The 57,671-nt window shown below is 48.6% G+C and carries 53 protein-coding genes and 2 pseudogenes (2 of these 55 only partly in view); 44 read left to right on the forward strand and 11 right to left on the reverse strand.

Going from position 1 to position 57,671, the window contains the following annotated elements:
• Window positions 1-506, forward strand: the 3' portion of a protein-coding gene (locus tag CFI03_RS21350; protein WP_248759395.1) for a hypothetical protein. 115 nt of this gene lie to the left of the window's left edge; 506 of the gene's 621 nt are visible here — the last part of the coding sequence; its start codon lies off the left edge, out of view; it ends in the stop codon at window positions 504-506.
• Between the two features lie 41 nt (window positions 507-547).
• Here the strand turns inward: CFI03_RS21350 and CFI03_RS21355 are convergent, their stop codons facing one another.
• The 3 genes from CFI03_RS21355 to CFI03_RS21365 are packed head-to-tail and all read right to left on the reverse strand — an operon-like array spanning window position 548 to window position 4,015.
• On the reverse strand, window positions 548-1,603 hold the full coding sequence (locus CFI03_RS21355; protein ID WP_248759397.1) for a Ger(x)C family spore germination protein: 1,056 nt from the start codon (window positions 1,601-1,603) through the stop codon (window positions 548-550).
• Window positions 1,600-2,694, reverse strand: coding sequence for a GerAB/ArcD/ProY family transporter (locus CFI03_RS21360; RefSeq protein WP_248759399.1), 1,095 nt, complete (start codon window positions 2,692-2,694; stop codon window positions 1,600-1,602). The genes CFI03_RS21355 and CFI03_RS21360 overlap by 4 nt, the downstream gene beginning before the upstream one ends.
• A complete protein-coding gene (locus CFI03_RS21365; protein ID WP_248759403.1) occupies window positions 2,687-4,015 on the reverse strand; it encodes a spore germination protein in 1,329 nt (442 codons plus the stop codon). The genes CFI03_RS21360 and CFI03_RS21365 overlap by 8 nt, the downstream gene beginning before the upstream one ends.
• Before the next feature lie 133 nt (window positions 4,016-4,148).
• On the opposite strand from CFI03_RS21365, the gene CFI03_RS21370 reads away from it, so the two are divergent.
• The 6 genes from CFI03_RS21370 (at window position 4,149) to CFI03_RS21395 (ending at window position 9,703) form a co-directional block, all read left to right on the forward strand.
• Window positions 4,149-4,712, forward strand: coding sequence for a TetR/AcrR family transcriptional regulator (locus CFI03_RS21370; RefSeq protein WP_248759404.1), 564 nt, complete (start codon window positions 4,149-4,151; stop codon window positions 4,710-4,712).
• Between the two features lie 310 nt (window positions 4,713-5,022).
• A complete protein-coding gene (locus CFI03_RS21375; RefSeq protein WP_248759405.1) occupies window positions 5,023-5,904 on the forward strand; it encodes an oxidoreductase in 882 nt (293 codons plus the stop codon).
• Between the two features lie 50 nt (window positions 5,905-5,954).
• Window positions 5,955-6,284 carry an antibiotic biosynthesis monooxygenase family protein gene (locus CFI03_RS21380; protein WP_248759407.1) on the forward strand — a complete coding sequence of 110 codons (330 nt, stop codon included), beginning with the start codon at window positions 5,955-5,957 and terminating at the stop codon, window positions 6,282-6,284.
• A gap of 400 nt (window positions 6,285-6,684) precedes the next feature.
• Entirely contained in the window at window positions 6,685-8,223 is a 1,539-nt protein-coding gene (locus tag CFI03_RS21385; protein ID WP_283094640.1) for an MDR family MFS transporter, read from the forward strand.
• 189 nt (window positions 8,224-8,412) lie between these two features.
• Window positions 8,413-8,658 carry a hypothetical protein gene (locus tag CFI03_RS21390; protein WP_248759409.1) on the forward strand — a complete coding sequence of 82 codons (246 nt, stop codon included), beginning with the start codon at window positions 8,413-8,415 and terminating at the stop codon, window positions 8,656-8,658.
• Between the two features lie 127 nt (window positions 8,659-8,785).
• On the forward strand, window positions 8,786-9,703 hold the full coding sequence (locus CFI03_RS21395) for a tyrosine-type recombinase/integrase (protein WP_248759411.1): 918 nt from the start codon (window positions 8,786-8,788) through the stop codon (window positions 9,701-9,703).
• Here the strand turns inward: CFI03_RS21395 and CFI03_RS21400 are convergent.
• Window positions 9,700-10,341 carry a cysteine hydrolase family protein gene (locus CFI03_RS21400; RefSeq protein ID WP_248759413.1) on the reverse strand — a complete coding sequence of 214 codons (642 nt, stop codon included), beginning with the start codon at window positions 10,339-10,341 and terminating at the stop codon, window positions 9,700-9,702. The two genes, CFI03_RS21395 and CFI03_RS21400, sit on opposite strands and share 4 nt — an antisense overlap.
• Window positions 10,342-10,519: 178 nt before the next feature.
• Between CFI03_RS21400 and CFI03_RS21405 the strand changes: the two genes are divergently transcribed.
• The 9 genes and pseudogenes from CFI03_RS21405 to CFI03_RS21445 all read left to right on the forward strand — a co-directional run bounded on the left by CFI03_RS21405 (window position 10,520) and on the right by CFI03_RS21445 (window position 18,439).
• Window positions 10,520-11,740 (forward strand): NAD(P)/FAD-dependent oxidoreductase, encoded by a 1,221-nt coding sequence (locus CFI03_RS21405; protein WP_248759415.1) that lies wholly within the window; start codon window positions 10,520-10,522, stop codon window positions 11,738-11,740.
• Between the two features lie 249 nt (window positions 11,741-11,989).
• Window positions 11,990-12,517: a metal ABC transporter ATP-binding protein gene (locus CFI03_RS21410; protein ID WP_248760102.1), complete on the forward strand. Its 528-nt coding sequence runs from the start codon at window positions 11,990-11,992 to the stop codon at window positions 12,515-12,517.
• Window positions 12,502-13,044, forward strand: a pseudogene (locus tag CFI03_RS21415) (metal ABC transporter permease); the annotation flags it as partial. The gene CFI03_RS21410 and the pseudogene CFI03_RS21415, both read left to right, overlap by 16 nt.
• A gap of 52 nt (window positions 13,045-13,096) precedes the next feature.
• Window positions 13,097-14,071, forward strand: coding sequence for a metal ABC transporter substrate-binding protein (locus CFI03_RS21420; RefSeq protein ID WP_248759417.1), 975 nt, complete (start codon window positions 13,097-13,099; stop codon window positions 14,069-14,071).
• Window positions 14,072-14,158: 87 nt separating this feature from the next.
• The gene (locus CFI03_RS21425) at window positions 14,159-15,340 is read left to right on the forward strand and encodes a GTP-binding protein (protein WP_248759418.1); all 1,182 of its coding nucleotides are present in this window, start codon (window positions 14,159-14,161) and stop codon (window positions 15,338-15,340) included.
• 129 nt (window positions 15,341-15,469) lie between these two features.
• Window positions 15,470-15,979, forward strand: coding sequence for a GNAT family N-acetyltransferase (locus CFI03_RS21430; RefSeq protein ID WP_248759419.1), 510 nt, complete (start codon window positions 15,470-15,472; stop codon window positions 15,977-15,979).
• 16 nt (window positions 15,980-15,995) lie between these two features.
• Complete coding sequence (locus CFI03_RS21435) at window positions 15,996-16,457, forward strand: SRPBCC family protein (RefSeq protein ID WP_248759420.1); 462 nt, start codon at window positions 15,996-15,998, stop codon at window positions 16,455-16,457.
• Window positions 16,458-16,532: 75 nt separating this feature from the next.
• Window positions 16,533-17,555 (forward strand): AraC family transcriptional regulator, encoded by a 1,023-nt coding sequence (locus tag CFI03_RS21440; RefSeq protein WP_248759421.1) that lies wholly within the window; start codon window positions 16,533-16,535, stop codon window positions 17,553-17,555.
• An 89-nt stretch (window positions 17,556-17,644) separates the two neighbouring features.
• Complete coding sequence (locus CFI03_RS21445) at window positions 17,645-18,439, forward strand: SDR family NAD(P)-dependent oxidoreductase (RefSeq protein WP_248759422.1); 795 nt, start codon at window positions 17,645-17,647, stop codon at window positions 18,437-18,439.
• A 52-nt stretch (window positions 18,440-18,491) separates the two neighbouring features.
• Here CFI03_RS21445 and CFI03_RS21450 read toward each other — a convergent pair whose 3' ends face one another.
• Window positions 18,492-18,749 (reverse strand): hypothetical protein, encoded by a 258-nt coding sequence (locus CFI03_RS21450; protein WP_127498925.1) that lies wholly within the window; start codon window positions 18,747-18,749, stop codon window positions 18,492-18,494.
• 319 nt (window positions 18,750-19,068) lie between these two features.
• Between CFI03_RS21450 and CFI03_RS21455 the strand changes: the two genes are divergently transcribed.
• From CFI03_RS21455 to CFI03_RS21505, 11 genes and pseudogenes are all read left to right on the forward strand, one after another.
• Entirely contained in the window at window positions 19,069-20,253 is a 1,185-nt protein-coding gene (locus tag CFI03_RS21455; protein WP_248759423.1) for a DUF4062 domain-containing protein, read from the forward strand.
• The gene (locus CFI03_RS21460; RefSeq protein ID WP_248759424.1) at window positions 20,250-20,525 is read left to right on the forward strand and encodes a hypothetical protein; all 276 of its coding nucleotides are present in this window, start codon (window positions 20,250-20,252) and stop codon (window positions 20,523-20,525) included. The genes CFI03_RS21455 and CFI03_RS21460 overlap by 4 nt, the downstream gene beginning before the upstream one ends.
• An 88-nt stretch (window positions 20,526-20,613) precedes the next feature.
• A complete protein-coding gene (locus CFI03_RS21465) occupies window positions 20,614-22,542 on the forward strand; it encodes a PAS domain S-box protein (RefSeq protein ID WP_248759426.1) in 1,929 nt (642 codons plus the stop codon).
• A gap of 198 nt (window positions 22,543-22,740) precedes the next feature.
• Window positions 22,741-25,545, forward strand: a complete 2,805-nt coding sequence (locus CFI03_RS21470) for a glycoside hydrolase family 2 TIM barrel-domain containing protein (protein ID WP_248759428.1) — start codon at window positions 22,741-22,743, stop codon at window positions 25,543-25,545.
• A 406-nt stretch (window positions 25,546-25,951) separates the two neighbouring features.
• Window positions 25,952-28,096, forward strand: coding sequence for a PrsW family glutamic-type intramembrane protease (locus tag CFI03_RS21475; RefSeq protein ID WP_248760104.1), 2,145 nt, complete (start codon window positions 25,952-25,954; stop codon window positions 28,094-28,096).
• 2 nt (window positions 28,097-28,098) lie between these two features.
• On the forward strand, window positions 28,099-28,428 hold the full coding sequence (locus tag CFI03_RS21480; RefSeq protein ID WP_248759430.1) for a hypothetical protein: 330 nt from the start codon (window positions 28,099-28,101) through the stop codon (window positions 28,426-28,428).
• Between the two features lie 18 nt (window positions 28,429-28,446).
• A complete protein-coding gene (locus tag CFI03_RS21485; RefSeq protein ID WP_248759437.1) occupies window positions 28,447-29,442 on the forward strand; it encodes a phosphotransferase enzyme family protein in 996 nt (331 codons plus the stop codon).
• Window positions 29,443-29,530: 88 nt separating this feature from the next.
• Window positions 29,531-29,992 (forward strand): DIP1984 family protein, encoded by a 462-nt coding sequence (locus CFI03_RS21490; RefSeq protein WP_248759439.1) that lies wholly within the window; start codon window positions 29,531-29,533, stop codon window positions 29,990-29,992.
• 395 nt (window positions 29,993-30,387) lie between these two features.
• Window positions 30,388-30,863 (forward strand): annotated as a pseudogene (locus CFI03_RS21495) (GNAT family N-acetyltransferase).
• 17 nt (window positions 30,864-30,880) lie between these two features.
• Window positions 30,881-31,852, forward strand: a complete 972-nt coding sequence (locus CFI03_RS21500; protein ID WP_248759441.1) for a phosphotransferase enzyme family protein — start codon at window positions 30,881-30,883, stop codon at window positions 31,850-31,852.
• Window positions 31,853-31,944: 92 nt separating this feature from the next.
• A complete protein-coding gene (locus tag CFI03_RS21505) occupies window positions 31,945-33,429 on the forward strand; it encodes an amidase family protein (protein WP_248759443.1) in 1,485 nt (494 codons plus the stop codon).
• Window positions 33,430-33,432: 3 nt separating this feature from the next.
• On the opposite strand, the gene CFI03_RS21510 is transcribed toward CFI03_RS21505, so the two are convergent.
• Window positions 33,433-34,824, reverse strand: coding sequence for an MFS transporter (locus CFI03_RS21510; protein ID WP_248759445.1), 1,392 nt, complete (start codon window positions 34,822-34,824; stop codon window positions 33,433-33,435).
• Between the two features lie 116 nt (window positions 34,825-34,940).
• On the opposite strand from CFI03_RS21510, the gene CFI03_RS21515 reads away from it, so the two are divergent.
• The 3 genes from CFI03_RS21515 to CFI03_RS21525 all read left to right on the forward strand — a co-directional run bounded on the left by CFI03_RS21515 (window position 34,941) and on the right by CFI03_RS21525 (window position 36,905).
• Window positions 34,941-35,819, forward strand: a complete 879-nt coding sequence (locus tag CFI03_RS21515; RefSeq protein WP_248759447.1) for a LysR family transcriptional regulator — start codon at window positions 34,941-34,943, stop codon at window positions 35,817-35,819.
• 45 nt (window positions 35,820-35,864) lie between these two features.
• Window positions 35,865-36,338 carry a DinB family protein gene (locus CFI03_RS21520; RefSeq protein ID WP_248759449.1) on the forward strand — a complete coding sequence of 158 codons (474 nt, stop codon included), beginning with the start codon at window positions 35,865-35,867 and terminating at the stop codon, window positions 36,336-36,338.
• A gap of 180 nt (window positions 36,339-36,518) precedes the next feature.
• Window positions 36,519-36,905, forward strand: a complete 387-nt coding sequence (locus CFI03_RS21525) for a reverse transcriptase-like protein (RefSeq protein WP_248759451.1) — start codon at window positions 36,519-36,521, stop codon at window positions 36,903-36,905.
• On the opposite strand, the gene CFI03_RS21530 is transcribed toward CFI03_RS21525, so the two are convergent.
• Window positions 36,902-37,756 carry an AraC family transcriptional regulator gene (locus CFI03_RS21530; RefSeq protein WP_248759453.1) on the reverse strand — a complete coding sequence of 285 codons (855 nt, stop codon included), beginning with the start codon at window positions 37,754-37,756 and terminating at the stop codon, window positions 36,902-36,904. The two genes, CFI03_RS21525 and CFI03_RS21530, sit on opposite strands and share 4 nt — an antisense overlap.
• Window positions 37,757-37,891: 135 nt before the next feature.
• Here CFI03_RS21530 and CFI03_RS21535 point away from each other — a divergent pair, with 135 nt between their 5' ends.
• The 8 genes from CFI03_RS21535 (at window position 37,892) to CFI03_RS21570 (ending at window position 47,665) form a co-directional block, all read left to right on the forward strand.
• On the forward strand, window positions 37,892-39,901 hold the full coding sequence (locus CFI03_RS21535; RefSeq protein WP_248759455.1) for an alpha-L-arabinofuranosidase C-terminal domain-containing protein: 2,010 nt from the start codon (window positions 37,892-37,894) through the stop codon (window positions 39,899-39,901).
• 134 nt (window positions 39,902-40,035) lie between these two features.
• The gene (locus CFI03_RS21540) at window positions 40,036-41,043 is read left to right on the forward strand and encodes an aminoglycoside phosphotransferase family protein (RefSeq protein WP_248759457.1); all 1,008 of its coding nucleotides are present in this window, start codon (window positions 40,036-40,038) and stop codon (window positions 41,041-41,043) included.
• A gap of 226 nt (window positions 41,044-41,269) precedes the next feature.
• Window positions 41,270-41,950, forward strand: coding sequence for a response regulator transcription factor (locus tag CFI03_RS21545; protein WP_248759459.1), 681 nt, complete (start codon window positions 41,270-41,272; stop codon window positions 41,948-41,950).
• Entirely contained in the window at window positions 41,947-43,710 is a 1,764-nt protein-coding gene (locus CFI03_RS21550) for a sensor histidine kinase (protein WP_248759461.1), read from the forward strand. The genes CFI03_RS21545 and CFI03_RS21550 overlap by 4 nt, the downstream gene beginning before the upstream one ends.
• Window positions 43,703-44,272, forward strand: a complete 570-nt coding sequence (locus tag CFI03_RS21555) for a hypothetical protein (protein WP_201005489.1) — start codon at window positions 43,703-43,705, stop codon at window positions 44,270-44,272. The genes CFI03_RS21550 and CFI03_RS21555 overlap by 8 nt, the downstream gene beginning before the upstream one ends.
• A 286-nt stretch (window positions 44,273-44,558) precedes the next feature.
• The gene (locus CFI03_RS21560) at window positions 44,559-44,888 is read left to right on the forward strand and encodes an ArsR/SmtB family transcription factor (RefSeq protein WP_127498986.1); all 330 of its coding nucleotides are present in this window, start codon (window positions 44,559-44,561) and stop codon (window positions 44,886-44,888) included.
• Complete coding sequence (locus CFI03_RS21565; protein WP_248759463.1) at window positions 44,885-45,286, forward strand: SRPBCC family protein; 402 nt, start codon at window positions 44,885-44,887, stop codon at window positions 45,284-45,286. The genes CFI03_RS21560 and CFI03_RS21565 overlap by 4 nt, the downstream gene beginning before the upstream one ends.
• A gap of 123 nt (window positions 45,287-45,409) precedes the next feature.
• Complete coding sequence (locus tag CFI03_RS21570) at window positions 45,410-47,665, forward strand: ATP-binding cassette domain-containing protein (RefSeq protein ID WP_248759472.1); 2,256 nt, start codon at window positions 45,410-45,412, stop codon at window positions 47,663-47,665.
• A 49-nt stretch (window positions 47,666-47,714) separates the two neighbouring features.
• Here CFI03_RS21570 and CFI03_RS21575 read toward each other — a convergent pair whose 3' ends face one another.
• Window positions 47,715-48,605: a LysR family transcriptional regulator gene (locus CFI03_RS21575; protein WP_248759474.1), complete on the reverse strand. Its 891-nt coding sequence runs from the start codon at window positions 48,603-48,605 to the stop codon at window positions 47,715-47,717.
• 256 nt (window positions 48,606-48,861) lie between these two features.
• Here CFI03_RS21575 and CFI03_RS21580 point away from each other — a divergent pair, with 256 nt between their 5' ends.
• Complete coding sequence (locus tag CFI03_RS21580) at window positions 48,862-49,842, forward strand: SLAC1 family transporter (protein WP_248759476.1); 981 nt, start codon at window positions 48,862-48,864, stop codon at window positions 49,840-49,842.
• An 11-nt stretch (window positions 49,843-49,853) separates the two neighbouring features.
• Here the strand turns inward: CFI03_RS21580 and CFI03_RS21585 are convergent, their stop codons facing one another.
• The 3 genes from CFI03_RS21585 to CFI03_RS21595 are packed head-to-tail and all read right to left on the reverse strand — an operon-like array spanning window position 49,854 to window position 53,569.
• On the reverse strand, window positions 49,854-50,942 hold the full coding sequence (locus CFI03_RS21585) for a GerAB/ArcD/ProY family transporter (RefSeq protein WP_248759478.1): 1,089 nt from the start codon (window positions 50,940-50,942) through the stop codon (window positions 49,854-49,856).
• A gap of 21 nt (window positions 50,943-50,963) precedes the next feature.
• Window positions 50,964-52,124, reverse strand: coding sequence for a Ger(x)C family spore germination protein (locus tag CFI03_RS21590; RefSeq protein ID WP_248759480.1), 1,161 nt, complete (start codon window positions 52,122-52,124; stop codon window positions 50,964-50,966).
• A complete protein-coding gene (locus tag CFI03_RS21595) occupies window positions 52,121-53,569 on the reverse strand; it encodes a spore germination protein (RefSeq protein WP_248759482.1) in 1,449 nt (482 codons plus the stop codon). The genes CFI03_RS21590 and CFI03_RS21595 overlap by 4 nt, the downstream gene beginning before the upstream one ends.
• A gap of 177 nt (window positions 53,570-53,746) precedes the next feature.
• Here CFI03_RS21595 and CFI03_RS21600 point away from each other — a divergent pair, with 177 nt between their 5' ends.
• The 5 genes from CFI03_RS21600 to CFI03_RS21620 form a co-directional block, all read left to right on the forward strand.
• On the forward strand, window positions 53,747-54,118 hold the full coding sequence (locus CFI03_RS21600; RefSeq protein ID WP_248759484.1) for an iron chaperone: 372 nt from the start codon (window positions 53,747-53,749) through the stop codon (window positions 54,116-54,118).
• Window positions 54,119-54,193: 75 nt separating this feature from the next.
• The gene (locus CFI03_RS21605; RefSeq protein WP_248759486.1) at window positions 54,194-54,670 is read left to right on the forward strand and encodes a DinB family protein; all 477 of its coding nucleotides are present in this window, start codon (window positions 54,194-54,196) and stop codon (window positions 54,668-54,670) included.
• A gap of 38 nt (window positions 54,671-54,708) precedes the next feature.
• Complete coding sequence (locus CFI03_RS21610) at window positions 54,709-55,491, forward strand: SDR family NAD(P)-dependent oxidoreductase (protein ID WP_127498972.1); 783 nt, start codon at window positions 54,709-54,711, stop codon at window positions 55,489-55,491.
• A gap of 169 nt (window positions 55,492-55,660) precedes the next feature.
• Window positions 55,661-56,245, forward strand: coding sequence for a TetR/AcrR family transcriptional regulator (locus tag CFI03_RS21615; RefSeq protein ID WP_248759488.1), 585 nt, complete (start codon window positions 55,661-55,663; stop codon window positions 56,243-56,245).
• A 248-nt stretch (window positions 56,246-56,493) separates the two neighbouring features.
• Window positions 56,494-57,671, forward strand: the 5' portion of a protein-coding gene (locus tag CFI03_RS21620) for an MFS transporter (RefSeq protein WP_248759490.1). The gene runs 43 nt beyond the window's last position; 1,178 of the gene's 1,221 nt are visible here — the first part of the coding sequence; it begins with the start codon at window positions 56,494-56,496; the stop codon falls past the right edge of the window.

A 57,671-nucleotide genomic window follows, 5' to 3' on the forward strand; every position in this document is an offset into this window, starting at 1 on the left:
TTCATGCGCCTAAATCAGTCACTCATTTTGTGCGTAACAACAGTGAAGGCAAGAAGAAGACGGATTACGAGTTTTTTGCTCAGAAATTCAACGAATACTTTGCTGATTCTTTTTATGTCGGATATTTAAGCCATCTAGTGGCCGATCACATTTGGTACGAGAAAATGTACTTGAAGTTAATCAAGGCTCTTCCGGAGGAAGAGAGACAAGCCGCAATAGACAAGGGCTACCGTGATTTTAGAAGACTTAACAAGCTACTGCTTCGCGATTATCCATTATCACCTCCCACGGAAGTCCCGCTCATTGATAATGTTAAGATCGACGGCTTGTATCCGGAGTATTTGCCGGTTATAACGCAGCAGCTCATTAACGACTTCCATATCGTAGAGCCCTACACCCCGGACGATCTTGAAATCTATAGTCTCGACGCAATACTGGAATACATCCGGTTATCCATCGAGGAAACACTCGCGGTTCTCCATGCTAAAGCATTAATTCAACGATAAAAGCAGCTGCATTAAGCCGTAGGGAAATCGAACGGTACGGCTTAATGCAGCTTGAGATTGCCCGTATTTCGGATTGTCGTTTTTACTTCAAGGTTAATTTTTGCCTCGGGCAAATATTTAGTGCGCCATTGCGCCAGCTCCGTTCGGGGCAGATCATCCCGGTAGTGCTGGCCGATACCGAAGATATCGGCGTTGGCAAGCTGGACTTTTCGGAATATTTGATCCATTACGCGTTGTAAAAGGATTTGGAGCTCCGTCTTGATGACGTCTACGGTTGGATTTCCTATTACGTCCAGAATAATCACTTTCAGTTTGAGTTCGCTATTCAGAACGGGCTTGCCGCTGACGAATTTGCTCTCGTTGTGAATTCGGCTGCTTACAATCTGAACGGTAGCTTTGCCGATGACCTCGATTTTTCCGTCAAGGCTATTCCCGTCGTATACGTTGTAGAGAAGGGTCTGTTCATTATTGAGACGGCCTACCATTTTCCCATTCTTGAGGATGCCGGAGCCCATGCTTTGGATAGCCGTGGATTCGCCAGATTTGATAATCGGGAGAACGACATCATTGGTATAGGAATGGATGCTTCTAAAAACCTTCCATACCGGCGTATGGGCGATTTCGGGATTCCAGCCTGAATTTTTCTGGAAGAAATCATAAATTTCTTTGCCGTCGCCATTATTAATATTGTTAATCCCTTTGAAAAACCGATCCAAAGGCTCATCGCAAATGACAAACATCGTCTTTGGGGAAATGTGACGCGAACGAATCGTGCTGGCGGTAATCTCGTTTAAACCTTGCGTGGCGAAGGCCTTATCCACGATAAGAACCTTTAAGTGCAGCAAGTCTACCTGATCCTCCAGATTCATGCTTATTTTATTGACTGCCGCGCTAATGGAATTCCCTTTGGCGCTTATGATTTGAATGCCTTCGTTTTTCTCGGTGACCTTGGGAATGTCCAGGAATACTTCATAGTTGCCTTGCTGATAAGATATCCCCATCGCGATCGGTAACGCCCGGTGGTTAATATCCTTGTTATCCCAGCATCCACCAAGCATGATTACGAGAAATAGGCCGATTACAATTCGAAGTTTCATGTTTTTCTCAACTCGACTTTTGATTTCTTTGCATGAATCCACCCGGTAATGAACAGTAAAATAGGCGTTGCAATCGCTACGTACAATCGTAGTGCCGTATTCCATTGAAACAGCTTGTCCGTCGTCTTCCAATCCGGAATGCAAAGACAAACGATAAATACGACTACGATTAATCCCGGAACCAAATAGTTGGGGCTGATATCCTTCATGCCAAGCTTGATCACGCATAGAATCTGCCAGAACGTAAGGCTGATGAAGAACATCCCGAACGCAACGAGACTCAGCAGCAGAAATACATTGATACGGTCAAACATGAGCCAGTTAATCTCGATGGTATCGACTATGAAGAGATAGGGGAATTGAAGCTGGCGAGTCGTTTCTTCGCCTAGCGTCAGCACCGGCACATAAACGGCAATCAGATAAGAAGGCAGCAGGATCAAGCTTCCCGCATATATCGCTCTTGATTTGAATTCCGCGTAAGATGGGAGGAAGCCGAGCAATAAAAAGCCGCCTGTATAAGCAAATAAGCTTTTATAGAAAGCAGAATGCGCGAGAAACGAGAATGCCCCTTGAGAAGGCCAAAGCGGGAAGAAATAATGCCAATCTATATTTTGAAAGGAGGTAGCCATTACAAAAACAACGGGAACAACGAACAAGAAACTTAACAGGACGGATAATCGGAGCAAGCCGCCAATTTGTCCATGAAGAACCATAAACCCGGGAACCGAAAGAAAAAGAAGCATCAGGATCCATAAAGGGGTGTTGGACAAAATGGCAATCGACAGCACTTCGGAAAATGCCCGAACCGCCAATACGATAATCCATGACATATAGAACAGGGCAGGCAGCAATACAAACCAAGCGAGAAATTTGCTTTTCTTCAGGAGTATATTCACGATGTTCTGGCCCTTGAAATAACTTAATGCCTTCAGATAAACGGCAATGATCGCAAGGTGAAACAAGAAGCCGCAGAGAACCGGCATCCAGTGGGCTTCATTTGTGCTCTCGATCACATCGATCGGGTACAGAAAAAAGATCAGTCCCAGGTGGGACACTACGTAAGTTGCGGTTACTTGCAGGTTTTTAGACATTTTTCTCCCCTCTTGCCCGAAACAGTTGAAGATAAGGAACTCCAAGCGTGCGTATGCCGGCTATATAAGCACACAAGATCAATAGTCCCGATAATAGACCGAGCACTCCCAAAAACGCGGACATGAATAATAGCAAATATTTGAACAGCCGCAGGGAGTAGGTGTTCTGGAAGCCTACCACGACAGCATTGGCAATCGTGGTGGCGGCAAGAATGATAATAAGCAGATTGCTAACCAGCTTGGCTTCCACGACGGCTTGCCCGAGCACGATACCGCCTACCATCGTAATTGTTGGACCGATGCTGCCAGGCAGGCGAATAATGGCTTCCATAATCAATTCCAGAATGCATAAGAGCAGAAGGGCCTCAATAATAGCCGGATACGGCACGTCAAGCCGGCTTCTGGCGATGGAATGAGCCAATTCAAACCGCAATACGTCAGGGTTTACCGATACAAGGGCAACATACAGCCCGGGCAAAATTAAGGTGAGCAAGGCTCCAATAAAGCGCAAACTTCTAAGCAACCAGAGGTATATCGGCGGATGGTTCATATCATCCTCGGATATAAAGAAATCCGAAAAAATGCTTGGCAATGCGATGGAAAAAGGCACTCTTTCTATGAACAGAACAGCTTTTCCGTTTTTCAAAGCCCTGACGGCATTTTGCGGCAGCTCATAGGCCATATAATGATTGACCAAAGAAAATTTGGAAAGTTTCAGTATATGAGCAAACTCCTCCAGATTAGAAATTTCGGTTTTGTGGTGAGCTTCAAGCTTCTGAGTTAAATTGTCCAGAAGGATCGGATCAATCTCGTTATCGATGTAACATAGAATCACTTTGCTTTTTACGTGTCCCCCAAAATGAAAAGCTTGGATTTTCAGATCGGGGCAGTTCAAATGACTCCTTAGAAGAACAATATTCGCTTCAAGATCTTCATTAAAAGCGCTTGTAGCCCCCCCGATGCTATTCTCCATCGTAGGCAGCGAGATGGGGCGGCTGTTAGGTTGAGGAATCGGATAGATACCGACTATTATTCCGGAGGCGTCGTGAACCGCTACAAGCATTCCGTCCATAATTTGCGAGATGATGGAATCGGGTTGACCGGGTATCTTGTGACCAAGACTGACAAAGACGTCAAGAAGCTCAAGCTTGCCAATGGAAGCCGTTAGCAAAGGATCCCTGACCATATAGATGGTTTGCGGAAAATTAATAAGCGATTTCAAGCCGGCGAAGGTAAAGGTGTCCGAAGCGATTTGCAGCTTCTGGTTTACGTAATCCGGATAGGAAGAAAAGTGGCTGTTTACTTCATCCATGGCTGCCATACATACAATCTCCTCGAGTAGTATAAGGTCAAAATTTATTATGCCCTAATTTTCCATTGTTACTCTTAGATGAAGCCGTATCCTTGACATCCTGCTCACAAACATACTAATGTTATTGCAAGAGGTGGACGACATGAGCAAGAAGCAGGATATTATGGCGGCAACGCTCGACTTGATTCATGAAGAGGGACTGCAATCCGTTACTTTTTCAAAATTGTTCAAGCGTGCCAATGTCGGAGCGGGAACGATCTATAATTATTTCGCGAATAAAGAAGATCTTGTTAATGCGGTATACAAGGAAGCTCGTATTCTTATGGGCGAGTATTTGCTTCAAGGCTATAACCCGGAAGCGAGCCTGTATGAACGGTTCAAGTGCTTGCAATTGAACCGGCTGAACTTCGGGATTCGGTATCCGAAGGAATTTTTGTTTATCGACAGTTTTTCGTTCTCCCCGTATATTTCGCCCGAGCTGCGCAACATGGAGGATGCTCGTCATTCCAGCGAGGTCGTGCTTTCGTTAATTGTGGAGGGGCAGAAGCAGGGAATTATCAAGGAAATGGATTCGCATCTGTGCCATCAGCTTATTCACGGTATTATATCGTCTATTCTGAAGGGCTATTATATTGACAAATACCCTTTGAATGAAGTTCAGGTTCAACAAATTTTGGAAGCGTCATGGAAGGCCATATTAGTGTAGAAACAGCCATTTGGATTGCGTTTGGATCCGGGGCTGTTTTTTATTATGCTTAATATGGAATATATATTCCGATATCGATTCAAGAAAACATCCATTCTGATGTTGTTTCTTGATTTAAATAAGTCAGTTTCGCTGCGTTACTGAAACATTTCGAAAGGAAAAAGAGCTATAAAATAAAGGCGAATTGGACTTTTTGATATTGGTTTGGAATAAACATTCCGAAAAACTATTGATTTTGTATGCGAGAAGGACTATACTTGCGATGGAATGAATATTCCAAATCACATTACTCATTCAGGAGGTATTTTATATGTCTAAAGTATGGTTCATTACGGGAAGTTCCCGTGGATTCGGTCGTAGTCTTGCTGAGGCTGTCTTGGCGAATGGAGATCAGCTGGTGGCAACGGCACGCAGACCGGAACAGCTTGCCGATCTCGAAGCGCGTTACGGAAACCGGGTCCGTCTTGTGCCATTGGACGTTACGAGCTATGAGCAGGCTGAAGCTGCCATCCGGACCGCCGTTGAAGCGTTCGGGCGATTGGATGTCGTGGTCAATAATGCGGGCTACGGCAACGTTTCCTCCATAGAAGAAACGCCGATGGAGGATTTTCGTGCCCAAGTGGAAACAAACCTATGGGGTGTCGTTCATGTAACCAAAGCCGCGCTGCCGGTGCTGAGAGAACAGGGACATGGCCATATCGTACAATTCTCGTCCATTGGAGGCCGTACGGGCGCGCCCGGTCTTGGACCTTATCAAATGGCCAAATGGGGAGTAGAAGGTTTTTCCGAAGTATTAGCCAAAGAAGTTAATCCTCTTGGCATTAAGGTTACTCTGATTGAACCAGGCGGTTTCCGTACCGACTGGGCTGGATCTTCCATGCAGCATATCGAACCCCGAGACGAGTACAAAGATACGGTTGGCGGTCTGCTGAAGCATTTGCGCGAAGTGACCGGCAAGGAGAACGGTGATCCGGAAAAAGCGGCTCAAGCTATTCTTGCCATCGCCGGCGAGGAGAATCCGCCTCTCCGGCTGCTGCTTGGCAGCGATGCTGTAGCCATCGCCAATGCAGTGGATACGGGCAAGCTGGCTGAGACAAAACGTTGGGAAAAGCTGAGCGTATCAACCGACTATGAAGTTAAAGAGCTGGATCCTCAAGTTACCCGTATGTATGACGAGTTTGAGGAACAGTAATATTCGTAATGAACATTGCAGATAGTATTAAAATAAAAGGAGTGTTATGCATGACTCATATTTCGGCAGATCATCCTGTCCTAACCTTTATTAACGTGTTTACGGTCAAACCCGAGAATCAGGACCGTCTCGTTGAGCTTCTAACGAGTGCAACGGATGTTTCCGTCCGTTACGCTTCCGGCTTTATCTCATCCAGTCTGCATCGGAGCACGGATGGCACGAAAGTAACGATGTATGCGCAATGGAGAAGCCTGGAGGATTATCAGGCGATGAGGGATGATCCCAAGCCTCTACCGTATTTGCAGGAAGCATTAAAGATTGCAACATTCGAACCAGGGATGTACGAAGTTGTCAAAACATTTGAACCCGTTCAAGCATAATGGATTAACCCCAGGGAGAATCTCCCTGGGGTTTAATTTGTTTACATAAAATTATTTACGTAAACAATCGGGGATAGAATTTTAAAGGGGTAAAGTGGCAGGGAAGAGCTTTAGAAAAAAGGATTGACACGGGAACACCTGTTCTTTAAGATATTAGTGTATGTTTTCCAATTCCTTGAAGGATGAACGGAAGGATTGGCTGATGGAAATTATTTTTAAAGAGGATTCAAAATTCTGGACTATGCAATGAAACAATGTTATGTTACGATATCATACGTAGAAGCCATAATTTTGTCTCGTTTTTCTACCGTTCTTAGCGGTTTGGAGACATTTTAACGAAACATTGTTTTGATGGAAATGAAAAAAGAACTCATGTTAGGGAAGAAAGGTTGCGTGTAAATTGGCAGCAAACAAAAAGAGCAACGTAGGGCTTGTAATCGCTGGTCTGTTGCTTAGCATTCTGATGGCGTCGATGGATAATACGATCGTCGCTACGGCGATGGGGAATATCGTCGCCGAACTAGGCGGACTCGACAAGTTCGTATGGGTTACGTCCGCTTATATGGTGGCGGAAATGGCAGGGATGCCGATTTTCGGCAAGCTGTCCGACATGTATGGCCGGAAACGATTCTTCCTATTCGGCATTATTATGTTTATGGCAGGTTCCGTATTATGCGGAACAGCCAGCTCGATCACCGAGCTCGCACTATTCCGCGCGGTTCAGGGAATCGGGGCGGGGGCTATGATGCCCGTTGCCTTTACGATTATGTTTGACGCCGTGCCTTTGGAAAGCCGGGGCAAAATGGGCGGTATGTTCGGAGCGGTATTCGGTATGTCTTCCATCTTCGGGCCGCTGATCGGCGCGTATATTACGGACAACTTCGCATGGGAATGGGTATTCTACATCAATCTTCCGCTAGGCATTATCGCGCTTTGCATGATTGGTTTCTTCTATAAGGAATCGATGGAGCATTCGAAGCAGCCAATCGACTGGTATGGAGCGGCTACATTGATCGGTGCCATAGTCTGCCTGATGTTCGCGCTTGAGCTTGGCGGCAAGACATACGCCTGGGATTCCGTTCAAATCCTTGGCATGTTTGCGGGCTTTGCGGTCCTGCTTGTTACCTTCCTGATCGTAGAGACGAAGGTTAAAGAACCCATTATCTCTTATGCCCTATTTAAGAACCGGTTGTATTCGACCAGTATCTTAAGCGCATTATTCAGCGGCGCAGCGTTTATTGTCGCTTCCGTATTTATCCCGATCTTTATTCAAGGGGTACTCGGCGGCTCGGCAACAAACTCGGGGCTAGTCTTGCTGCCGATGATGCTTGGCACGGTAGTAACCGCTACTTCCGGCGGTTTCCTGATGACCAAGATACCATACCGCAACATTATGGTGGCGACGTTTATTATTCTGGTTATCGGTTCCATCCTGACAACTACGCTTACAGCAGATTCATCCCGATTTATCGTGACCATCTATATGATTCTGATTGGTCTTGGCATTGGCGCGTCCTTCTCGGTACTCGGTAATACTGCCATTCACGGATTACCTGCCAGACAGCGGGGGACGGCAAGCTCGACGCTTAACTTCATTCGTTCACTTGGGATGACAATCGGTATTACGATTTACGGGATTATACAAAGCAATCTGTTTACCAGCAAAATGTCCGATGCCTTTGCAGCCGGCGGTCAAGCCGCACCGGAAGGCGGCATGCAATTCAAAGATCCGCGCGAGATTCTGACACCGGAAGCCCGGGATCAGATTCCAGCTGAGGTACTGGACAAAATCGTCCATTCTTTGGCCGATTCGATCGTAGGAACCTTCGCATGGGCGATTATTCCGGCTGTGCTCGCTTTGATCGTATCGTTCTTTATGGGTCGCAGCAAGCTTGATCCTAATGCGGATATGGAACAGCAAAGCTATGGCGGACATTAATTTATAGTTTGAGTAGAGGGCAGTCGCAGATGCGGCTGCCTTTTTAGTGCGCATTCCTAATTTAACCAGTTAAGTTAACATAAAATATATTACGTAATCTTTAAAGGTGTAAAGTTAAAACAACAGTGGTACATGGCATGACTTTTGGCATAGAAGCATGAAAATCTTCATGGTTAAGATGCAATGGGTATGCTTTTTATCATTCGCGTTCATTACTTCTCGCAGATTCGGTTGAATATGCTTGTTGTTATACTGATCACAAGAAAAGATGCTTCAACGAAAAGGGAGGAACGGATGATGAGCTTGAGAGTGTTATTTGAATATATGGTGGAGAAATTAATGGCAAAGCTGAATCAACCTCTGAAAGGGAACTCCGAGCAAACGATTGGCGATCTGATTTATGATTCCTCCATTTATATGGATGGAGATTGTTAATGGCTAGAAGCTAGAAGTAGAGCATCTTTTTCCCCCATTTCATGCTATAATAAAGTGCGCAAAATCAGGGTTTTGCGCACTTTCGCTTGAGAGCCATTTTTTTATACATAAGGTAGGGGAATGCGGGTTGAAAAAGCAGCATGAATTGGAAGATTTGTACGGTAAGCTCACGCAAGCCTTTCGTATTTGGATGAAGCAAGCCGGCTATACGGATACGACGCAAAAAGAATATATGAGAGAGGCCTATGCCTATTTGGAATCTCTCGAAGGGGCAGCCGCCGAACAAGCCGGAAAGATGCATATTATTTCGTTTCTTATATCGAAGCAGCGGGGAGCAGGTGACCGTGCAAGGAACCGGACGTTATCGGCGATTCGATCTTTCTATACCGCGTTGATTGATTTCGAGATGGCTACCCGCAATCCCGCAATGGAAGTGAAGAAATCGAAGACGGAGAAAAACAAGAAGCCGGTCTATCTCGAGGAGGATGAGCTCGCAGCAAGCTTGTCCTGTATCGAAGGGAGATACCGCGCTCGTAATGTGGCCATTTTTCTGCTGATGAGTTACTGCGGTCTCCGGGTTGGCGAGGTTCACCGTTTGAACCGGAGCGACTTTAACCCGGTGAGAGGAACGATTGAGGTATTCGGCAAAGGACGGAAATGGAATGAGATTCCGGTGCCGGAAGAGCTGGCTGCCGTTCTTTCGGAAGTGGCTCAGGATCGTATCACGCCTTACAAAGAGCAGGAGGATGCTTTCTTCGTCTCGCAGAAGGGAAGAAGATTGTCGATCCGCCAAATTCAGAAGATTGCCGGTCAAACCTTTGAGGCGTTCAAAAGCATCAATCCTCATGCGGCGAACAAAAAGCTCTCCTGCCACAAATTACGCCATACCTTTGCTACTATTCTGTTGAAGAATGGAGTAGATATCCGTGTAGTGAAGGAGCTGCTTGGACATGCCTCCATTGAAACAACGATGATCTATACCCACGTGAACGACGATCAGAAGAAGGAAGCGATGGCGAAGATCCGGCTGCCGGTTAACCTTTAGTTTTGCATTTGGAGCTGTGGAGCCGTGGCGTTGTGCTGCCAGTAGTTAATGACGTCTTTTGTAGTTGCGGCCATGCCGAAGTACGTATCAACGGTCTTAACCGTCATGTCATGCTCCTCCTGGGAAAAGGCCGCGCAGGCATCTTTCATGAGAATGATATGGTAATCCCTCATAAACCCGTCTCTTGCGGTGGATTCGACGCAAAGATTCGTACTTACGCCCGTCATAACAAGAGTTTCAATCTTCAAGGTCTGCAGGACGGACTCCAGGCGGGTATGAATAAAGCCGCTATACCGGTGTTTTTTTACGATAATGTCATTCTCAGTTGGAGAGACATTGAAAAACTCGGCGCCCCAGCTTCCGGTATGGCAAATCGGATTCACGCCATCCTCGAAGCGTGACACCCATACCTCGGAGTCCGTCGCTTTTTCGTGATTCGTCTGCAGGAAGATGACGGGGATTCCATGCTTCCGGGCAGATTCCAATAAGGCTTGCAAGTCGGGTATCATTTTTCCGGCGGCGCTTACGTCAATACCGGTTTTGGCGATAGCTCCATCAGGGTGGCAGTAATCGTTCTGGACATCCACTACAATAACGGCCGTATTTTTCCGATTAAGTCTTTGCTTTAACTTATCCATAGCTCACACACCTGCTTCTCGTTTTTGGATAAATTAGTTTTCCGGGGAAAGAGCATTTCTATCCATTCTCATACAGAACACTTTAAGAAAGAGCCGCCGTTCAGCGGCTCTTTGTCTATTAAGAACATGACTTCCGGGAAATAATAATTTCCAGTCTAATCGAAATAGGGGGAACTGCATGAATATACAATCGGGTACGTATTATTGGCCAACAACCTTGCCGGATGCCCAGGCTTATCCGTCGATTCAAGAGGATACGGAATGCGATGTTGCGATTATTGGGGGAGGGAGCTCGGCGGCGCAATGCGCTTATTATCTGGCTGAACGGGGATTAAAAACCGTTGTGCTGGAAAAAGGGAGGATTGGCGCAGGCAGCACAAGCACCAATACGGCCATTATTCAATATTCGGGGGAAAAGATGTTTACTTCTCTCGCCAACACCTTTGGAGAAAAATATATTGCAGAGCATCTAACGCTATTGAAGCAAGCGATTGACGATATTGAAGAAGCCTCCCGGCGCGTAGAACTGGATTGTGAATTCCGTAGGCGCGATACGCTTTATTCCGCTAGCTGTCCCGAAGATGTGGACCGTTTGCGGAACGAATATGAATTTATCAAGCGCCATGGCGGGGAAGTGGATTTCTGGACGAAAGAAAAGATTGAAGCCCATTATCCGTTCAGCCGGGAAGCGGCGATCTACTCGTACGGGGACGGTGAGCTGAACCCGTATAGATTCACTCATGCCTTATTCCAGTATGCTGCGGAACGGGGAGTTAAGGTGTATGAGCATTCGGAAATGAACGGTCATCACTATGACGGAGATCTTCAGCGCATGATGATTTCCACCAAAAACGGTTATAACGTTCAAGCGCGACATGTTATTTTTGCCGCGGGATACGAGAATATGGATATTCGCAAAGAGAAGCAAGCTTCGTTCGTAAGTACCTATACGGTAACGACGCAGCCGGTAACCGACTTCTCCACCTGGCATGAACGGACGTTGCTGTGGGAGACGGCACGACCCTATATTTACATCCGCACAACGGCAGATAACCGCGTAATTATAGGAGGTCTCGACGAAAATACGATGTATCCGGACGACAGAGACAGCAAGCTGATTCATAAAACTTCTATGCTGCTCGAGGAATTTAACCGCAGGTTCCCGGCTATTCCCGTGGAGTCTGCATATTCCTGTGCGGCATTTTATGGCGGAATGGTCGATGGTCTCCCTATCATAGGGAAGTATGAGGAATTCCCGAATTGCTACTTCTTGCTCGCGTATGGCGACAATGGGGCGGTATACAGTCAGCTTTTGTCCAAAATCATCATACAGGAGATTGCGGAGGGGCATAGTCCGGATATGGAACGTTATTTGCAAGATCGGCCGCTTATTAAATAATAGCGCATCATAAAGAAGCAGAACTTTTCTTAATCGTAATGTTGACGATTAAGAAAAGTTCTGTTATTCTGCTTATACGTAATGATTACGTTCAACACCCGCTGTTGAACTTTTTATTTCGACTTTAATCGTAATAATTACGAAATAATGCGCAAATGTTTGACTGGATACATAGAAAGGATGATTATATTGCTGCTTGCCTCTCTTCAGGACGTGACCTTTGGGTACGGAGACGTTCCTTGCCTGGAAATGGCCAACATCGAGGTTCACTCGGGAGAATTTATTGCGGTTACCGGTCAGAACGGTGCCTCCAAATCGACCTTGCTTAAGCTTGCTTTACGACTGCTTCACCCTTGGCAGGGGAAGGTGAACTTATCGCCTACGAACGATAAGGGCGACAAGCTTGCTGTGGCGTATGTGCCGCAGCAGATTGCTGCATTTAATAGCGGATTTCCTAGTCAAGTGACCGAGTTTGTACGTTCTGGCCTTTACTCGCAAAGGCTGAACTGGTTCAGGAGACTAAGCCCGGAAGATGAGCAAGCCGCGGACGAAGCGATGAAAAGCATGGGGGTATGGGAGCTCCGCAATCGCCGGATCGGAGAGCTGTCGGGCGGGCAGAAGCATCGTATTTGCATAGCAAGGGCGCTCGCTATGTCGCCTGATTTGTTTGTGCTCGATGAGCCGACAACCGGCATGGATAAAGAAAGCCGGAAAAATTTCTACAAGCTTATGAGGGAGCAGATCGATCAATATGGCAAAATTTGTTTGGTTCCGTAGTTGCCGTCAACCGGATGGAGCTTATGATTATGCTCGCAGCCGCACTTATTGGCGTTTTATTTTTCTTCCTGCTGCGAAGACCGCTTTATATGGTTTCCTTCGATGAAGAATCAGCGAGAACAAGCGGCATACCCGTTCAGTGGATTTCCTTCGGATTCAGCATCGTTACAGGCATGATCGTAGCCGCAGCAATGCCGATTGTTGGCGTACTTCTCGTGTCGGCGCTTATTATATTGCCGGCAGCCCTGTCCGTCCGAATCCCGTCAAGCTTCACCACGGCGATCCTTCTATCGATGGGCATCGGCCTAACCGGTACGTTTACGGGCTTAACCGCTTCCTATGAGCTTAGCACGCCGCCCGGAGGCACGATCGCTTTTGTTCTTTTGTTGTTTTTAGTGGCAGGTTTAGGGCTGAAGAAGCTGTTTGCGCTTGGATCTAAGAGATCCGGCAGGCTGGTTATGCGTCCGGAAACGCCCGTATCCCGACGCCACAGAGCAGCGGATAACGAACATTGGTCTTCATCCTAATTCCCATGTAATTAGGCAGAGATATAAATCAAATATGGAGGTACTTTTTATTATGAAATCCTGGTTGAAAAAATCGATCGCGGTTGGGGCAGGTTTATCCTTAATCCTGGCCGGATGCGGCAATCAAACGAAAGAAGCAGCAAGTAACGAAGGCAAGCTGAAGGTGGTTACAACCTTTTACCCGATGTATGAATTCAGCAAGCAGGTTGCAGGTGACCATGCGGATGTTGTCGCCCTTATCCCTTCCGGAGCCGAGCCGCATGACTGGGAGCCTAGCGCCAAGGATATGGCAGCCATTAAAGACGCGGATGTATTCGTTTATAACGGAATCGTTGAGGGCTGGGTTGACAGTGCTTTATCCAGTGCGGCGAATGAGCAGCGTGTAGTCGTGGAAGCGAGCAAGGGCATTACTTTAATGGAAGGAGAAGAGTATGACCATGAACATGGGGAAGAAGATCACGGGCATGGCGAAGAGGAGGAGCATTCTCATGAAGAAGAGTCGCCTCTGGATCCCCATGTTTGGCTTGATCCGGTACTTGCCCAGCAAGAGGTAAGGGCGATCCAGGCCGCATTGGAGCAGGCGGATCCCGGCAATAAAGAGGATTACAAGAAAAATGCGGATGAATATATCGCAAAGTTACAAGAGCTGGATCTTGCTTTCAAGGATGCATTAACAAACGCGAAGCATAAAGAGTTTGTCACCCAGCATGCGGCATTTGGTTATTTGGCTAAGCAATACGGACTCACTCAAATTCCGATTTCGGGACTATCGCCCGAGCAAGAGCCTTCTCCGGATGAGATGGCGAAGGTTGTTGAATTCTCGAAGGACCATCAGGTACAGACGATTTTCTTCGAAACGCTTGTTGATCCGAAGGTCGCTCAAGTTGTAGCTGACGAGATTGGCGCGGCAACGGCAGTGCTTAACCCGTTGGAAGGGCTGACCGCGGAAGATATCAAGAACAACCTGGACTACATCGGCATCATGACCAATAATCTTGAGGCATTAAAGAAAGCATTAAACGAATAATTCGAAGAAGAGGTAAGCGCGCTGGACATAACTCCGGCTTTTTCTTCCGGATTTAATCGTAATAATTACGTGATAGGAGATGATGACATGAACAAAATACCCGTAACCGTGCTAAGCGGCTACTTGGGAGCCGGCAAGACAACGGTACTCAATCACGTGCTGAATAACCGGCAAGGCATGAAGGTGGCCGTAATCGTGAACGATTTAAGCGAGGTAAATATCGATGCGGGCCTTATAAAAGAGGGAGGTGGTCTCTCGCGTACCGATGAGAAGCTGGTGGAAATGTCGAATGGCTGTATCTGCTGTACGCTTCGGGAGGATTTACTCCGCGAGGTGGAGCGATTAGCATTGGATGGACGATTCGATTACATATTAATTGAGTCGACCGGCGTAGGCGAGCCTGTTCCTGTCGCTCAGACCTTTGCTTATATCGATGAAGAGCAAGGAATCGATTTATCCCGTTTCTGCCAGCTCGATTGCATGGTAACGGTTGTGGACGCTAACCGTTTTTGGCATGATTTCTCCTCCGGTGAGTCGCTGCTCGCACGCAGTCAGGCTGTAGGAGATGACGATACGCGGGAAGTCGTGGATCTGTTGATCGACCAGATCGAATTCTGCGATGTATTGCTGCTCAACAAATGCGACATGATCGAAGAGGATGAGCTAGTTGAATTGGAAGGCGTGCTAAGAAAGCTGCAGCCTCGTGCCAAGCTGATTCGAACCGTTAATGGCCAGGTTAATCCGGCAGAGATTTTAAATACAGGTTTGTTCGACTTTGATGAAGCAAGCCAAGCTGCCGGCTGGGTGAAGGAGCTGTCGAAATCCGAGCATACGCCGGAAACGGAGGAGTACGGAATCTCTTCCTTCGTCTATGAGCGCGTCAAGCCGTTTCATCCCGGAAGGTTGAAGAAATGGCTGAACAACTGGCCGGAGGAGGTAGTGAGGGCCAAAGGGGTCATGTGGGTCGCTTCCAGGAACAACATTGGCCAAAATATAAGCCAGGCTGGCCCATCCATTCAATTTGGCCCATCCGGTTATTGGATTGCAACGCTGCCGCAAGCGGAACAGGAGATGTACCTCCAAGAGTATCCGGAGCTGCGGGACAGCTGTTCTCCAGAGTATGGGGACCGTATCAATAAAGTCGTGTTTATTGGCATTAAGATGGACCGGGAATCCATAAACGAAACACTTGACGCCTGTCTGTTAACGGAAGCGGAGATGCGGGAAGATTGGTCCCGATTCAAGGATACGCTGCCGGATATCCATTAGATCAGAGGAAAGACAGCCATAGGGCTGTCTTTTTTTGTATCAAACCAGCAACTACGAATGGAGAACGCATGAATTTGAAGAGTGGATAGGTTAAAATGGAATGATAACGCGGAAAAGGCAGGTATTTAGATGAAGATAGAATTTACGAAGATTCATACTGCAGATCAGATAACGCTTGTTGCCCGCCTGGCGGGGCAAATCTGGCGTGAGCATTACGTATCCATGATTACCATCGAGCAGATTGACTATATGATCGAGAAGTTTCAATCCGTATCCGCGATTACCGATCAGATTCGAAATCAAGGATACGAATATTACTTGCTGCAGCAACAAGACGGCTCTGCAGCCGGCTATTTGTCCATTCGAGTAGATAACGGGAAGCTATTCTTAAGCAAGTTTTACGTATCGAAGGAACACCGCGGCCGCGGCTATGCCAGTCAAGCCATGGCGTTTATTGAGCAGCTGTGCAAAGAACGCGGATTAAGCCATATCTGGCTGACGGTTAATCGGGATAACGCATCCAGTATCGCGGTTTACGAGAAAAAAGGCTTCGTTAATGTGCGTGAGCAAGTAGCGGACATTGGCAATGGCTACGTTATGGACGATTTCATTATGGAAAAGGAAATTGCAATCGTGTAAGATCGGAGGTTTTCACTTGCCCGTTATCGTACAAACTCTTGTTATTCATGCGCCAATTGAAATTTGCTTTGATCTTTCCCGCAGCATTGAGATCCACATGGAGTCCACTTCTCAAACCAAGGAACGAGCGGTGAGAGGCCGGACAAGCGGGTTAATCGAACGAGGGGAGACCGTCACCTGGGAAGCTACTCATTTTGGCGTCCGCCAGCAGCTTACGGCAGTGATTTCGGAATACGAGCGGCCATACCGGTTTGTGGATGAAATGGTCAGCGGCGCTTTTAAACGATTCAGGCATGAGCATCGATTTGAAGAGCGTAATGGCGGAACGCTTATGACGGATATTTTTGACTATACCTCACCGCTTGGGCCGCTTGGCAGGATAGCGGATGTCCTATTTTTACGCTCATATATGGAACGATTTCTAATGCAGCGGAACGAGTGCATCAAACGGCAAGCCGAAAAACATTGGAATCAGTAAATTAGGTAACAGAAAATATATTATGTTAACTAATGACTGATGCGAACATAGAAACCCATAAGGGGGATACGCAACATGGCATCTCATGACCGGATTAAAATCCCGCCGGGATTCTGGATCGGCTTGCGCGAAATAGGCTTTTCCGTGCAAGAGATTACGGCTAAGGCGCAGCTGACCTTAGACCAAATCGAGAGGCCGGAAGGGGTTACTCCGACGCAATATTTCGCGATATGGCAGGCTTATTCCGAGCTTGTTGGCGACATATCCAAGGCGGTTGTTAAGCTTTCAACCGCATACGAAACAACGCAATACCCGCCGTCTATGCTGGCCACCTACCATGCCCGGAACTATCGTGATGCCCTAAAGCGCATGGCAAAATATAAACGGCTTTGTCCACCCGAAAGTCTGCATATCTCGGAAGAGGGTGATAACTGCCATATTCAACTAAGCTGGTCAGATCAACAGCAGCCCGGTCCGCCAATGCTTGTGGCGATTACGTTAGCGACGCTTGTGGAACTTGGCCGGAGAGGAACGGGCCGGCAGATTAACGCCAAGCTTGTTGAGTTTTCTTTTCCGCTTAACGATGACGGTACGCTTGAAGCTTATTTTGGCTGTCCTGTCCGTTTTGGCGCGGAACAGGATCGATTGACGCTGAGTCGCAGCGATTTAGACCTGCCATTTCTCTCTTATAACGAAGAATTGCTCGAGATTCTGACGCCTGCGCTGGAGCGCACTTTAGATGAACGGAAAAACGGGTTTTCCCTCGTTCAAACCGTCGAAAGAATAATTAAACGCGATCTGGCAGGCAGTCGTCCTGATATGCTGATCATCGCCCGGGATCTGGGCATGAGCGAGCGAACGCTTCAGCGCAGGCTTTCGGAGGAAGGGACAAGCTTTAAGAAAATTTTGTCTCATGTCAGACATGAAATGGCGCTGGCTTACTTGAAGGATTCTTCCCTTGAGATTCATGAAGTGGCCTTCTTAATCGGATATGAAGATCAGAACTCGTTCTACCGGGCATTTCGCTTATGGGAAGGGCAGACGCCGGCGAATTGGCGTGGCCGGCATGCCGATGCCTCCTGTTCTTTGGCGCGTTGAGCAAGAAGATTGGCGCGGGGGACTAGTTACCTATCCCTCCGGACAAGGTAGTATATTCTCTATCCCAAGCAACAAAGGAGACAGAGAATATGGATATGCGATTAACGAACAAGACTGCGTTGGTGACAGGTTCAACCAAAGGAATTGGCAAAGCCATTGCTATAGAGCTGGCAAGGGAAGGCGTTCATGTGTTGATTAACGGCCGTAACGTAGAAGAGACAGAGAAAACCGTACAAGAGATTAAAGCGTTATTCCCTGCAACCACTCCGCAAAACGCGGCAGCCGATCTTACGGATAGGAAGCAGCTGGAAGCCTTGTTTGAGAAGCACCCGCAAGCGGATATTCTAGTGAATAATGCGGGCATTTACGAAATAATGGCTTACGAAGACGTCAGTCATGAAGTCTGGGAGCGATACTTCCATACGAATGTGCTCGCAGCCCATGATTTATGCAAGCACTATATGCCTGAAATGCTGGGCAACGGCTTTGGCCGCATTCTTTTTATTGCAAGCGAAGAAGCGCTTATGCCTTCAGGTCAAATGCCGCAATATGCGGTGACCAAATCGATGTTATTGTCCTTATCCAAAAGCTTATCCAAATTAACCGCAGGTACGGAAGTAACGGTGAATTCCATTATGCCGGGACCAACCCTTTCCGAAAACGTGCATCAGATTATCGAGCATCTGTATTCGGATGAGGACATCCCGTTTGCGGAAAAAGAGAAAAAATTTATGGCCGCAAATCTTCCCCAATCGGAAATTAAGAGATTCATCAGGCCAAGCGAGATTGGCAGATTAGCTGCTTTCGTCTGCAGCCCGGATGCTTCCGCGTTTAAGGGTTCGCCTATCCGGATGGATGGGGGAATGGTTCCGACTATTTTCTAATGCGTATAACAAAAAACGGCTGCCGCAAGCGAATGCTTGGGCAGCCGTTTTTTTATGCTTTCGGCTCGCTAATATTATACTTTGCTTTCTCTTCATCGCTTAACGTATAGAAATGCGTCACGCTGCGGAGAAACGTTGTCCCGTCCGCGATTTTGACCATATCGTCGTTGTAGGCAATGATCGGAAGAGGCGGTCTTAACCGCATCCGGTCCTGATAGACGATAACAGGCTCCTTGGAAGCCATCACTTTCCGGATCTCTTCATCCGTTTTCAGCTCATTTGCAGCTGTAATGTGAGGGGTTTCAATCATGGATAATCCTCCTAAAAGTTTACTTCGCAAGCCTTCCTCGCCATCGGCTAATCAGACATTGAATACTAGCATGTCCCTTTGACGGTAAGAACATTCCTGAATTTCCGGAATGACCGAAAAAAAACTAGTTTTCCTCAGACCGGTCGAACTTTTTTTCTTTCCCCACAGCGCGAAATGGCATTCGATTGCTGCCTGATATCCCGGCATTGTTTGGTCTTGCGGAGGGATTGGAACAGGTACGGGGACTCTATTAGAAAACCATACTCTATATGATATAATAGAGGAATATTTCCTATCTTAACGAGGAGCCTTTGAACTGATGCCTAATCTTACAAAGCTATTTATCAGCTCCGTTGCTCAGGATGCACTGACACCGCTAAGAAACCGGACATTTGAAGAATTTACCTTGCTGGGCCATCAGCCGGAGATGTATGAGCGAACTTTCGGGCCGTGGCCGATGGATGTGAGCGGGGTAGAGCACTGCTTGAACAAGGTCAGGGAATCCGATATTTTTTGCTTGTTCCTTTATAATAAAGGCGGTAGTATGACCGATACCGGCTATACGGTCACTCATCGGGAGTTCTTAACTGCTCTTAACGCAGGAAAAACGTTGTTTCTCTATGCGGAGCCTACCATTACGAAGAAGTACTTTATGTCCGTTCGCCGGGTCGTGTACAGCTTTATCGAACGATACAGGCAAAGTCATCGCAGAGAGCCGTCCAATCGCGAGTTAATGGATCATCTCGAGCTGGCAGCGGAAGCTCAGCCCTCCGAAATTCCAAGCAAGTACGAAGTGGAGCCGTATATTTGGGTCATGCTTTATGACATTATCGACAGACACGGTAAATATATGCTGGACATGCCAATTGGAGTAGGCATTGATTGGAAGCCGGTTCTTAGCGATATTTTAAGAGAAGGGGCTTCTTATTTCCCGAAAAAAGCGGAGTACATGGAAAGTATCGATACGCTTGCGGCGTTAGTGGAGTTTTCCGAATTTGTTCAGAAAGTTGTAAAGGACCATCTCAAAATCCGGGAACTGTCACAGCTAAGGCTGTTATTGGCAAGACTTCAAGGCATTATTAAAGGGGCGGAGATCAAGCAGCTGCGCATCTATGATCTTACGCTCGGCAAGCTTCGAAATTGTACGGCGATCTGTCTGTTTCAGCATAGCAATGACGTATTGTCATGCATAGAAGCCGCAGGAGACACGGCCGGCGGTTATTCGTTTCATGTGAGCGATCCTAACTCTTACGTATCTTTCACCTACAATACAAGAGCTGAAGGCGAGCCGGTGTTGTTCTATACAGAAGCCAAGCGCATGTTCTACCTGTTGTACAAGGTTGGAGAGTACGTAATCTCTTATCATTTCCCAGAAGAAACAAAATGGAACCAAAATATGTACGTGGACTACACGGATGATATAAAAAATGGTATACTGATGGCACATTCCAACGTAATGATTTTTGATTTCATCCATTCCGCCTTAAGGGGGTTGCAAAAATGAGCTTGAACAAAATTAAGATGCGGCGGGTTCAGAACACGAAACACCCCAAATATACGATTCATCCTGATTTTAACCCTGCAACCAAGGTCGTCATCGTGAACAAGGGAATTACGATTGGTTTAACGGGAAGCAAATTGCCCGAGCTGCCGAAGGATTCGGTTTTGTTTGTCGATACGAATCGTACAGACACCTACACCTCCCGCAATAAGCTGCAGCGGATGAAAGAACTAAATCAGTCCTTAAAGAGCTCAATCCTCGTATCAGAGGCTTAATAAAAGAAATTTAAACAAGGACCCGCAGCTTGCGGGTCTTTTGCGTAAATATCGGGTAATAACATTCTGAACATGGAGGGGACTAACCGTGGACGAAGTAACCTTTAACCAACAGAACATGTTCGCGCATGTTTTTAATTATGCTCCGATTGGAATCGCATTGATCTCACTGGATCAAAGATGGATTGATGTTAACCCGGCTGCATGCCAGATCCTCGGATACAAGAGGGCGGAGCTGCTGACGATGGATCCCACCGAGCTCATTTTCTCTTCGGGCACAGACGATCTATGCTCAAAGTTTGGGGAGCTGCTGGAAGGGCAAATCTCGACATTTAGTCTGGAGAAGAAATATCTGCTTACGAACGACGATATCGTATGGGTATCCCTTCATATCTCGCTTGTTAGAGAAGGCGCGGACGGGAAGCCTTGGTATTATATCGCGCAGATCGTTGACATCACCGCAACCAAGATGACCGAGCAGAAGCTGCAGGAATCGGTAGAGCGGTATACGTCTCTGAAGAAATACAATCACGATACGATTATCTCCTTCGACCTGCAGGGCAAGATTATCGGCGGTAACGTGATGGCGGAAAAGCTGACCGGACGTCAGGTATCGGAATTAATCGGGACAAGCATTGCCAGCGTTATCGGCGAGGACAGTCTGGCGCGCATACTGGCCGATAATGAACCGTATACCGAGATTGAAAGCTCGATCAACCATCTTCTGCATGTCGATGGATCTTATTTAGAGGTTCTCGTTACGATCGCGCCTATTATCGTAAATAACCGAAGTATCGGCTTCTATTTGCTGATCAAAGACATTACGGAACAGAAAAAGCTGCTGATCGAGAAGGAAACGGCCGTACGAACAAATGAGGTAAAAAGCGAATTTATGGCGATGATGAGCCACGAAATACGTACTCCGATGAACGGAGTGATCGGCATGACGGATTTACTTCTCGATACGCCGCTGGATGACGAGCAGAAGGAGTATGTGACGATAATCCGTAAAAGCGGAGACACGCTGCTTGGCATTATTAACGATATTCTTGATTTTTCCAAAGTGGAATCCGGCAATGCGGAATTAACGGTGGAGCCTTTTAATTTAAACGAGGCGATCGCGGAAACCTTTGATACCTTAATGCCCAAGGCGATGGAAAAAAACCTGGAGTTCAAAGTATGCATCAAACCTGGAATTCCGCAAAATATTATTGGCGATTCACTCAAGATTCGTCAGATTATGCTGAACTTGATCGGCAATGCCATCAAATTTACGCCAAGAGGTTCTATCGGCGTCTCCGTAGACAAAGCCGAGGCCGAAGGCGAGTACGTCAGACTTCATTTTGCCGTGAAGGATACAGGGATAGGAGTTCCGGAGGACAAGGTGCCTTATTTGTTCGAGCCGTTCTATCAAGCGGATCATTTTATGGTGAGGCAGGAGGGCGGAACCGGTCTAGGGCTTGCCATTACGCGTAAGCTCGTTCAATTAATGGACGGCCAGATTTACTGCGAGCCCAATCCTGGAGGAGGGACGATATTCAGGTTTCATATTCTGATCCAAGCCGAGTTGCTGCCGGCAATTCCCTTACATGAATCCATTACGGAAAAAGCACCGCAGCCGGAGGAGGAGCTATCCATTCTGATCGCGGAAGATAACGAGGTTAACCGGCTTGTGTTAATCCGCATGCTGGAGAAGCTTGGCTATCGACCAAAAGCGGTATCCAACGGTGCCGAAGTTGTGGAAGAGGTCCGCAGGAAGAAATACGATATCGTATTTATGGATATACAGATGCCGGTTATGAACGGAATGGAAGCTTCAAGAATTCTGCGCAAGACCATTGAACCGGGTAACCTGCCGTACATCGTTGCCGTTACGGCTAACGCGCTAGTTGGCGACCGGGAGCGGTATATGAGTGCGGGGATGAACGAATATATAAGCAAGCCCCTGCACAGCTCGGCTATTCTTACCGTGATTCAGAAATGCTTGGAAGGTAAGCGAAGGAAAGTAACGAGTTAGCTGTATAGTAAACAAAAAAACCGCGCTGGTTGGTGCGCGTTTTTTTGTTGCTTCTTTTAGGTGAGAGCATCGTTGTACTTAGAGTAATGCCGGTGTAAATCTGCTATGAAAACGTTACTAATTTATGCGGTATTTTGACCGGACTGGTTGTGCTATAGTTGTCGCATTCGAGCAGTTAGGTATGGAGGATGAGTAACGATGATTGCAAAAATCAACTTGGAAGGCACTTGGGAGCTTCAGATGGACGAAGAAAAAACAGGCTTGCAGGAGCCCTTTAACGATACCATTGCTTTACCCGGAACGACCTCGCATGCCAGAAAAGGAAAGCGTAATCAAAGCGTAAACGTAGATTGCCTCACTGATGAGTATGTGTTCGAGGGCTGGGCTTGGTTCTCCCGTAAATTCGATATTCCGGCAGGTCTTGCAGGAGTCGGTGTTAAGCTTTACCTCGAGCGTACGCGCGTAACAACGGTCTGGATCGACGGTGATGAGCTGGGGACGCGGAATAGCTTAAGCGCGCCGCATCTGTATGAATTAAAGAAGCCGCTGACGGAGGGCGCCCATACGATTACGGTCCGGGTGGATAATACGAGCTATCCGACCAAAGGCGGGCACATGACGTCGAGGGACACGCAGACCAACTGGAACGGGATAACGGGCCGCTTGGAGCTGCAGTTTTACGGTACGGCATTCCTGGAGGATGTAAGAACATACCCCAATGTTCCGGATCGGTCGGTAACTGTCAAGGCCAAGCTGGTGGGCGCATCCGCAGGAACGGTCAGCGTATCAGCGGTATGCGCAAACGGTGTTAGCCGGCATGAAGCGGAGGCCAGAACTTACGACGTCTCTGGCGGGGATTTCGAGCTTTGTTATCCGCTGGGAGAAGAAGCGCTCCTCTGGAGCGAATGGTCGCCGAATCTGTATAACCTAAAGCTCGAATTACAACAGAATGACGTAACAACGGACATACATGAGTCGACCTTCGGCTTGCGGTCATTCCGAGCGGAGGGCGGTTCCTTTACGATTAACGGCGCAAAAACTTTTTTGCGCGGCAAGCATGACGGCTTGATTTTCCCGCTGACCGGCTTTGCTCCAACAACGGTAGAAGAATGGCTGCGGGTACTCAATACCGCCAAGTCTTACGGAATCAACCACTATCGGTTTCACACCGCCTGTCCGCCTGAAGCGGCTTTTGAAGCGGCGGATTTGCTCGGCATTTACATGGAGCCGGAGCTGCCGTTCTGGGGCACCGTGACGGACGAGTCCTACGATAATCATAATGAGGAAGAACAGCAGTACCTGATTGAAGAGGGCTACCGGATGCTGAAGGCTTTCGGCAATCATCCTTCCTTTGTCATGATGTCGCTTGGCAATGAGCTGTGGGGGAGCAAGGAACGCATTGACGGCATCTTAAAAGATTACAAGGCGTTCGACGGTCGTCCGCTGTATACGCAAGGTTCGAATAATTTTCAGTTTGTTCCCGTCATTCTGGAGCATGAGGATTTCTATTGCGGCGTCCGTTTCTCCCGCGACCGTCTGATCCGGGGTTCATACGCGATGTGCGATGCTCCGCAAGGACATGTACAGCTTGGACCGCAAGGTACGCTGACCGATTATGATGATGCGATCCTGCCGCAACCTGGCATGGGGATTATCGGAGAAGCCTCCGGGCAAAGCGGAGTGATCCAGATACAGTACGGAACGGAAGCGAAAACCGTTGAAGCGGATGCGGCCGACGGCCAACTCATACCGCATATTCCGGTTGTTTCCCATGAAATCGGACAATATCAGACGTATCCCGACTTTAACGAGATTGCCAAATACACAGGTCCACTTAAAGCGCGTAACTTTGAGGTATTCAAGCAGCGGCTGGAAGAAAAGGGATTGGACCATCTCGAGGAAAAATACCATGCTGCCTCCGGCCAGCTTGCGGTCGACAGCTACAAGGAAGAACTGGAAGCCGCATTCCGCACAAAGCAGCTGGCTGGCTTCCAGCTGCTGGACCTGCAGGATTTCAGCGGGCAAGGAACCGCGCTTGTTGGCGTGCTGGATGCGTTTATGGAATCCAAGGGGCTTGTATCTCCCGAGGAATGGCGGACCTTCTGTTCGGATGCGGTGCTACTGGCTAGGTTCGCAAAGTACAATTACAAAGCGAAGGAATCCTTCGAAGCTCTGATCGAGCTTCGTTACCTGAGACCGGAACCTCTTGCCGGGTTTAAGCTGGAATGGGCATTGGCAGCAGGGGAAACGGAACTGGCCAGCGGGGAAGCGATTGCTTCGGCCCATTTTTCAGGGGACTATGTGGATATCGGACGGATTTCGTTCAGCATGCCGAATGTACGGACGATGACGAAGATATCCCTCCAGCTGCGCATTGCCGGCACCGATATCCGGAAATCGTATGACCTGTGGATTTATCCGGACGGGATTAAAGCCGACAAGAGCGGTTTAAACCTGTTCGACGGGCTGACCGAAGAAGTTGCCGCGCTGCTTGAGAAGGGAGAACGCGTTGTCATCATGCCAACTCCTGAGCATTTGAAGAATGCCATTGAAGGAACGTATTGCGTGGATTTCTGGTGTTACCCGATGTTCCGGTCAATCTCGGAGAGCATGAACAAGCCGGTTCCTGTTGGTACGATGGGACTGCTGATCGATAAGGAGCATCCCTTGTTTAAGCTGTTCCCGTCCGAGATGCATTCCACGGAGCCATGGCGCCAGATTGTGGAAAACTCCCGCTCCATTATTTTGGACGGTACGGATCGGGCTCTGCAGCCCATGGTACAAACCATCGATAACTTCGAACGCAACCATAAGCTTGGAATGGTGTTCGAATGCAAGGTTGGAGCGGGAAGCCTGCTAGTCTGTGCCGTGGATGCCGAGCAAGCAGGACAAACAATAGAGGGACGCCAGTTCCTGAACAGTTTATACGAGTATGCGAAATCAGAAGATTTTAACCCGCATGCAACCCTCGAGTTATCCAGACTGCGTGAGATGCTGCGTTAAAAGAGTAACTAACGTAAAATACGCCTGCTCCCGGTTGTGCCGGGGCTGGCGTATTTGTGCTTCAGAGGGGTTCTATAAAAGTTAGAACTGATGACGGACTGGCAGGCGGGTAAACGCAGCCGGAGAGCGTACTCCGATTGATAAGATATGCGTGTGCGTCAAAGGCAATGGGTCCTCCGAAATCGGTTCAACGGTTACTAGACATACGGATCTAGCCATAACCCGGACGAAATGCGGAGAGGATTTCATGGCGTGGGGGAAGTAATCCCGATCGTATCGCGTTGTAATTGGGAACAAAGTCCAATTTTAGTTAATTTCTTCTTATTTATGATTCACGGACCAAATAATCGAGTATGATTTGGGAAGGGAATTAGCCGGCGTTCATGGGGAGGCCGGGTAAGGAGTGATGAATACGGATACGATATGGCGGATTCGAAGCGTGGTTAGAGATTACGCGGAAGCAGTGTACCGATTCGTCCGGGAAATACCTAACAGATATACTTGGCTGACAAAGATCTATGCGGTCTGGTGCTGGATATCGCTGCTGCTGTTTATCGCGGGATTATTCCTGTATCGCGATTCGCGTACGATGCTGGTTCAATATTTATGGTCATTTTACGTGCTGCTGCAGTTCTGGCTGTTATGCCGCAGCAAGACCTTTACCTGGAAAAAGACGGCCATGTTTATGCTTCTTGGTATCTTTCTTGTTATCCCAGTCACGGCATGGACACTGATGGGCGTACATGGGTTGGTAGGAGGCCGTACATCGGACACTTGGTCACAAGCGGTTATTACTCCCATTGCGGAGGAAATATGGAAGCTGCTTCCTCTTGGCTTGTATTTATTATTCTCGCGGCGGGCATCTGCCATGAGTCTAAGCGATTATACGCTAGCCGGAGCGGCATCCGGGGTGGGCTTTCAGCTGATGGAGGAGCTATGCCGAAGATGGCTAAATTCCGGGATCATCGGGCGGACATACGGATACAGCACAACGATGCTGGGCGGCGAAACCATCCACTGGGATTTATGGACGTTGTTTCCGGGCCGATTCGAAGAAAGCATATTCCCGACCATCATGACCGTCAGTCACCCTGTACATACGGCAATGGTTGCATTAGGGTTGGGGCTTGGGGTAAGATACCGCAAACGGCTGACCCATTGGATTTTTACTTTGCCTGCGCTCCTGCTGGCATGGTCCATTCTGGATCACGCCGCCTATAACGGGCAAAATTCTTTGCCGGAATGGTTCTTGACGATAAGCGAGTGGACTGGCAGCGGGTATCATACGAAAAATGTTTTTCTATTGATGCTGTTATTGGGCATTGTTCTTGATTACATCGCGCTTAACCGCGTAAGAAGCCAGCTTCCGATGATAGAAGGGGAACGATTTCTTGACCCTCTTAGCGAGATGATTCAGATGTGGAGAGCCTTCTTCGCAAAGAGGGAAAACTTTTCCACGGTTATGGCTTTGACACGGGAACGGCGGGAGATGGGTTTTTCGTTGCTCTATGGGAATGCCGAAGCGGTATCCGTTCAAGAGGAATTACGCATAAGGATGCTGCATCACCACAGGGTGGCTGCAGCGCTTGTTTTGTTATTGTTAGGCATGGGCATCGTCGCGGGCTTTACTGCTTATTGGCAGGGACATATGCAGGTTGAACCCTCTGCCTGCTTCTCCTGTATGTTCGATTCGCTGCAGAATTGGTGGGACCGTCTCAGCTTAAGGGAAAAAGGAGCGATTCTCCTAGGAGCTTTTTCTCTCGCGCTTCTGTTTGTGGGCTTTTGGCCGGCGCTGGGCTTTGCCTTTACCGCGATAAGCATTCCTGCCAGCGGCCATGAAATAGCGAAGGACATTCGAGATCCGAAGAGGCTGCTTACCCCAGAGAACGCCGCTGCCGCGCTGATTGCGCTGGCTCTCAGTCGAGTGCCTTTCGGACGCTTGGCTAAGAAAGGCGGAGAGCGTCTTGAGAAATGGCTGGAGAAGCTGCTGAAGCGCAAGAGCAAGCCTGAACCGGACATCCCGCATAAAAAGCCGGATGTTGACGGGCCGAAAGAGAAGCCTGATAGCGGCAATCCGGAAGAGAAGGAGTCTTCCAAGAGCCCGGAAGAGGAAGATTACGTTCATTGGAGCAAGGCCAAATACAAAGGCGTTGAACTGTATGACAGCCGAAACGGAGCTTTGGGCGAGTTCGACGGCATCGACGTTGAGAACGGTATTTTCTATGAAGCGAAATCAGCCGAAGGCTTGAACCGTATTCACCCGAAAACCGGCAAACCGCAGCAGACGCCTCAGCAGTTCACGGATAAACAGCTATACCAGAAAACCAAGACCCGGATTAATAATCTGATGCAAAAGGCTGTAGGCACGCGCACGACGCCTGACGGAACATCCGAGATCCCGAGCTTGGAAGATATTAAAAGCATTCGCCGCTTTCAGTTTCAGCTTGACGGAGACACGCCGGAGCTGCGAGCCGCCGCGGAAAACAGCTTGAACAGGCTTCGTCAGGAGTTTCCCGATTACACATTCTCAATCAGATTTGGAGTGAAATAGACATGTCGATCAGCGCATTTATACTCGATCCTGAAGATGAATTCGAGCGTGCATTTATGCTGCCGGTTGCTACGGAAGCATTCTATAAACAATACTGGGAACCGGCAACCGAAGAACTGGGTCTCCAATGGACGGCATTATTCCAGGGCGGGACGGATGTCGAGCATGAAGATGTTCCCGCCATTCTGGAGGAGATCGGCAAGCTGAAGGAATGGGTAACCGCCAAGATGGACGGAGAAGCGCAGGAGCATATGCTGCGCAGGCTGAAGCTGCTGGAAACGGGACTTCCGAGTGCCTTTCGGCGCGGAGACACCGTAGTGCATATCGGTTAATACGAGAGGGAGAAATTCATGGACCCGAAGATTAAAGCTTTGTTTTTGGAAGGATATGCGGAAGAGGGTGCAGCAAGGTTTGGAGTTGACCCAAAAGAGCTGACGCTTATAGGGGGATTTCAAAATTTTATTTATTCCTATTGCCGCAAGGACAGGAAGTACATTCTCAGGTTCACGCCAAGCACGCTTCGTTCTCAGGATGGAGTATCGGCCGAACTGGAATGGGTTCGTTATTTGGCTCGGCATGAATTGTCCGTATCCGTTCCGGTTAACTCGATGGAAGGGAAACCATTCGAACAAATCGATGGGAACGGAATTTCGTTCTACGCGAGTTCGTTTACTTATGCGCAGGGTCGCAAGATCGGATACCCCGAATGTTTGGGCAATCCCTCCCTGTATGAGCAATGCGGGCGTATTACCGGCCGTCTTCATGAACTGTCCAGATCGTATAGGCCAACTGGTGCATGCAAAAGACATACATGGGAAAAGAATGAATATCTGCTCCGTGCAGTGGACTATTTGCCGCAAGATCATCAACCGATTCTTCAGGCGCTCCAAAAAATGAAATTAGAACTTGCGAGACTGCCCGAAACCCCGGAGCAATTCGGACTTATCCATGGCGATATCAATGCAGGCAATTTTACGATTGATGAGGCAGGCGAAATGACGCTTTTTGATTTCGACGAATGCCAATACAGCTGGTATACGGAAGATATTGCGATACAGCTCTATTACTTGCTCTATGTGTTTGGAGAAGATTCGAAGCTGGAACGAAAAGAACAATACGAGCTGTTTATGAAGCATTTTGAACGGGGCTATACGGAAAATGGCCGTCAAATGCCCCGCAATTGGAAGGAGCAGCTCGGGTTATTCTTGCGGCTTCGGGACATTATCGTCCTGGTAGGCATGCATAGGAGCTGGGATTTAGGTCAACCTGACGACTGGACGCGGGATTTTCTGAAGGATAGCTGGGAGCGGATAACGAACGGGAAATCATTGATTGACGGGTTTTGATGGATTGAAGGCTGAATAATAAATTGGAAAATACATGCAGTTACTGATATAGTACTATTAATTGTCATTTTCATAGAGGAGGCAGGCGATGAGATTAGCGGAAGCGCTTGTTTTGAGGGCGGACTGCCAGCGGAAAGTAGCGCAGATTAAGCAACGGCTGGAAAGAGTCATAAAGGTTCAAGAAGGCGAGAAGCCTGCGGAATCACCCGCGGAGCTGCTGAGCGAACTGAAGAAGACGCTCGAAGAGCTGGCTGTCTGGGTGAAGAAGATTAACAAGACCAACTCTTTAAGCGCCTTTGATGCCAGCGCAACATTGGCGGAAGCATTGGCCGAACGTGATCGGATCATGCAGCATCGCAATATTTTAAATGAACTGCTCGGCACGGCATCCATTCGGCAGGAGCGCTACTCGAGGCAAGAAGTGAAATATTATACGACGGTTGAGATCTCCGAACTCCAAAGCGAGGTTGACGAGCTATCGAGGAAATACAGGGAATTGGACTTTAAGATTCAAGAGAAAAATTGGAGCACGGATTTAATAGATAACTAATCAAGTCGGTAACCGAAATCATACAGGCGAGTACAACCCGCCAACGGGTAGTTGGACCTCCGATGCAGGTGCTGGGCCATGCCTGCAAAACATCATGATTTAGCCCGATATTGTAACAAGAGTGCGAGTAGCACGCAACTAGGCCGTATTTTTATAATTGTAACTACCATGTACTGATGTATGAACGCGGTGAGGGCGGGTTCGGGGACTTTATTAGGGAATAAGAAAGACAGTCGGCAGACGCTGACTGTCATTTTTTTGTGTTATGAGATGACCTAAAAATGCCATGGATACATAATACAATACATAATTTTTCAACATAAGTCTATTACTTTTTTGGCATTAATTGTATCGTAATAAAGCGGCCGCATTAAATGAAAGGGAGGAAGCCCAGCATGATTACGCTACGAAAAATTACGTTGGATAACCGTCGTGACATCTTTAATCTGGAGGTATCCGAAGATCAGAAACGATATGTTGCTTCGAATCTCTCAAGCGTAGCTTCTTGTTATGTACTTGCCACCAATGGGGGAGCTCCGTTTCCGTTTGCTATTTACGCGGATGAGCAGCCTGTCGGATTCGTCATGATTACGTATAAAATAACCGGCTATGATCTTCCGTCCTTTGCTGGAGACAGCTATTGCATCTTGCGTCTGATGATCGACGCGAAGTATCAGAACAAAGGATACGGGCGTGAAGCCATGGCGAAAATACTGGCGTTTATCCGCACCTTCCCGGCAGGACCGGCTCGTTATTGCTGGATTCCGTATAAGAAGGAAAATACGCCATCAGGAAGGTTTATGAAAGCTTTGGCTTTCGCGACAGCGAAGAGGTCCTCCATGACGAAGAGATAACCGTTTTGCAGCTCTAAAGGAGGAGGAATCTCTCATGGATGATAAGAGTTTTCTGGAAGTGGCTTTACGAGCCTACTCGATTGATGAAGCGGCGTTTGAATTTATCCGGCATAACGAGAATATGACTTACAAGATCACGGATAAAAGTGCCCATTATTTGCTGCGGCTTCATAAGCCGATAGCCCGCAATATGGAAGGGACTCAGACCACGCCGGAAGCAATCCGCTCTGAACTCGCTTTTTTGCTCGCTTGGTCTGCGCATTCCGATCTGCCTGTACAGACTCCGGTTGTCAATAATAACGGGGAACTAATCACTATGATTCCAATCGGTCAAGAAGAGATCCCCTGTACCGTCCTGCAATGGATTGATGGCGATGTCTTGTCAAAGCAAGAGATGAACAGCGAGGAAGAAGCCCGTACCCTGGGTACTCGAATCGCTATGCTCCATCGATTCTCGCAAAGCTATGAGGCGGGACCGGCTTGTATCCGGCCGGCATATGGAACGGAATGGATTCATTCCATGATCCTGAAATTGCGGGGCGGAGAAGAGCGGGGGATTCTCTCCGGCAAAGATTTTCACATTCTCGAGCGGACGATGCGGTTGATGATCGAATGGATGACTTTATGGGAAACGACTCCCGAAACTTGGGGCTTAATTCATGCGGATATCAATTACAGCAACCTGATCCGTTCTCCCAAAGGAATTTCAATGATTGATTTCGGTTTGTCGGGATATGGGTATTATGCGATGGATCTCGCAATGGGCGCTTTACTCGTTGAGAGCAAGCATCGGGATGCCTTGCTCGCCGGCTACAGCAGCTGCATGAATGGAAGTATGGATCTCGCTCAGTTAGAAGCTTTTATGTTTCTTGCGATCGTTGGCTACTACACCTTTGTATTAAGCCAACCCGATAAGTTAAGTTGGATTGAAGATCATATTTCCGGGCTGATTGATCATATCTGTCTGCCGTTGCTAAGCGGCCAAAGAGTGTTCTATGCGATCTAAATAAAACACAACTATAGATGATTTTTACCAACCGGCATTTGGTTACAAATGGTAGACTATTGAGGAGAATGTAAGCCCGGGAGAGGATCTGTATGAATGAAATGATAAACGAAAAATTATTCGAAGCCGATATTTCTTCGTTGCAAGCGGCGATGGAAGCGGGCGAATTAACGTCAGAAGCATGCGTACGATGGTATATGGAACGGATTGAACGGATAAATCCGACTTTAAGAGCCGTACTCGAAGTGAATCCCGATGCCATCTCCATTGCGCGGGAACTGGATAAGGAACGGTTGGCGCTTGGTGCGCGAGGACCACTTCACGGTATTCCGATTCTGCTTAAAGATAATATCGATACGGGAGACCGGATGCACACCAGTGCGGGGTCGGTAGCTCTCGCGGAGCATGTTGCCCCGTCGGATTCAGCTGTGGCCGAGCAATTAAGAGGAGCAGGCGCCGTCATCCTCGGAAAGGCTAATATGACGGAATGGGCGAACTTTATGTCCGGCTCGATGTGGGCGGGATACAGCTCCAGAGGCGGACTTACCTTGAATCCTTACGGACCGGGCGAGCTGTTCGTAGGGGGCTCAAGCTCTGGGTCGGGCTCGGCTGTAGCAGCTAATCTATGCGTGGCTGCAATCGGAACGGAAACATCCGGCTCCATTATCAGCCCTTCCTCGCAAAATGGCATTGTTGGCATGAAACCAACCATAGGTCTTGTCAGTCGGAGAGGGATTATCCCGATTACTCAAAGCCAAGATTCTGCCGGTCCAATGACACGGACGGTCAGGGACGCCGCGATTTTGTTGGGGGCTATGACAGCCGTGGATCCAACAGATGCAGCTATGCACGATGCTGGCCGAACAGCGCATACGGATTATACAAGCTTCCTGGATGAACAAGGCTTGCAAGGCGCGAGAATAGGTATACCGCGGCATTACTATCAGGGACTTGACGAGGCGAGAGCCGAAATCTTAGAGCGTGCAATCTCTTTGTGCGCTGAACTTGGGGCCGTTATCGTGGATCCCGTGACTATGCCTTGCGAGAATGCGAAATGGGATTGGGATGTAATGCGTTACGAGTTCAAAAAGGGTCTAAACGATTATTTAGCCAAAGCCGGCAGCGGCGCATTCATCCGGACTTTAGACGAACTAATCGAGTACAATGAGGCCCATCGCGATACGGCGCTCAAATACGGGCAAAACGTATTGATCTGGTCGAATGAAACGAGCGGGACGTTAACCGAGCCGGAATATCTCGAAAGCCTCAGGCTTAATCATGAAACCGCGCGGAAGCAAGGAATTGACCATGCTATCAAAGCGTATAAGCTGGATGCCTTGCTGTTCCTCGGTAACGAGGAAGGGCTCGATATTTCCGCGCGCGCGGGTTATCCCGCCATTACCGTCCCTGGCGGCTACGCAGAGACCGGCATTATCGCTGAAGGAGGATACACGACCAAAGGTCCGCAGGGTATTACGTTTGTCGGTACCGCCTACAGCGAGCCGGTGCTCCTCAAGTTAGCCTATGCCTATGAGCAGGCAAGCAAATGCCGCCATGCACCGGTCGATCCGGTCTAGCACTTAGGCCTTCGATTCCTTTAATTGCGCGGAACGAGCTCGCCGCCAGCTTATCAGGACCAAAGTTAAGGCAATAATCGTTAGAATAATCCCGAGGATACGAAACCCGGCGAAGCTGAATTCTCCTCCCATTACAATGCCGGTCAATAAGGACGAAATGATAGTGCCGAGATATCGGGAGGTATTAAATAAGCCGGAAGCTACGCCAATGATTTCTTTTGGAGAACTGTCGAACAATGCCGTTTGCATACCGACGCTGTTCAATCCGTTGCTTATTCCGAAGGCAGCTAAGGCTATACAGACGCTTATAACGGGCGAGCTCTCATTCAATGTCACGATCCATACGGAACCAAACACCATTAGAATGGCTGACACGAACAAAGCGGGCCGAGGGCCGGATTTGTCGATCCATTTGCCTGCAAGCGGGGACGCAACAAGTGAACACAAGCCTAAACTTAGCATCAGCATGCCGGTGTGGAATTCGCTGACATGCCGAACGATCTGCAAATAAGACGGTAATCCGAAAAATAAAGAGTAGAACAAAATGTTCACGAGTATAAATTGAACATTAACCCACGTCATCGCCGGGTATTGGGCTATAGTCCGTAACGGGATAAAAGGGGATTTTGCTTTTAGCTCATGTCTGACGAAAGCCCCCAGCGATAACAGCCCAATCATTCCGATAACGATGTAGCTGAGCGAGACTTGGCCGGTAGACTTTGCGGACAATAATCCAACAAGCAGGGCAACCAGTCCCGCGGTAAACAGCAGGATCCCTGACGCATCGATCAGATCAAGCCATTTGCGGATGGTAAGGCCGCGGATAGGGGATGTCTCCGGTTTATCCTTGGGAATAGTTCTCCACGCCAGCAAGTAGCTGGTTATGGCAAACGGGATGTTGACGAAGAAGATTGCCGGCCAATCCCACCAGTGGATGAGCATGCCGCCAACAAAGGGACCAATAGCTGCCGCGCCGGATAAAAAGATGGACAGAACGGACAGCGCGGCAGCCTGTTTATCCGTTATATAGATACGGACAATAGCCATGCCTACGGCCACCATCATGCTTGTGCCTATCGATTGAATAATGCGGAATACGATCAGCCAGCCGAAGCTTGGCGACAATGGCGCTAATAGCGACGCTAGAAAGGCAACAACAAGACCGTACAGGAATATATTTCTTCGGCCGAATAAGTCGCTGGCTCTGCCCATCACGGGCTGGGCAACAGCGCTCGCAATATAGAAAGAAAATATAATCCAGGACACCCCGGTGAAATCAAGCTTGTAATCCTCTTGAAGCCTTGCGATTGCCACAGATATCATTGACGAATTTAAAGGGTTGAGCAGGATCCCTAATCCGACGGCAATCATTAACCATCTGTTGCGAGTATTCAAATAAAGTCACTCCTCGATTTATCTTGAATTCATCGTACGTGAAGTGCATCATTTATTCCAACGCATTTCATGTTATAATTTCATGGACTTAAAGGAATATACGGATGGTGAATTTCATGGAGCTTCTGCAATTGCAATATTTCTTGACGGTAGCCCGGCTGGAGCATGTCACCGAAGCCGCGCGGCATCTGCATGTCACGCAGTCATCGCTTAGCAAGACGATTCAACGTTTGGAGGAGGACTTAGGCGTGCCTTTATTCGACCGGGTAGGTAGGAAGCTGCGCCTGAACGAATCGGGAAGCCGATTCCTGCTGCGTGCTGAGCGGGCTTTGTTCGAGCTGGATCAGGGCAAGCAGGAGCTGAACGATCTGTCCAGCTCGGAACAGGGCACGATTGAACTTGCCGTAAACACGGCCAGTATGCTGCCTAATATCCTCAGAGAGTTCCGAAAGAAAAAGCCGAATATCCAGTTCCACGTGCAAATGCTGACGACGCGGGAGATGGTGGCGCATCTTCATCGGGGAGATATTGATTTCTGCTTGTCTTCGCCGTCCCTGGAAGGAGAAGATATCGAATGCCAGATTTTATATAGGGATCCTATCCTTGTAGCGGTTCCCAAATCGCATCGTCTGGCAGGGCGGAGCAGCGTAACCTTATCCGAGCTGAAAGAGGAATGGTTCGTTGGAGTAAAGAAGGGTTACGGTACCCGTGATCTGGTAGACTCCATATGCAAAAAGGCCGGCTTTGAGCCCAAGTTTGTCTATGAAGGTGATGAGCCTGCGAGAATTAATGCGCTTGTGGAAGCCGAAATCGGCATTGCGTTTATACCTGGTACGGCTAGAAATCAAAACGGACAGATTGTTTATCTACAGGTAGAAGAAAACGAGCTCGTGAGGGAAATCGCTTTGTTATGGCATAAGAGCCGTTATGTATCGCGGGCTGCTCAATCCTTTCGCGAGGTTGTCGTTGACTACTTCGAGAAATTATCAAAGTAAAATAATTAATGCAGCTAATTATAGTTGACTATAGGAGGACAATTCATGTTGAAATTATTCGAGTATAACTGGCAGGTACGAAAGGATTGGTTCGAATGGTGCCGGGACGTCTCCCGGGAAGAGCTGTTGAAGAGGCGGACTGGAGGAATAGGGGGGATTCTACATACCTTGTTTCATGTTGCGGATGTGGAATACAGCTGGCTCCGCGCTCTGCAAGGGAAACCCGATTTCACGGAACCATTCGAGTCTTACGCCAGTCTTGAGCAGGTCATGGAGCTTTCGGATCGATTCCACGAAGAAGTCCGGTCGTTCGTAACCGCATGGACCGATGACATGGAGATGAAGGTATTGTCCGATGTATACCCGAATGGAGAGCCTATCAACTTCAAATACGGGGAAATCATGCGGCATGTCATTGCTCATGAAATACACCATATGGGTCAATTATCCGTATGGTCGAGAGAACTAGGAAAGGCGCCTGTGACCGCTAATTTTATTCGCCGGGGATTGTTCGGCTAATAACGAATGGGTATGCGGCAACCTATCAGGTATTAGATCCCGGTATTTCAACAGGGTTTGTGTTTAGAACCCTGGATCATAATGGATCAATTATCTCGACGTCGCGTTAATAAATGTCATAAGCGGTTAATAAGACAGCCAGTAGTTTCATTCTTAGCTGTAGCGAGGGGCAGAGGTTTTATGATTGAAGTGTATTTGGATGGTGCCAGCGCCGGAAATCCGGGGCCAAGCGGCGCAGGCATTTTCATCAAGAATAATGGGGAGGTTGAACGGCACTCCATTCCGTTAGGGGTAATGGACAACCACGAAGCGGAGTTCCGCACCTTTATTCTCGCTCTTGAGTTATGTATCCGCAAGGAATATAAGACCGTATCCTTCCGGACGGATTCCCAATTCGTAAACCGGGCTGTTGAGATCGAGTTTGTGAAAAACAAGAAGTTTACGCCGCTACTTCAAGAAGCGCTTCGGCTGACGAAGCAATTTGAGCTGTTTTTTATGATGTGGATTCCAAGCTCCGAGAACAAATCGGCGGATCAATTATCCCGGGCGGCGATTCGCGGCAACTAGTGAATATCGTTGGCTTTTTGCCGGTATAGCGTAGGAGCTATGCCTGTCTTTTGCTTAAAGAGGTTCGAGAAATATTGCGGGTCCTCATAACCAAGATGTACGGCAATTTCACTAACGGGCAGCTCCGTGTCTTGCAGCATCATTCTCGCAATGTCCAGCTTGCGCGCCAGCACGTATTGATAAACGGTGCTGCCGGTGTGCTGTTTGAAGATACGGTTCAGCTGCTTGAAGGACAATCCCATTTGTTGGGCAAAATCCTCCGATTGGAAGGTTTCACCGACCAGCTGATCCAGATAAAGCTTCATACGTCCCATTATTGGGGAAGTATATTCGGCGGCCTGCTTCACGGATTTCTGCAGAGAAATTAATATCTCAGTAATGCTTAGGATTAAGGCGGTCTGCGTGTCAGTGCCATCTTCGGCCTTATGTTTCGCGGCAGCAAAGCCTTTCAAGAACAAAGTTTCAATGCCAGCGTTTGGGATATACGAGGTATGAAGCAAATGGAAGGTTTCGAGGAGCGGCAGACTATTGCCGTGGAGATTGTACCAATAATATGTCCATGGATCGCTTGACTCCGACAAGGCCGTTACTTCATGCTTGCTGTCTTTCCTCAAAATAAAGGCGTCGCCTTTTCCCAAGCGATGCTTCTCCGAATTCACCTGAATTTCTCCATGTCCGTTTATCACATATCCAAGCACAGTAATATCTGCTTTTTTTCGAATATTCATATAAGTTGGCGCGCAAATATTCATTCCGATCATCGGGATGTATACCGATAAATTCGGAGAATACGGCAGTGCATGGATATCGCCATGCTTATGCTGCGCACGGTTATCATCCGCATGTGACATGTCCATTTTCCTCACTTCGCCTTCCTTTTCCTCTATGTTCATCTGCCTACGAAAACACTATCATGGATATGAAATCTAGTCCACATCCGCAAGGAAAGAATAGGCGGAAGTTTGATAGTTGAGGGAGAGAATCGTATGAACCAAAGGGCATTAGTTACCGTAAACACCGAAGCACCTTCCAAGCACCGCTTGAATCCTTATATTTTCGGCCATTTCGTGGAGGATATTCGCGATCATATGGATGCCATGTTAGCCTTTACGCTGAAGGACATGGACTTTGAGGACGAAGCCGATACGCGCGGCGTATCCTCAGGCTGGTATGCCGTAACCAATGGCAAGAATACGGAATATACGTTGGAGCCTGCAGCTCCGCGGCATTCCGGCCATAGCCAGCGTATTCGGATTTTCAGCGCGGACCGCTGTTACGGCGGAATCGGACAACAGGTCAGCGTCGAGGGCGGACTTCCTTATCGCGTAAGCATCGTAGCGCGTGCCGCTATGGATCTTCGGGCTGCCGTCTGCGAGATTGTCGACCGTGAGTCCGGTGAGGTGCTGAGCCGCACTGAAGTTGGGCTGCGGGGACACAAATGGAACGAATATGAGTTGGAGCTGATTCCTGGCCGTTCGTGCGAAAAGGCGGAGTTCCGTATTCTGCTCTACTCGGAGGAAGAAACCTGGCGTGACGGCATGGGATCGGGCATGCTGTGGCTGGATCATGTGTCGATGCTTCCTTCGGACAGCATAGGATACGTAAAACGGGAAGTCGTAGAGCTGACCAAACAATTAAAGCCGGGAATGATGCGTCTGGCGGGTAATTACATCAGCGCGTATCATTTCGAGGATGCCATTGGCCCCGTACTGGAACGGCCCAACATGATTAACGAAGCATGGGGCGGCTGGACGAACAAATATTTCGGAACGGATGAATTTCTTGCGTTCTGCCGGGATACGGAGACGGAGCCTTTAATCTGCGTCAATGCGGGAACGGGTTCACCTGAGGAAGCAGCGGCTTGGTTGGAATATTGCAACGGCAGCGTAGACTCGGAATATGGCGCGCTGCGGGCTCGAAATGGCCATCCGGAGCCTTATGGCGTCAAGTATTGGGAGATCGGGAACGAAATTTACGGACCATGGCAGCATGGGCATTGCACGGCGGAGCAATTCGCGCATCGGTATAACCGTTTTGCGGATGCGATGAAAGCGGTGGATCCGGATATCGTGCTTCTGGCATGCGGCGATTGCGATCCCGAATGGAACCGTACGGTGCTCAGCCTTTCGGCGGACAAAATGGACATGCTGACGCTGCATATTTATCACGGCTTCGGCACGGTCGGAATTACGCCTGACACGCCGAAAGAAGAACGGTACCCGGCAGTGATGTCGTTCCCTGAGGTAAGCCGTGCCGCAATCAGCAAGACGGAAGAGATCATTTCAAGCAATCCGGCCTACACGCATGTGAAGCTTGCGATCACGGAGTACAACACGATGTACTATCCGAACACGATTCGAGCAGGGCGCCCGATGGAGCATACGCTGGAGGCCGCGGTAGCCAACGCCGCAAACTTGAACGAATTTATCAGGCAATCCCATCTGATCGAAATCGGCAGCTACTCCGACCTGGTCAACGGCTGGCTTGGCGGATGCATTCGGGTTGGGGATTGCTATGCGGATCAGTACCGGGGCAAAGAAACGGGATGGAGCGGTCGCAGCAGAACGGTATACGGCACGCCAACCTTCCATGTGATGAAAGCCTACGCGAATCGCGACATCTCTCGTGTATTGAAAGTGCATACGGACAGTCCAACTTTCGATTGGCCATCCGGCTCGAAGCGGTTTGGGCTGGAGCCAGGTGCTTTGCCGGCGCTTGATGTGGCAGCCGGTGTTGATGAATCCGGCAGCGTGTTAACTTTGTTTGCTGTTAATCGCGGGCTTTCAGCGGTTGACGCTGAGCTTGCTATCGGTTCGTTTGCGGACTCCGAAGTGGCGGCAATATGGGAGTTCTCCGGCAATGATTATGAGTTAATCAACGATGTATTTGAGCCGGAAGCCGTTATAGCACAGGAGAGCCTTCTGAAATTCCAAGATGGCAAGCCCATGCTTACTTTGAAGCCTCACTCGGTGTACGTCATTGAGGTACGCAAGTGAATAAGGGGTGTCGGGAAGAGCTTCCGGGTAATCCGGGGGTTCTTTCTTTTTTTATTTAGCTGCATTAACCGATTTTTGCTATGCTACAATATTTGGTAATGATAAGCCATTTTTCGAGGAGGCCCTATACCGGAATGAATGTTCAATTGGCAGAGCGGAAAATCGCGGAATGGGCGACAGCAAACGCTGCAGCGCTTGGAATGTGCCCGGAACGCATACAGGCAAGTTATATTTATAATCCGGGAGGCTTCGGCAACTTATCGATCCGGCTAACGGATGGATTCTCGCGTCTTCACGTTAAGCTTGCTCCTCCTTACAAACGGGCAAGACTGCAGCAGTGGGCGGGAGTAAGCGACTATTTAGCCTTGCAATATTCCGCACCTAAGCTCATTCATGAAATCAATGAAGAAGTAGTGCCGGGTTATCCGTATGGACTTGTTTTCGAAAACATAGAAGGAGCGGTTCCGCTTGCCGAGATTCATAGCGCTAATGAGATCCGATCCGCCGTGATGAAGATCATTGCCAAGCTGCACCTCGATGAGGAGCTTCGCGAGCTGCTCCCCGTGGAGGCGACCCGATCCTATGCCGAAGCTTTCGAAGAGGAATACCTACAACGCTTTACGGAGGATCTGGACGGAATCCGGGAATCGAGGGAGCTCCTGAAGGATTTTGTGTCGGATGAGACCCTGACCTGGTTTGGGGAAGAGATTGAGAAATTGAGGAGAATCATCCGGCAGACTCCCGCTTTTCAAGAGGCGGCTGTCGATGCTGTCCATAACGACTTGAATGGCAATAACGTATTGGTACGGGGAGACGGCTCGTTCCGGATTATCGATTGGGATGATCTGACCGGACAAGGAGATGCGGCGATGGATTATTCCGTGCTCCTCTGGCCGCTTGCCGATGATCCTTCATGGCCGAATTGGAGGGAAAAGGTACTTGCAGCTGCCGGAGATGCCGTAGTCGAACGGCTTGAGCTTTATTTTCGCGCAAAGCTTCTGGATGATGTCATTGATGTTCTCGCCGATTATGTTGAAGCGGAGCAAGTGCCTGAATATAGAGATGAAGCCCAGCGCAATTCGAAAGCCATTCATCTGTCCTCTTATCTCAAGTATCTTGCTAAATATGAAGCTAACCCGTAACAGCCGCCAATTCGCGGCTTTTTCTTTGCGTATAGGTTTCTCCAATAATCCATTTCGAATACACACGTTGGACACACGAACCCCCTATACTTCAACTTGTAGAACAAATGGAGGTGCAATCGGATGATAAGAATGCCGAATTTCGGGTAAACCTGTGATAGCATAGGATATACGATTGCGGTTCCTCAAGAGAAAGGAACCATTGCCGGAAAGAGGCGGGATTCAAATGAAACGAACTATTTTATTAGTGGAAGACGATACGCTTATGCGGGAATTTATAACGGATTATTTCAAAAGAGAGCAATGGGATGTCCACGAGGCGGAGAACGGAAGGGTTGCGCTTGAGTTGTTCGAGCGGGTCACCGTCGACCTGGTTGTGTTAGACATTATGATGCCGGAGATGGACGGCTGGTCCGTATGCAGGCGGATCCGCGAGAAATCGGATGTTCCTATCATTATGATCACGGCAAGGGCCGAGGACGAGGATCAGTTGATGGGCTTCGAGCTGGGGGCCGACGAATACGTAACGAAGCCGCTAAGTCCAAGGGTGCTGGTGGCCCGGGCAAACGCCTTAATGAAGAGAACGGAAAGAACGGTGGGGCGGGAAGCGGAGCTGCTTCAATACGGGGAATTGTCGGTGAACCGCGAGGCCCATACGGTTACGGTGGCTGGGGAACTCGTTAATCTGTCGCCCAAAGAATACGATCTGCTGCTATTCCTGATCAAGCATGACGGTAAAGTATTGTCCCGGGACTATATTCTGAATGCGGTATGGGGATACGAGTACCTTGGAGATTTGCGAACCGTGGACACCCATATCAAGAAATTAAGAGCCAAGCTCGGGGACGCCGGCAAGCTGATCGCGACCGTCATTCGATCCGGTTACAGGTTTGAATCGGAAGCATGAGAAAACATGGCGTCGTTCTCAAGCTGTTCGTCATCACGTCCGCTTTGATCTTGTTTATTTTTACGCTGGTGATGTTGGCCGAAGGGTTGTTCTTTGAACGGTTTTACCGGATGTCCCGGATTCATCAGCTGGAATCGGCCATTACCGGGTTTAGCCACAAATATAACGAGGTAAAGGGGAATGAACGGGAGCTTTCCAGTCTGCTCGGAACGTTTATGAACCGGAATGATACCAGCTCGGCCTTACTGAATAAAAGCTTTAATAAAGCCAACCTCAACCCGTATTATGTAAAGCTTCAGTCGGGCGGTAAAAGCATTACCGTTCCAATCCCAACCGCAGGCGCTACGGTCAATAGCATTCCGCGAGGAGTATCTATTGGAAGCAATATGATCGTGGACGGGATTTTTATGGACGAGAAGGATACGGTGCTGCACCCGATTACTTTCTGGTCCGATAATGCCGCGCCTCTTGATCAAGGATTAGTACGGATTGTAGGAAAAGTGACGGACTTTTTGCTGCCGGAGCAGCGGTCGTTCAACCCTCTTTACCAGGATGCTCTTGTTGACGAAGCACTACAGGATTGGACAGCATCGGCGGAGGCGAGACTGTCCCGCTTGCATGAGGGAGAGACGGTACGGAGCGAATGGAAGGATCCCTGGAGCGGAGTCGAGTACGCCGTACTCGTAAAATCACTTTCCGGTACGGAAGTGGATGAGCATTACATGTTCGTTATGGCTTCTCTCCAGCCGGTAGGGGAAGCGGTTGATATTTTGAAAAAGTACGTCATTTACTTGGCGCCGGTCATCCTTGCTCTCGTTCTTGCGTTATCGCTGATCTATTCGAGAATTGTATCGCGTCCGCTGCTCACCCTGAATCGCTCGGCCGCAAGGCTCGCCAAGCTTGATTTCACCGACCATCCGGAGATTCGCTCCAAGGACGAGTTCGGAGAGTTATCGAGGAATATGAACGCCTTATCCCGAAACCTGGACTTGGCACTTAGCGAGCTCAAGCTTGCTAACGAGCAGCTGCAGGAGGACGTGAGAGAGAAGCAGAGGTCCGAGCAGCTGCGCAAAGAACTGGTAGCGAATATATCTCACGAGCTCAAAACTCCGCTTGGCATCGTAAAAGGCTTTGCGGAGGGGCTTCAGGACGGGGTAGCAGACGACAAGCGAGAACGTTACCTTGCCTTGATCGTGAACGAGACGGACCGGATGAACGCTTTGATAATGGATATGCTGGAGCTGTCCAAATTCGAGGTGAAGGCCGTTAAGCTGCAGAACGAACGGTTCTCCCTGACCGGTCTCGTTAGAAAGCTTGCAAGCTCCTTCACGCAGCAGCTGGAGAGCAAACATCTAACGCTAAGAGTTCGGCAGGATGGAGAACGGGAGCTGTTCGTTTATGCGGATCGTAGACGGATCGAGCAAGTTCTGCTCAATCTGCTCAGCAATGCGATTCGGCACGCCATTGAGAACAGCGCAATCGTTATGGAAATGGAAAAGGCAGAAGGAGCAGCAATTAAAACCACCGTGGAGAATACAGGCCCGTCTATTGCAGAGGAGGACCTGGGCAGAATTTGGGATCAATTCTACAGAGTAGAACGTTCCCGTGATCGCAAATCCGGCGGAACCGGCTTAGGGCTCGCTATTGTCAAACATATATTGGAGCTGCACGGTAGTCGATACGGGGCCGTTAATACCGCCAACGGCGTAGCATTTTCATTCACTTTACAAGAAAACAAAGGAGAGATTCATCATGAATAAAATTTCCGTAAGCCTACTGGCGGCATCGTTAGCCGTTCTGGTTGTTCTGAGCGCATGCGGCAACAAAGCGGAAACAGGGAATACGAATACAACTAACAATAATACCGTGACAGAAGCGCCGTCATCCGCCACGCCGGACAATTCAGCGTCGTCTGCTCCCAGCGAGGAATCTGGCGCTCCTGCGACAGCAACTCCTGACGCTACGAATTCGTCTAACGCCGCAGGGGATAATGCTAGTGAAGAGATTCTGATTATCATCGATCAGACCGAAAAACCAATCGAAGGCAACAGCTTTGACTTCGTAGTCAACAAGCGTCCGGAAGGCTACATGCTGTCCAAGATGGAATGGAAATCCGGCAAAACCAGCATTGTTAACACGACGCAAGAAGCGATTGAGCATGGCGGCAACGGAGAAGACGGCTTCTACATCAGCGGAGATGGACAGTTCATGGGCTTCTTCTACCCGGACGATTTGAAGGGGCAAAAAGGGGATGTAAGCTTCACATTCGTAAACGATGCGGGCAAAGAGCTTACTTGGAAGAAGACGATCACTTTGAAATAAACGATAAATGGAAGGAAAGCCGCGAGAAGTGCTCGCGGCTTTTTTGCGTTTCGTCATCTTGGGAATTGGAATGGGAATGTGCGGGAGAATAGGTTTGTTACGCTGTTGACACGACACCATTTGGTGTCTTATAATTCTTTTAGACACTAAATGGTGTCTCATGAATGAATCGAACAAGTAAAAGTTACCTTGCATTCTATTGTAACGAAATGAATGGAGCAGTCGCAACCCATGGATTCAAACGCCAACTATTTTTTTATGAAGTTGAACTCTAGGAGGGGGTGTTGTGAACGATAATCATCCGTCACGGGATGTCTTTGACGCGATTGCGGATCCAACCAGGCGCCGGTTGATTCAGCTATTGTCCGAGACAGCGGAAATCCCGCTTCATGAGCTAACCTCGCAATTCGATATGGGACGTACGGCCGTATCCAAGCATTTGACCATCCTGAAAGAAGCAGGACTGGTAACGGACCGGAAGGTTGGCAGGGAAACGCGCTTTCGGCTGAATGCCGCTCCATTGAAAGAAATTCAGGATTGGGTCTCTTACTACAGGAAATTCTGGACCGTTAATATGCTGCGTCTGCAGCAATTATTAGAGGAGGAAGAAGAATGAGTTTGAAATTAGAACTGGATTTTCAATACAATACTTCGGTTGAAAAGGCATGGGCTGCGTTAACCACTTCCGAAATGCTTGCCAAATGGGTGCTTCCAAACGATTTTAAACCGGAGGTTGGACACCGGTTTCAGTTCCGGGCAGAGCCTAATCAATATTGGGATGGCGTTATTGACGGCGAAGTGCTTGCCGTAGACGAAGCAAACCGTTTGCTGTCCTATTCTTGGGCGGTTGGTTCGGAGAAGCATACGGTTACCTGGACGATTCAGGAGTTGGGAGAGGGCAAGGTTAACCTTCACCTCGAACAAACCGGCTTCTCGAGCGTACCTGCGCTTGAAGGAGCTAGACACGGCTGGACGAATTGGCATAACGAGCTTGCCAAGCTGCTGGCGCAATAATCGCATAGTTGAGCCTGCTTGGACTCAAAGCCACATAAACCGGTTGCAACTGATTGCAACCGGTTTATGTCTGGTTCGTACAATTGGAAGAATATAAATCTACGACCCGAAAGGATGTAAGGAATGAGCGGAACGGGCCAGGAGTACATCGTCATTACGAATGCCAGGGAAAACAACCTAAAAAACGTTTCTTTGCGTATCCCGAAGCGGAAAATCACGATTTTTACGGGAGTATCGGGATCGGGAAAGTCATCCATCGTCTTCGATACGATTGCTGCTGAATCCACAAGACTGTTAAATGAGAATTTCAGCACGTTCGTTCGGACTTTCTTGCCGAGCTTTCCACAGCCGGATACGGACGGAATCGAAAACCTCAGCATGGCCGTCGTTGTCGACCAGAAAAGACTAGGCGGCGGATCCCATTCCACAATGGGCACCATCACCGATATTTCTCCGATTCTCCGCGTGTTGTTCTCACGGGTAGGGCAGCCGCATGTGGGATCGGCCAATATGTTTTCCTTCAACGATCCGCAAGGCATGTGTCCGGAATGCAACGGCATCGGCCGCAGACTCGGGGTGGATATGGGCAAGGCCATAGATAAGTCCAAGTCGCTTAACGAAGGTGCAATCATGCTTCCGGATTATACGGTAAACGGCTGGGAGATGAACATGCTCTTGCAGTCGGGCGACTTTGATCCGGATAAGAAGCTGCAGGATTACTCGCCGGAAGAGCTGGACCAGCTGCTGTATGCCAAGGCGCGGAAGGTACAGATGGACTTCGCCGGCAAAGCCACCAACATTACCGTCGAAGGCGTTATCGAGAAGTTCACGAACAAATATATTAAGCAGGACGTCAAGCTGAAGTCCGAACGCACGCAAAAGGCGGTTATGCCGTTTATTACCGAAGGGAAGTGCTCCAGCTGTCACGGCTCGAGACTAAGTCAAGCTGCGCTGAACTGCCGAATTAACGGGATGAACATCGCAGAGCTGTCTTCCATGGAGGTGGGACATCTCATCCGGGTCATTCAAGAAATCAGCGATGCCAAGGCAGCGCCAATTATCAAATCGTTGACGGAGCGTCTTCAGCATCTGGTGGACATCGGGCTGGACTATTTAACGCTGGACCGGGAGACCGATACGTTATCCGGCGGCGAATCGCAGCGCGTGAAGATGGTTAAGCATCTGAGCGGCAGCCTGGTTGACGTCACTTATATATTCGACGAGCCTAGCGTTGGCCTGCATCCCCGGGATGTACACCGGTTGAACGACTTGCTTGTTAAGCTGCGGGATAAGGGCAATACGGTTATCGTCGTTGAGCATGATCCCGACGTTATTAAAGTCGCCGATCATATTGTTGACGTTGGTCCTCATGCAGGCAGCCGCGGCGGGAACATTGTGTTCGAGGGCAGCTTCCAGGGCTTATTGGAGTCGGGTACTTTAACCGGTACGCACATGAAGAGACCGCTTGAGCTGAAGCAGGACTGCCGGAAGGCTAGCGGGAAGCTTCCCATCCGGCACGCCAATCTGCACAACTTGCGGAACGTAAGCGTTGATATCCCAACCGGCGTATTAAACGTCGTAACCGGAGTAGCTGGTTCGGGGAAAAGCTCGCTTATAAACGATGTATTTCTCAGCCAGCATCCGGATGCTGTAGTTATCGACCAATCGGCCGTTGGCGTATCGACCCGTTCGAATCCCGCAACCTATACGGGGATCATGGACGATGTGCGCAAGGCATTCGCATCGGCAAATAAGGTTAATCAGGGCTTGTTCAGCTTCAACTCCAAAGGAGCTTGCGAGAACTGCCAAGGTCTTGGCGTTGTGTATACGGACCTGTCCTTCTTCGAAAGCGTAAAGATGCCATGCGAGGTCTGCGAAGGTAAACGCTTCAAGGAAGAGGTTCTCGGATACAAGCTGAATGGCAAAAATATTGCCGAAGTGCTGGAGATGACCGTCGAGCAGGCACTGGAATTTTTCGAGCTGAAGGAAGTAAAGAAAAAGCTGCAAGCGATGAGCGATGTCGGCTTGAACTACATTACGCTTGGCCAGCCTCTCAGCACGTTATCCGGCGGGGAATGCCAGCGCATCAAGCTTGCAAGCGAGCTTCATAAGAAAGGCAGCATCTACGTCATGGACGAGCCGACAACCGGCCTCCATATGTCGGATATCGGCCATCTTCTGGAGATTATGAACCGGCTTGTGGATACCGGCAATACGGTTATCGTCATTGAACATAATCTCGAAGTAATCAGCCAGGCGGATTGGATTATCGACATGGGACCGGATGGGGGCAGCAGAGGCGGGCAGATTGTGTTCGAAGGGATTCCGTCTCAAATCATTCTGGAAGAACAGTCGATAACAGGGAAGTTCTTGAAGTAGGCGAAAAAGAAAAAGCTGTCGAACCTATCGTTCGGCAGCTTTTTCTGCATTACAGCGTTTCGATTCTGTCAAAGCGGGAAGTAAGCTGCTTCATAAAAGCACCGGTTGCTTTTCCGATATACCGGTCCTTAAGATAGGCAATTCCGACTTCCCTGCGTAGCGAAGGGTTGCTTATCGGAATCATGATCATATTCTGACCCGGATACAGTTCAAGCAGCGTTTTGGATAGGATGGAGGCTCCCGCACCGGATTGCACGAGGGAGAGAATCGATTTGATTGCCGACGTCTCAATGACAGGCTCCCAGGCAACGCCATGCATGCTGCACACCGCGTCAATCAACTGCCGGCAACGGTGGGTTTTGGGGAACATAATGATGGGCTCTCTCATCGCTTCCTCTATGGTCACGCTAGACTTGCCGTTTAACGGAGAGCTGGAATGAGCAACGAAATAAAATTCTTCCTCGTACAAAGAAACTTTACAGAATCTGTCGTCATCTACCGGAAAGATGGTTACGGCAAAATCAAGCTCGTCCTGCAGGAGGGGATCCACCACATCCTCCAAGGCTAACAGCTTAATGCTAATCCCCGGGTATTTATTGTGAAAATCAACCAGCAAACCGGATACAAGATCATTGATCTCTCCGATTAATGTCCCGATCGTCAAGGTACCTCGCTCCATATGATGCAGCTCGGCAATTTCCTCGCGTGCTCCGTCAATCGAACGGAAGATGGTGCGGCTATGGTTAAGAAGGATGAAACCGGCTTCCGTAAGCGCGATTTTTTTTCCGATCCGATGAAATAACGGTACGCCCAGCTCCTCCTCCAGCTGCTTGATCTGATAACTTAACGTCGGCTGAGTAATACCAAGGTTATCGGCGGCACGCGTAAAATGAAGCTCCTCGCATATCGCTTGAAAATACTCCAGTTGTCTAATCTCCATGTGATACACCTCATCGAAAATCATAAATCCTTCTTTAACTAAGTATAAAAGCATCATAATGATAAATCAATTCAGGAGAATCTATGATTTCCATAGAACGAATCTATTGTTGTTTCGAGCACATAAACCGGTTAATGATTTAATCCATGTATGGAAACGATAGAAACAATCGTATTGATCTATCAATAGTATCCTCCTTACAATGGACTCATATTCATCGGGCTGTATTTTGAGAGGAACAGGAGAGAGAATGGAGATGACCATGAAAAAAAGAATGCTGAAACTGCCGATTGCGCCAGCTTCGTTTTTCGCGATGACGTTGGGGCTCGCGGAAACGGGGAACGCGCTCAGGTTCGCGCAAGAAACATGGGGAGGATCCAAGCTATGGGGAGAACTGCTGGAAGGCCTAGCCGTTCTGTCTTTCCTCTGGTGGGGATTGTTATACGCGAACAAATGGATAAACCACCGCTATGCGGCAAGGGAAGAGTGGAACGATCCCGTACAAGGCTCCTTTATCGCTCTGATTCCGGAATCCGTCCTTCTGTTGGCGGCTGCTATTATGCCATACCATACGACGTTTGCCCATGTCCTGTTCTGGATGGGCTCCGTCTTGAACCTGCTGTTGGCCGCTGTCCGGCTGTCCGGAATGTGGAGAAGTCCGCGAAGCCATGCGCAGGTTACGCCTTCGTTATTCCTTACCTACACGGCAAGCGTGCTGGTTAATGCCTTGGTTGCAGGCTTGATCGGCTATCGGGAATATGGATGGATGGTCTTCGGGATTGGTGTTATCTCCTGGATCATATTGGACTCGGTTATCTTCCAGCAACTTGCGACAGGCGGTTTGGATGCTAAAATGCGCAATTTTATGGGTATTTATATGGCGCCTGGTGCCATTGTACTGGTTGCCTACCAAGTTCTGAGCGGGCAGTCCTCCGATTTCGTCACTTACGGCTTGGCGGGCTATACGTTATTCCTTTTATTTTCCTTGGCCCTTTCCTATAAGTGGTTAAGAGAGCAGTCGTTCGCTCCGGGCTATTGGGCTTATACATTTGGTGTCGCAACCGCAGCGCAAGGCTTGCTCTTGATGGTGAAGCACGGCGCAACTCCATCCCTGACGGCAGTAGCGGGAATTGTTCTGGCTGCTTCCATTGTAGTCACTTTGTCCGTTGCTCTAGGAGCTGCATACCTTCTTGCAGCGAAGAAATATTATCCTCCGGTTGCAGTCAGCAAGACCTGACTGATTGATAACTACGCTTTACTTCGTTTCTTAATAGATCCAAGCAGCCAAAGAATCATAGGGATTACCAGGTATACAAGGGGGTAGAACATCCCGTTAAGATACATGCTTTTCAAGGTAAAGGAAAGACGAATATCATGGTTGCTGTAAATGTAAAATATGCACCAGATGATGGAGACGATAAATGCGATCGTTTTCCAGCTTCGGAATCCGGTCCATTCGGACAACCCGTAGCTTAGGATGAACAAGCACACGGATAATTTGATAAACGCTGCAAGCAGCCATAGCGGAATATAAAAAGCATCGATATTCTGGACGAAATTAAGAATGGAAATATACTTTGTCAACGAATAAACCGGAACGACCAATTGAGCGGCTAGCTGGGGGCCGGTAACAAATATCAAAACCAAAGTAGCCAGCACGCCCCATGCAACCGTCGTGACCGTTCCCCAAATAATAGCTCTTGCAGCCGTTCGCTTGTTCTCCGCAAAAAAGAACAGCATGAGGGCAATAGAAGGATCCGCGATATAGCTATAGGAATTAAAGGTGCCTGAGAGGATGGCCAGCCATCCGGTATCCGCGTATACCGGCAGGATTCTCCTTACGTTCATATCCTGGGGATTGAGAAACAGCTGAACAAATAACATGAAAAGCAGAATGGGGCCGATTATCTCGGCGCAGCGGCTTATAGCCGTTATCCCGCCTTTAAACACGGCATAAAAGACGAGGAACAGCATGCAGATCAAGATGAATATCATCGGAGTATTGTGAAGCAAAACCAAATTTTGAAAATCAACCGTACCTTTTGCGATCATGGTCATTTGTCTAAACCATAGAAGAAAATAGACCAGTACGAGTACTTTTCCGATTACGGTGCCCAAGAGCTCCTTCGTAACCGAAATCAAGGTTTTATCCTCATGCTGCTTGCATACCCGGAGTGTAAGCCAGGTGACGAAGAGCATTGCCAAGCCTCCAAGCGCCATGGAGATCCAGCTATCCTGAAGCGCTTGTTCCACGGCCAAATGGATGGGCAGGTAAGAGGTCGTGACGATAGAGGATATCGTTACGATCCAGTACATTTGATAGCTGCTGACTTTCATGATTAACGTCCTCATTTCGATTCATTGTTCCAATTGTCCGGCGCTTGTTCCCGTCGATCTTAATTGAATATTCGCTTTAACGGAGACACGTATATTCTTGAAATTTTCATCCCAATCGTTTTTTTGCGCTTTCCACCAATAGGGATGCTGACGGTGAAGATACTCGCCGATGCCAAAGATATCAGGTCCCCATTGCTGAACTTTATTTAGCGTAGCTTGAAAGTCTTCTTGAATTTTCTCGTCCAGGTACCTCTTAAGCACGATCATATTGTCTACTTCAGACATATCCAGGGGAGTCGTATTGTCGAGAAGATAAGCCTGGGCTTTTACCGTTAATAAAATTTGCTTGGGATCATGGCGGTCTACCGAATGAATATGGCGTTCGAGATGAGTTAATCGGAAGGAGACGGTGCCGTTTCCATCCTTCCACGGAATCGTTATCCCGAGAAAGGATCCTTTGCCAAGCATCCAAATCGCCCTGGTGCCTTCATGCTCGTTTAAAATTCCTTTTATCTTAAGGTCTTTATCCAGAACCGCATAACCGGCAAATTGAACGAGCCGAGCTTTATCCTTGCCCATCTCGTCATGCTTGTCGCTCTGCAGAAGAGGGATCAGAATTCGTGTTCCTTTCTCCGTCAATTCAATTATAAATTGCCTTATCGAATACTTGTTCATGCCGTTGATCCGCAGTTCTTTGTTAGCGGCAATGCTGGATAGCTGCTCCAAGGGATGCCTTATCTTCATGAATTCTTTGGCGCTGCCTTTAATCAGAACGATATTATCCCGTTGATTGTTTGCCGGATCTCGGTTCAGTTTATCGAATAGCCGTTGGGTATTGTTCTTTTCGATAAAATCTTGGCTGATCGCGATAAGGGTACGATGGCTGGTCATCAGTTTCCGTGAAAGCTTTCGTTGTACCTTTTCATTAGCCTCGAATACGCTTTTTCCCTTCGCCGAAATGATGATAAAACTATCCGAATCACCGGATCCTCCTTTGGAAGTACCGCTTAATTGGGAAGGAACGGCGATCTGATGGCTAATCTCAAGCATGTCCTCTCCGGCACTATCGATTCCGGTACCGATCACAAACGCTAATTGATTGGGTTCGACAAAATCCGTACAGCCAGCGGAAACTAGAACCATAACAAGCGATAGAAAAGCTAGTTGTATAAAACGAATCATTTGATCCGTCCTTTCTTAATACGGCCATTCTGTATCCATAAAGGATAACGGATTATGATGTCTTTGATCCGTTTGCCGTCAAAAGGAGCGATCGGATACATAAAAGGTCTTCCGAAGGACTCCAGCATCACCAAGTGAATCATCAAGAAAATGATCCCGAACGCAAAGCCGACAAAGCCAAGGAGCCCGGCAATGAATAGGAACAAATAACGAATAATGCGGAAGGAAAGACTTGCACTGTATCTCGGTATCGAATACGACGCCACACCCGTTAAGGAAACCACGATAATGATCGGCGTGGATATGATGCCGGCTTCTACGGCGGCTTGTCCGATAACCAGCGCTCCGAGAATGCTGACGACCGGTCCTAATTGGTTGGGAAGGTGAACGCCGGCTTCCTGGAGGGCATCAAATACGAACAGCATAAGGAAGACTTCTATAACCGTCGGAAACGGGGAGCTCTCTCTTGCCGTTGAGATTCCGATCATCAGATAACTTGGCACCATCTCGGGATGGAAGGTCGATAGGGCAACGTAAATAGCGGGCAAGGCAAAAGAAATGAAGGTCATGATGTAGCGAATCGTGCGCGTAAGCAATACGAAAACAAACCGCTCGAAATAATCGTCTACGGACTGAAGACCTGACCAGAACGTAACGGGAAGAATCAGAGTAAACGGTGATCCGTTTGCCATAATGGCCACTTTGCCTTCCAATAAGCTTGCCGTAACGATATCCGGACGTTCCGTATTCTGAATCTGAGAGAATAGAGAGAAGGAGTTGCCCTCAATCCATTCCTCGATGTAAGCGGTATCGATAATCCCGTCGATCTCGATGGCATGGAGTTTCTCCCTCACTTGCGTGAGTATTTTTTCTTCCGCAAGACCCTGCACATAGATTAGAGCCACATCCGTTTGCGTATATTCGCCAATCGTGAAAGACTCCAGCTTAAGATCCTGATGAATAATGCGGCGTCTGATCATCGTTGTATTCGTTCGCAGGCTTTCAACAAAGCCCTCCTTGGAACCGCGTAAAGCCGCTTCCTTCTTAGGTTCTTGAATGCTTCTTGTTTCGAAATCCTGTATCTTGGCGATAAGCGCGCATGCCTCGCCGTCTACCAGCACGGCCAAATTGCCCTGCAGGATATGCTGTACCAGCTTTTCCGAGTTGTCCTCCGTTTGAACGTTTGATAAGGGAAGCCAATTACCGCCGATAATTTCCGCAAAGGATTGCATGAGGCTTGTGCCATTCGGCTGAAGCTCCTGTTGAATGAGAGGCTTTAATATACTTTCTTCAACGCTTTGTACACGCACCATTCCATCCAAATAGGCGAGCAACAGCAAGGTATCATCTTTCATCTTGAAGGAACGGATAATGAAGTCCGAGCAATTCTGAAATTGTTCTTTTAGAAACGATTCGTTTGTTTCAAGTCTAAAACTGAGATTCATAGAGAACCACCTCTTCGGGATTAATCAGCCGCTTCACATGGGTATTGGGTATTATGACCAATCGGTGAAATAGCTATGCAGATTAAGGAGTCGAGAGGATATCGGATCACCGGCCGCGAATACCTCAACCATAAGGGAAGGATAATAGAACGAATTGATAGTTTAGGGGGAGACCTTATGGAAGTGTTTGCGGATTTTTTGGCGGGCATTGATAACTTGACGCATCGGGAAAGGACGGAGGAAGTGTTGACTTGGGTCGGGGATACGTTCCCGGCTTTAGTTCCGAAGATCGGCTGGAACCAGCCTATGTTCACCGATCACGATACCTATATCATCGGATTCAGCGTTGCCAAACAGCATCTGGCCGTTGCGCCCGAAAGGGCTGGGATGATTCGTTTTACGGAAGACATAGAGAAGGCCGGCTATGATCAGACCAACCTCTTGCTGCGGATTCGGTGGGAAAAACCGGTGAATTACAGCCTTTTAAAGAAGATGATCGAATTTAATATCGCAGATAAAGCGGAATGCACAACGTTCTGGAGGAAATAGTTCGGTCGAACGGGCAGGAGTTTATATATCCGAGTAGAATAATAGGAATATACTTGCTGTACGGGAGGGCTGTTCATGATCAAGTTATTCGAATATAACTGGCAGGTTCGCAAGGACTGGTTCGATTGGTGCGGAGAAATCAACCCTGATGAGCTTCTGAAAAAGCGTACCGGCGGATTAGGCTATATTCTGCCCACGCTTTATCATATTGCTGCCGTCGAATACGGCTGGATCTGCGGCGGAATACAAGGGAAGGAAATATACATACCCGCGTTTGACGAAGTAGCCAGCCTGAAGCAAGTGATTGATTTCTCGAACCGCTGTCATGAGGAGGTTGCGCCTTTTGTCTATGGATGGAATGACAGCTTGGAGAACCGCGTGATGATTGATATTACGGATGACGGGGAAGAAGAAGCCCATGCTTGGGGTGAAGTCATGAGGCATGTCATCGTCCATGAAATCCACCATATCGGTCAGTTGTCCGTGTGGGCACGCGAGATTGGCAAGGCACCTATTAGCGCGAATCTAATCGGCAGAGGTTTATTCGGTTAATACAGTATTAATCATAGCGACAAAGGAGTGTAGATAGCATGGAATTAGGGCTTAAAGGAAAACGGGCCATCATTACCGGCGGAAGTAAAGGCATTGGGCTTGAAACAGCGATTCTGCTTGCAGCAGAAGGAGCGCAGGTGGCCATTGTCGCCAGAAGCGAAGAGCCATTGAAGGCTGCGGCAGCAAAAATTGTCGAAAAGACCGGCGTAGAGCCGCTTATTATTTCTGCTGACGTATCTGTCGAAGAAGAGGTGCAGCGCGCGGTTGCGGAGGCAGCCGAACGATTTGGCGGCATTGACATATTGGTCAATAATGCCGGCACTTCGGCAGCAAAGCCGTTTGAAGCGGTGGATACGGCAGCTTGGTCTGCCGATCTGGATCTAAAGCTATTTGGCGCAATCCATTTCACGCGGGCGGCATTGCCTTACCTGCGCCAGAGCGGAAGAAGCGCTGTTGTTAATGTAACGGCAATCGGCGGCAAGACGCCTTCCGGCTCTTCGCTGCCAACCTCGGTAAGCAGGGCGGCCGGCCTTGCGCTGACGAAAGCGATGAGCAAGGATCTGGCGGCCGACGGGATTCGCGTAAATGCCGTCTGCATCGGCTTGATCCGGAGCGATCAGATCGAGCGGATGTGGCAGGCAACGGCTCCGCATTTAACTTGGGACGAATTCGCCGCGGAGCCGCGCCACGATATTCCTCTTAAGCGCATTGGCCGAACGGAGGAAGCGGCGAACGTAATCGCGTTCCTCGTATCGGAGGCCGCATCATACGTGACGGGGACATCCGTTAATATTGACGGCGGCAAAGCAGCTGTTCTCTAGACTCAACAAAGTCGCGTATCCCGCGGCTTTTTTGATTTAACCCCATTAAATAAAAAGAATCGAGGGATTAATCGCGTACCAATGCATCATACTAACAGCAAATGGCTTGCGAAAATTGTTTACTGATCGTTCTTAAACCGCTATGATGGATATAAGGGAGGTATGAATCATGGCAAGACCAAGAGAATTCGACCAAGATGCTGTCCTGCAGAAGGCGATGGAATTATTTTGGGAAAAAGGGTACGAACGGACTTCGATTCAAGATCTGGTCGAACGTACCGGTGTGCACAGAGGCAGCTTATACGATACCTTTGGCGACAAGAATCAGCTATTTCTGACATGTCTGGACCGATTCCGTGAAGGCAACCGAGGCCATGCCTACACTATTCTTGAAGAGCAGGGCCCTGCTAAAGACGTGTTATGGCGTTACTTTCAACGGTTAATCGACGTGGCAATGAGCGACGAGAATGGCCGCCGCGGCTGTCTGATTGCCAATACCGCTATGGAGATGGGAAAGGTAGATCCCGTTGTTGCTTTCCGCATTGAGGCGTATACGCTGGAAATGGAAACAAACTTCAAGAAATTTCTGATGCGCGCGCAGCAGCAAGGCGAGTTGAAAACGAAGCATACCGTGCAGGAAACGGCCAGATTCCTGTTAAATACGCGAAATGGGTTGTATGTGCTTGCCAAAATCGCAACGGACCGTCAAGTGCTTGAAGACGCTGCGAAAGTAGCGATGTCAATCCTTGTCTGATGAGGTTCATATTATTGTTGACTAGTCGTTCTTAAATAAATATACTGAGACATGTGGAAATCATGTCCCCATGATTATTAAAGAACGGTCATTCCGAAATTTTGTGAGACGTGATGAGCGATTTGAATTCTATCGTCCCGCTTCATGAAAGGAAAGCAAACCATTTTTTTTAATAATTAAAGAACGAATATTCTTTAATTACATTTTTTATTCTGGTCATCCTATAAACAACGAAGAGAGGTCATATCATGCGTACAATTTCTTCAAAAGCATCCTTTTGGATTGTGGCTTGGGTACTCACGGTCAGCTTGTGGTCAAGTACGGCACCATCCATCGAATTTCCGGTTTATGCCTTGCAGTGGCATCTTTCCAAATCGGTAACAACGGGTATTTTCTCGGTATATCCAATCGTCCTTATTCTTGTACTGTTCCTGCTGGGTAATCTATCCAATTATATCGGACGCAGAAATACGTTAATTACGGGGCTTCTTTTTCTTCTTGTCGGAGCCTTGGTATTCGCGATGGCGCAGAACGTGATCTGGTTGTTTGCCGGACGGGTATTCCAAGGCCTTGGGGTAGGATTAACGGCCGGATCCGGAGCGGCTGCGCTTGTGGAGTTCAACCCGACCTCGAATAAAAAGCTGCCGGGGTCCATTAACACGATAACGCAGGCGGTTGGACTATTCCTTGCCACAATCGTGGGAGCGGCATTGATCAAATACGCGCCGGCACCGCTTCATTTCAGTTATTGGGTACTGGCCGTTCTTGTATTGGCGAGCATCATTCTTTGCCTCTTTCTGCCTAAGCAGAGCAAAACGCAATCTGCGGCTAGACCAGTTTTCAAGCTTCAGCTTCAAGGGGTAAAAGTTCCGAAAGGCCAGTGGGGAGTCTACTTGCTGGCAGCCTTGGCGATTGGCACGGGCTTCGCGAACGGGGCGTTATTGCTGTCGCTTGGCGCGCAGATTGCCCGTGACGTTATTGGCACGCAGGATATTCTTGTCATTGGCACTGTATTATCCGTTTCTTATTTGCTCGCTTCGGTTAGCGCAACGATTGCCGGTCGCTTAAAACCGGTCGTATCCATTCGGATCGGCATGGCTTCAATCGTAGTGGCTGCCGTATTGCTCTTTACTGCGGCGGAGGTTCACTCGTTCCTGCTGTTCATGAGCTCGTCCGTGCTGGGAGGACTTGCGTACGGGTTCTCCGCATCGGGAGGCATCGGTTTAGCGGCGATTAACTCCCAGGCCAATAACCGCGTTCAATTTTTGTCCGCCGTGCTGGTAGCCGCTTATTTGTTCCAAGGAACCAGCGCATACGGCGGAGGAGTTGCCTCGAGCACGTTAGGCTTCAGTACCGCAATCGGCGTGATGTCGGTCATTATTGCCGTCCTTGCCTTAACGACGTTTACGCTCGCCATAAAGAAAAG

Origin of the sequence: Paenibacillus sp. ATY16 (assembly GCF_003399985.2) — a bacterium.
GTDB lineage: Bacteria > Bacillota > Bacilli > Paenibacillales > Paenibacillaceae > Pristimantibacillus > Pristimantibacillus glycanilyticus.

What these genes read in the sequence shown, in the direction of transcription:
- CFI03_RS21355 (WP_248759397.1), bottom strand. Translation starts at nt 1,603, where the DNA reads ATGAAACTTCGAATTGTAATCGGCCTATTTCTCGTAATCATGCTTGGT.
- CFI03_RS21360 (WP_248759399.1), bottom strand. Translation starts at nt 2,694, where the DNA reads ATGTCTAAAAACCTGCAAGTAACCGCAACTTACGTAGTGTCCCACCTG.
- CFI03_RS21365 (WP_248759403.1), bottom strand. Translation starts at nt 4,015, where the DNA reads ATGGCAGCCATGGATGAAGTAAACAGCCACTTTTCTTCCTATCCGGAT.
- CFI03_RS21370 (WP_248759404.1), top strand. Translation starts at nt 4,149, where the DNA reads ATGAGCAAGAAGCAGGATATTATGGCGGCAACGCTCGACTTGATTCAT.
- CFI03_RS21375 (WP_248759405.1), top strand. Translation starts at nt 5,023, where the DNA reads ATGTCTAAAGTATGGTTCATTACGGGAAGTTCCCGTGGATTCGGTCGT.
- CFI03_RS21380 (WP_248759407.1), top strand. Translation starts at nt 5,955, where the DNA reads ATGACTCATATTTCGGCAGATCATCCTGTCCTAACCTTTATTAACGTG.
- CFI03_RS21390 (WP_248759409.1), top strand. Translation starts at nt 8,413, where the DNA reads ATGCTTTTTATCATTCGCGTTCATTACTTCTCGCAGATTCGGTTGAAT.
- CFI03_RS21400 (WP_248759413.1), bottom strand. Translation starts at nt 10,341, where the DNA reads ATGGATAAGTTAAAGCAAAGACTTAATCGGAAAAATACGGCCGTTATT.
- CFI03_RS21405 (WP_248759415.1), top strand. Translation starts at nt 10,520, where the DNA reads ATGAATATACAATCGGGTACGTATTATTGGCCAACAACCTTGCCGGAT.
- CFI03_RS21410 (WP_248760102.1), top strand. Translation starts at nt 11,990, where the DNA reads ATGGCCAACATCGAGGTTCACTCGGGAGAATTTATTGCGGTTACCGGT.
- CFI03_RS21420 (WP_248759417.1), top strand. Translation starts at nt 13,097, where the DNA reads ATGAAATCCTGGTTGAAAAAATCGATCGCGGTTGGGGCAGGTTTATCC.
- CFI03_RS21425 (WP_248759418.1), top strand. Translation starts at nt 14,159, where the DNA reads ATGAACAAAATACCCGTAACCGTGCTAAGCGGCTACTTGGGAGCCGGC.
- CFI03_RS21430 (WP_248759419.1), top strand. Translation starts at nt 15,470, where the DNA reads ATGAAGATAGAATTTACGAAGATTCATACTGCAGATCAGATAACGCTT.
- CFI03_RS21440 (WP_248759421.1), top strand. Translation starts at nt 16,533, where the DNA reads ATGGCATCTCATGACCGGATTAAAATCCCGCCGGGATTCTGGATCGGC.
- CFI03_RS21445 (WP_248759422.1), top strand. Translation starts at nt 17,645, where the DNA reads ATGGATATGCGATTAACGAACAAGACTGCGTTGGTGACAGGTTCAACC.
- CFI03_RS21450 (WP_127498925.1), bottom strand. Translation starts at nt 18,749, where the DNA reads ATGATTGAAACCCCTCACATTACAGCTGCAAATGAGCTGAAAACGGAT.
- CFI03_RS21455 (WP_248759423.1), top strand. Translation starts at nt 19,069, where the DNA reads ATGCCTAATCTTACAAAGCTATTTATCAGCTCCGTTGCTCAGGATGCA.
- CFI03_RS21460 (WP_248759424.1), top strand. Translation starts at nt 20,250, where the DNA reads ATGAGCTTGAACAAAATTAAGATGCGGCGGGTTCAGAACACGAAACAC.
- CFI03_RS21470 (WP_248759428.1), top strand. Translation starts at nt 22,741, where the DNA reads ATGATTGCAAAAATCAACTTGGAAGGCACTTGGGAGCTTCAGATGGAC.
- CFI03_RS21475 (WP_248760104.1), top strand. Translation starts at nt 25,952, where the DNA reads ATGAATACGGATACGATATGGCGGATTCGAAGCGTGGTTAGAGATTAC.
- CFI03_RS21480 (WP_248759430.1), top strand. Translation starts at nt 28,099, where the DNA reads ATGTCGATCAGCGCATTTATACTCGATCCTGAAGATGAATTCGAGCGT.
- CFI03_RS21485 (WP_248759437.1), top strand. Translation starts at nt 28,447, where the DNA reads ATGGACCCGAAGATTAAAGCTTTGTTTTTGGAAGGATATGCGGAAGAG.
- CFI03_RS21490 (WP_248759439.1), top strand. Translation starts at nt 29,531, where the DNA reads ATGAGATTAGCGGAAGCGCTTGTTTTGAGGGCGGACTGCCAGCGGAAA.
- CFI03_RS21500 (WP_248759441.1), top strand. Translation starts at nt 30,881, where the DNA reads ATGGATGATAAGAGTTTTCTGGAAGTGGCTTTACGAGCCTACTCGATT.
- CFI03_RS21505 (WP_248759443.1), top strand. Translation starts at nt 31,945, where the DNA reads ATGAATGAAATGATAAACGAAAAATTATTCGAAGCCGATATTTCTTCG.
- CFI03_RS21515 (WP_248759447.1), top strand. Translation starts at nt 34,941, where the DNA reads ATGGAGCTTCTGCAATTGCAATATTTCTTGACGGTAGCCCGGCTGGAG.
- CFI03_RS21520 (WP_248759449.1), top strand. Translation starts at nt 35,865, where the DNA reads ATGTTGAAATTATTCGAGTATAACTGGCAGGTACGAAAGGATTGGTTC.
- CFI03_RS21525 (WP_248759451.1), top strand. Translation starts at nt 36,519, where the DNA reads ATGATTGAAGTGTATTTGGATGGTGCCAGCGCCGGAAATCCGGGGCCA.
- CFI03_RS21530 (WP_248759453.1), bottom strand. Translation starts at nt 37,756, where the DNA reads ATGTCACATGCGGATGATAACCGTGCGCAGCATAAGCATGGCGATATC.
- CFI03_RS21535 (WP_248759455.1), top strand. Translation starts at nt 37,892, where the DNA reads ATGAACCAAAGGGCATTAGTTACCGTAAACACCGAAGCACCTTCCAAG.
- CFI03_RS21540 (WP_248759457.1), top strand. Translation starts at nt 40,036, where the DNA reads ATGAATGTTCAATTGGCAGAGCGGAAAATCGCGGAATGGGCGACAGCA.
- CFI03_RS21545 (WP_248759459.1), top strand. Translation starts at nt 41,270, where the DNA reads ATGAAACGAACTATTTTATTAGTGGAAGACGATACGCTTATGCGGGAA.
- CFI03_RS21550 (WP_248759461.1), top strand. Translation starts at nt 41,947, where the DNA reads ATGAGAAAACATGGCGTCGTTCTCAAGCTGTTCGTCATCACGTCCGCT.
- CFI03_RS21555 (WP_201005489.1), top strand. Translation starts at nt 43,703, where the DNA reads ATGAATAAAATTTCCGTAAGCCTACTGGCGGCATCGTTAGCCGTTCTG.
- CFI03_RS21565 (WP_248759463.1), top strand. Translation starts at nt 44,885, where the DNA reads ATGAGTTTGAAATTAGAACTGGATTTTCAATACAATACTTCGGTTGAA.
- CFI03_RS21570 (WP_248759472.1), top strand. Translation starts at nt 45,410, where the DNA reads ATGAGCGGAACGGGCCAGGAGTACATCGTCATTACGAATGCCAGGGAA.
- CFI03_RS21575 (WP_248759474.1), bottom strand. Translation starts at nt 48,605, where the DNA reads ATGGAGATTAGACAACTGGAGTATTTTCAAGCGATATGCGAGGAGCTT.
- CFI03_RS21580 (WP_248759476.1), top strand. Translation starts at nt 48,862, where the DNA reads ATGACCATGAAAAAAAGAATGCTGAAACTGCCGATTGCGCCAGCTTCG.
- CFI03_RS21585 (WP_248759478.1), bottom strand. Translation starts at nt 50,942, where the DNA reads ATGAAAGTCAGCAGCTATCAAATGTACTGGATCGTAACGATATCCTCT.
- CFI03_RS21590 (WP_248759480.1), bottom strand. Translation starts at nt 52,124, where the DNA reads ATGATTCGTTTTATACAACTAGCTTTTCTATCGCTTGTTATGGTTCTA.
- CFI03_RS21595 (WP_248759482.1), bottom strand. Translation starts at nt 53,569, where the DNA reads ATGAATCTCAGTTTTAGACTTGAAACAAACGAATCGTTTCTAAAAGAA.
- CFI03_RS21600 (WP_248759484.1), top strand. Translation starts at nt 53,747, where the DNA reads ATGGAAGTGTTTGCGGATTTTTTGGCGGGCATTGATAACTTGACGCAT.
- CFI03_RS21605 (WP_248759486.1), top strand. Translation starts at nt 54,194, where the DNA reads ATGATCAAGTTATTCGAATATAACTGGCAGGTTCGCAAGGACTGGTTC.
- CFI03_RS21610 (WP_127498972.1), top strand. Translation starts at nt 54,709, where the DNA reads ATGGAATTAGGGCTTAAAGGAAAACGGGCCATCATTACCGGCGGAAGT.
- CFI03_RS21615 (WP_248759488.1), top strand. Translation starts at nt 55,661, where the DNA reads ATGGCAAGACCAAGAGAATTCGACCAAGATGCTGTCCTGCAGAAGGCG.